We start from the raw sequence: 57100 nt of genomic DNA, 5'->3' as shown, positions 1-57100 counted from the left end.
TCGTCGAGGTGGTGCACGGCGAGATCGCACAGCGCGCGCTGCCAGCGGCCCTGGGCGTCGTCGTCGTCCACCACGGTGTCGCGGCGGACCGCGTCCACGTCACCCCGCAGGCGCCGGGTCTGTGAGATCAGTGCGTCCACTGACCCCGGCTCGGGCGGCTGCGCGGGACGGTCCGCGAACAGGTGGGACGGCATGAGAACTCCGATACAGGCGCGGCACGGCCAAGTCTGAAGGAAGGACCGGTTACGACTGTTGCACAGGCGGCGACGGCGTGTAAGGCGTTTGGCAACATCCGCAACGGCCTTGCTCCTGGCATATACCTGAGGCCTTACGGCGCGTCCCTCCCGTACGAACGAATCCGGTCAGCCGAGGTCAGGGCCTCATGATCGGCCCTGGCGCGCCCGCCTCCCCGGTCCCGCGGCTGAGGGCTCCGGCGGCCCGGAAGGGAGCGGGAAGCGACGGCCGGAAACAGGCCCTCGGGGCGCGGCGGATCGAGCGTACGGCCGAGGCGTACGAGCCCCGCGCCTCCGTTCGGGTCGGGAACGACGCCCCTGCCGTGGTACCCCCGAACGAATGACCCCCGCCGCCGTCGGCCGCCGCTGTCCGCCGTCCCGCCCCCGGACTTCCCAGCGCCCCCCTTGATCGCTACCCTACGTGTCGGTAACGAACCGGGGGTGGCCCGCGCGGCAGTACGGACGCGGGCCCGCGCAGGGTGGGGACGACACACATGACCGGGCAGAACCACCCGGCGGGGCAGAGCCGCCGGTCCTTCCTCACCTATCTGGTCGCGGCGCCGACGCTCGCCCTCGTCACCCGCGCCGGCGCCGACGCGCTGGCCCCGCAGCCCGCCCGCGCCGTGGTGCCCAGCCTGCCCGCCATCGCCGACGTGATCGACCTCGGCGACCTGTTCATCCTGGCCGGCGCACCCACCTCGGCGCTGCTCGCGCTCGCCGTCGAGGCCGACGGGACCGTCCGCTTCCGGCTGCCGCGGGAGGAGGTCGGCCAGGGCCTCACCACCGCCGTGGCCATGCTGGTCGCCGAGGAGATGGACGCGCCGCTCGGCGCCGTACGCGTCGAACTCGACGACGCCCGGCCCGAACTGCTCTTCAACCAGCTCACCGGATCCTCCAACTCCATCCGCTCCCTCTACGGGCCGGTCCGCCAGTGCGCCGCCACCGCCCGGGCCCGGCTCGTGGCCGCCGCCGCCCGCCGCTGGGGCCTCTCCCCGTCCGCCCTGACCACCGCGAACGGCGCCGTCCGCGCCCCGGACGGCCGCACCGCCGGCTACGGCTCCCTCGCGGCGGCCGCCGCCGACCCGGGCCTGGTCGTCCTCGGCGCCACCCCCAAGAAGACGGCGAAGCACACCCTGGTCGGCAAACCGACCGGCCGCATCGACGCCCGCGCCATGGTCACCGGGGCCCAGCGGTACACCCTCGACCTCGACGTGCCCGGGGCGAAGCCCTGCGTGGTGCGCCGGCCGCCCACCCTCGGCGGCAGCGTCCGTACCGTCGCCAACCTCGCCGCCGTCAAGGCCATGCCCGGCGTCCTGCACGTGGTGACCGTGCCGACCGGGGTCGCCGTCGTCGCCGAGACCTTCGGGCAGGCCCTCACCGCCAAGGCAGCCCTCCAGGTCACCTGGGGGCCGGGCCCCGCCGACGCGCTGTCCGACGCGCAGGTCCGTACGAAGCTGCGCGCCGCCACCCCGCCGCTGCTGGTGCCGCCGCTGCTCACCCCGTACGTGGACGCCGAGTTCGACTTCGCCTTCGTCAGCCACTCCCCGATGGAGACCAACTCCGCCGTCGCCGACGTACGGGAGGACCGGGCCGAGATCTGGTCGGGCCTCAAGTCCCCCATCGTGGCCCGCCAGACCATCGCCGCCGACCTCGGCCTGCCCCTGGACAAGGTCACGGTGCACGTGGTCCAGGCCGGCGGTTCCTTCGGGCGGCGGCTCTTCTTCGACGCGGCCCTGGAGGCCGCCCGGATCTCCAAGGCCTGCCGCCGCGCCGTCCGGCTGATGTGGACCCGTGTGGACGACACCCGGCACGGCCGGATGCGCCCCGCCACCCACCACCGGATCCGGGCCACGCACCTGCTCGGCGAGATCCTCAGCTTCGAGCACCGGGTCGCCGCCGTCGAGACCGACTTCCGGCACGGGCTGGGCGAGATCATCACCGCCACCGCGGCCAGCCTGCCCCTGGGCATCGGCAACGCGACGCTGGCCCAGACCCTGTTCCTGACCACCGTGAAGTCCCCGTACCACTTCGGGCTCACCACCCAGGCCCTCACCGAGGTGCCGACCGGCATCCCCACCGGGTCCTGGCGCTCGGTGTACTCGGCCAACACCCGCGGCGCCGAGGAGATCGTGGTCGACGAACTGGCCGCGGCGACCGGCCGCGACCCGTACGCCTTCCGCCGCACCTTCCTGAAGACCGCCGCCCAGCGGGCCGTGCTCGACAAGGCCGCGACGGAAGGGCAGTGGGGGCGGCCGATGCCGGCGGGCTGCGCACAGGGCATCGCCTTCCACGAGGAGTACAAGTCCCGCACGGCCTGCCTCGTCGAGATCGACACCCGCGACCCGGAGCGCGTGCGCGTGACCAAGGCCGTCATCGCCGTGGACGTGGGCCTGCCCGTCAACCCGCGCGGGCTCGAGGCCCAGATGGTCGGCGGCCTCACCGACGCCATCTCCACCACCCTGCGCGCCGGACTGCACCTGGACAAGGGCCTCCCGCTGGAGGGCAGTTACAGCCAGTTCCACTGGGCCCGGCAGCGCGACACCCCGCGTGACGTACAGGTCCACGTGCTGCCCGCCACCGGAGACGAGCCGGGCGGGGCGGGCGAGCTCGGCGTCCCGGCCGCGGTGGGCGCCATCGCCAACGCCTGGGCCCGGGCCACCGGTGCCAAGCCGCGCAGCTTCCCCCTCGACTTCGATGTCGACTTCACCCCCTACCCGCGATAGACCGCAGCCAGGAGTACGGCCGTGCCCTCCCACACCTTCACCGTCAACGGGCAGAGCGTCACCGTGGACGCGCCCGACGACCTGCCCCTGCTCTGGGTGCTGCGCGACATGCTGGGCGTCACCGGCCCCAAGTACGGCTGCGGCGTGGACGTCTGCAAGGCCTGCACCAGCCACCTCGACGGCACCGACGTCCGGCCGTGCGTGGTGCCCGTCTCCGCGTGCGCGGGCAAGGCGGTGACCACCATCGAGGGGCTGGCCGACGGGGACACGCTGCACCCCGTGCAGGAGGCCTGGCTCGAACAGGACGTCGCCCAGTGCGGCTTCTGCCAGCCCGGCCAGATCATGGCGGCCGTGGCGCTGCTGCGGCGCACCCCCGAGCCCACGGACGAGGACATCGACGCCATCGCCAACATCTGCCGCTGCGGAACCTACTTCCGCATCCGCGAGGCCATCCGCAGCGCGGCCGCCCGTATGTGAGCGGCGGCGGACCCCGGCGTTTCCCCCGCGGATGCCGGGATCCGGCCGCTCGTGGCCAAACCTATGCGGGTCAGGGGCCGTTCGCAGGGTTCGCTCCGCCCAGTGACGCCGCGAGACGGGTATCACTGCGCACAGTGTGCGGCGGGTGGTTCAATGCCGCGGTGTCCCGGTCAGACGACGTCCTCAAGGTCCACCGGCTCGCCCACACCGGAGGGTCGGCCGCCCTGCTGGAATGGCTCGCCGCCCGCCTGGGCGGGTGGGCCGGGGTGGTCGACGCCGAGCAGGGGCGCGGGCCGGAGCCCGTGCTGCGTGCCGCCGCCGAGATGAACGTCCGCGGCGTACGGTCGGCCGTCCTGCACGGCGCCCGGGCCGCCACGCTGCTCTTCGCGCTGGACGGCGGGCGCGCGCTGGCCGCCGTACTGGACCGGCCGCACGATCCGGAGGCGCCCGCGCTGCTCGCGGACGCCGCCGTACCGCTTGGCCTGGTGCTGCGCGCCGAGGAGGCCGAGCGGCGGGAGGCGCGGGCCGGGCTGGCCGAGGCGCGGGCGCGCGAGGCGGTGCTGCACCTGCTGATGAACGGCCGGCTCTCCAGCGCCCACCAGGTGGCCGAGGCGCTGGGCCCCTCGCTGCCCGAGCCGATGCGCATGTACGTCGTGGAGTGCCGGACCGGCCGGCGCGGCGAAGTGGCCCGGCGGGTCGGTGAGCTGACGGGCGGCCGGGCCTGGATCGTGCGCTGCCCGGTCTACGTGCGCCACCTCATCGTGCTCGTCCCGGCGGACCTGGCCTCCGCCCGGGCCGACCACGACCCGCTGGCCGGGGCGCTGGTGGCGGTGGCCCCGGACTGCGTGGTCGGGGTCAGCGGGGAGCGGGGCCTGCGCGAGGCCCCGGCCGCCTACACCCAGGCCTTCCACGCCCTGGCCGTGGCCCGCGGCCGGCCCGAGCGGCACGCCCGGTTCGGGCCGGGTCCCGAGCTGGCGCTCGCCGCCCACGGGGCCGGGGCCGGCTGGGCCGAGGCCCTGCTCGCGCCCCTGCACGGGTACGAGCCCCGCCGCCCGCAGGACCCCGGCGGGCAGGAACTGCGGGCCACGGCCCACGCCTGGCTGAACTTCTCCTCGCACGCGACCCGGCTGCTGAAGATCCACCGCAACACCCTGGCCGCCCGGCTCCGGCTGGTCGAGACCCTGCTCAGCCTGGACCTCGCCCGCCTCGGGGACCAGGCCGCGCTCTCGCTGGCCCTGCGGCTGACTCCGGGCGGGCCGGCGGGGGAGGGCACGGAGGGATCGGGAACGGCGGAGGAGAGAGACTCCGCGGCCGTGCGGGCGGCCCCCGATCTCGACGGGCTGCTGCGCGACCCGCGCCTGACCGCCTGGGCCCGCGCCCATCTCGGCCCGCTGACCGGGCCCGACGCCCCGGCGGGCGCCCGCGCCACCGTGCGCACCTGGCTGGCGCACGATGCCCGGCTCGTCCCGGCGGCCGCCGCGCTGGGCGTCTCCGTCCCCGGTGCCCGCAAGCGGCTGACCCGCATCGAGGCACTGCTGGAGCGCTCCCTGCTCCAGTCGCCGAGTGCCCGCTACGACCTGTGGCTGGCGCACCGGGCGGAGGAGCTCGCCGGGTGACACCGCCAGCAAAAGGGATGAATCACGCAAAACATGCACGATCATGCCCCAATGAGGCGTATCAATGTGAAACGCGTACTGGTCGGTGAACCCCTCGACACCGCCAGGATGGGCGAGACCCTGCTCCCCAAACGGCTCGCCCTGCCGATCTTCTGCAGCGACCCGCTCTCCTCCGTGGCCTACGCCACCGAGGAGATCCTGCTGATCCTCGCCCTCGGCGGCGTCGCGCTGCTCCACCTCACCTGGTACGCGGCCGCCGCCATCGTCTTCCTGCTCGTGGTCGTCATCGCCTCCTACCGGCAGACCTGCCACGCCTACCCGGGCGGCGGCGGCGCGTACATCGTCAGCTCCGAGAACCTCGGACAGACCGCCGCCCTGACCGCCGCCAGCGCCCTGCTCGTCGACTACGTGATGACCGTCGCCGTCTCCGTGGTCTCCGGCGTCGCCGCGATCACCTCGGCCATCCCCGCGCTGAACGACCACGAGGTCGGCCTCTCGGTGGGATTCGTCGTGCTGCTGACCCTGATGAACCTGCGCGGCGTACGCGAGTCGGGCCGCGTCTTCGCCATCCCCACCTACGGCTTCGTCCTCGTCATCTACATCATGTTCGCCTGCGCCGCCGTACGGCTGGCGACCGGCGACACCATCCGCGCCGAGTCCGCGGACCTGCCCATCACCGAGGTCGGCACCTACACCGGCTTCGCCGTGGTGCTCCTCGCGATGCGCGCCTTCGCCTCCGGATGTACCGCCCTCACCGGTGTCGAGGCCATCAGCAACGGCGTCCCCGCCTTCCGGAAGCCCAAGGCCAAGAACGCGGCGACCACCCTCGCCGCGATGGGCGTGCTCTCGGTGACCATGTTCATGGGGATCACCGCACTCGCCATGACCTACCAGGTGCACGTCGCGGCCGACCCCACCGAGCTGGGCCTGCCGCCCGGCACCGCCACCTCCACCGCCCTCGCCCAGATCGGCCGCGCCACCTTCGGGAGCTGGCACTTCCTCTTCTACCTGCTCCAGGCCGTCACCGCCGGCGTGCTGATCCTCGCCGCGAACACCGCCTTCAACGGCTTCCCGATGCTCGCCTCGATCCTGGCCAAGGACCGGTACGCGCCCCGCCAGCTCTTCAACCGCGGCGACCGGCTCGTCTACTCCAACGGCGTCGTGCTCCTCGCGCTCGCCGCCATCGCCCTGATCGTCGCGTTCGACGCCCAGCTGACCCGGCTCATCCAGCTCTACATCATCGGCGTCTTCGTCTCCTTCACCCTCTCCCAGTCCGGCATGGTCCGGCACTGGCGCAGGGAGCTCGCCTCACCCGCCACCCCGCGCGAGGAACGCGTGCACATCCACCGGCGGCTCGCCATCAACGCGGTCGGCGCCTCCATGACCGCGCTGGTCCTGGTCATCGTCCTGATCACCAAGTTCACGCACGGCGCCTGGCTCGTCGTCATCGCCATGCCGCTGCTGTTCCTCGGCATGAAGGGCGTGCGCCGCCACTACGACCAGGTCGCCCGGCAGGTCGCCGTCGCCCCCGGCGCGAAGCCGCGCAAACCCGCCCGCCACCACGTCCTGGTCCTCGTCGCCTCCGTACACGCGCCCACCCTGAAGGCACTCGGCTACGCGCAGGCCCTGCGCCCCGACACCCTGACCGCGGTCACCGTCGCCGCGGACGAGACCGAGGCGGCCCGGCTGCGCGAGGAGTGGGCCGCACACGCCCCGGGCCTCCCGCTGAAGATCCTGCACTCCCCGTACCGCGAGGTGGTGGGCCCGATCCTGGCCCACGTCGAGGAGCTCGCGGCGGACAGCTCCACGGACGTGCTCTCGGTGGTGATCCCGGAGTACGTGGTCGGCCACTGGTGGGAGCAGCCCCTGCACAACCAGAACGCGCTGCGGCTCAAGGCCCGGCTGCTGTTCACCCCGGGGGTCGCGGTGATCGACGTGCCGTACCTGCTGGAGTCCGCGAAGTCCCCGCCCGCGCCGTAGCGGACGCGGCCCGCTGGGCCACCGCCGCGTGCGCCAGCGCCAGTTCCACCACGTGCCGGGGATCCGCCAGAGAACGGCCGGTGAGCTGCTCGAGACGGCGCAGCCGGTTCGAGACGGTGTTGCGGTGGCAGTACAGCCGCTGCGCCGCGTACGTCGTCGAGCCCTGGCAGGCCAGCCACGTGCCCAGCGTGGTCAGCAGCAGCCGGCGGTCCTCGGCGGGCAGCGCCAGGACCGGGCCCAGCACCACCGTCCGCAGCCGCCCGGCGAGTTCGGCCTGGGCCGCGACCAGCGCCGCCGGCAGCCCCTCGTCCAGCAGGGCGGTGCGCGGGCCGCCGGACTCGGGGACGGTGCGCAGCGCGAGCGCGGCCAGCCGGTGCGCCCCGGCCAGCTCGGCGGGCGCCTCCACGACCGGGCTCACCCCGGCACGGACCCCGAGCGGCGCGAGCATGTCCCGTACGGCTTCCAGCGGATGGTGGCCCAGCTCCACCAGGCCGGTCTCGCCGCCGGCCCGGATCCGCCACAGCACGCGGGGTGCCCCGGCGGCGACGGGCCGTTCCGCGGCCGCCTCCGTCGCCGTCCCCGCGGCCCCGGGGGAGCCATCCGCGGCCACCACGAACACGGCGAAGCGGCCGCGCTCGGGCAGCCCCAGCTGCGCCGCCGCCTCCGAGGCCGCGGGGCCGCCGGGGGCCGCAGCGCCGTCCAGCAGCACGTCCAGCAGGGCCGCGCGGCGCTCCCGGTCGCGGTCCGCACGGGCGGCCTCCGTGCGCCGGTAGGACTCGGACACGGCGTCCGTCATCTGGTCCAGTACGTCCCACAGCGCGCTCGCGCCCGGCAGCAGCCGGGGCAGCGCCGAGCGGTCGTGCGCGGCCACGGCCTCGGTGAGGGCCGTCCACAGCAGCCGTCCGCCGCCGCGGTAGGCGCGCAGCAACGAGGAGAGCGGCAGCCCCTGTTCGGCCCGCAGCGTGCCGGTGGCCCGGGCGTCGGCGAGGTCCACCGGCAGGCCGCGGGAGCTGCGGACCAGGCTCTCGACGGCCTGGCGGAGGTTGTGGTGGATCCGCTCGCGCAGCTCGGCCCGGCCGAGCAGGGCGGCGTACGCGGGGTCCTCGGCCAGGGTCCGGTCGGCGAGCCGGTCCGCCGCCACGGCCAGGCGGCGGGCCAGGTCCTCGCGTATCTCCTCGATGATCCGCTCCATGACGGGCCAGCCTGACACGGGGGAGGGGGCGGTGGGGAGGGCCCGGACCGGCCGATCCGCTACCTTGTGCGAAGCACTGCGCGTGCAGTGCTCACATGACGTGCCGCACCCGACCAGGGACCGCCCATGCGCCAGAACCCGCAGCGCCGCGCCGCGCTGCTCGACGCAGCCATCGAAGTCCTCGCGCGCGAGGGCTCGCGCGGCCTGACGCTGCGCGCGGTGGACGCGGAGGCGGGCGTGCCCACCGGCACCACCTCGAACTACTTCGCCAACCGGGCCCAGTTGCTCGTGCAGATCCTGCACCGCACGCGCGAGCGGCTGGTGCCGGACCCGGCGGACCTGACCGGGCCGCTGGACGCCGAGGTGCTGCTCGGCGAGCTGCTGGCCCGGATGCGCCGCGAGCGCAGCGTCCACATCGCCATGCTCGAACTGCGCCTGGAGGCCACCCGCCGCCCCGAGCTCCAGGCGGAGCTCGCCGGCTTCCTGGGGTCGGAGCTGGAGGAGAACGTCGCCTGGCACCTGGAGTCCGGCCTGCCCGGCGACCGCCGGGGCGTCGTACTGCTCTACCTCGCGATGCTGGGCCTGATGGTGGACGACCTGACCGCCCCGACCCTGCTCGACGCCCACCCGGTGCAGGACCTCATCGAAACGATGGCCGAACGCCTCCTCCAGAACCCCCCTCCGGCGTAGCCCGGCCGCCGGCCGGCCCTCGTACCCGGGCTGAACTGCGCGGATGGGTTTTGCCCGGGAGGTCGGGGGTTTGTGACACTGGCGGGGTGAATGCCACCGACCTGTTCCACCAGATGCTCCGCCGGAAGATCGCGCCCGCCCTGCGTGACGCCGGGTTCACCGGTACCGGCCTCGAGTACCGGCTGCGGGAGACCGCGCCCGATCACGCCCTGGTCGGCTTCCAGCGCAGCGCCGGCGACGGTGACGGGGTGGAGCGGTGCCGGTTCACGGTCAATCTGAGGGCCGTCCCGTACGAGGAGCACGAGGCCCTGCGGCGGCGGCGCCCGGCCCTCGGCAGCAGGATTTCGGCCAATCGCGTCGGGCCCGTCGGATGGCACACGCGGATCGGGCGGCTGCTCGGCCATCCGCACGACCACTGGTGGACCATCACCGACGCGCGCAGCGCCGACCGCGCCGCCGACGACGTCCTCGCCGTGGTCCTGCGCCACGGGGTGCCCGCCCTGTGGGCCGGGCTCACCGACCTGGCGCCCGAGCACGGCCCGGCCGTCGAACCGGTGCCCGACTGCCTGGACCCGTACTGCTTCGGGAGCGACTCCGGACCGCGCCCGGCAGCGGGCGCCCCCGCGCCCGAGGAGCTCGAGGGGGCGGTCGTCGTCGAGGTCGGCGAACGCCGGTCCAGCTACGTCATCACCTTCCTCGACGAGGCGCGGGACCGGGAGACCAGGCTGCACATCGACGCCCCCTGGCGGCTCGAACAGCCGGACTTCGGCTGGGTGCGGGTCGGCTACGGCGCCCAGGGCGACGTACGCACCGTCCCCTCCGCGGGCAGCACCCTGCCCGCCCATCCCCTGGCCCTGCTCGGCGAACTGACCCTGTGCACTGTCGACTCGGCGCGGACCGCGCCCGACGGGTCGCTGCTCCTCGCCTTCGAACAGGGCACCGCGCGCGAGACCGGCCTCACCGTCGCCGGAACCCCGCACCCCCTCGCCGTGGACACGCCCTGGCACTTCGAGGACTGGACCGGGGTCCGGTGATCTTATGCTCAGGTTTAAGCGAGTCAGCCTGGTCTTGCGGCTGGTGAGGGACTTTGATGGGTCTGCCAGGCCTCGTACCGGAGCAGGGGGATCACCCATGGGCGCCGACCACAGCCAGCAGCACGACCGGGAGCACGGCCGGGACGGCCAGGACCACGGCCAGGACGGCCAGGGCCACAGCCGGGACGGCCAGGATCACGGCCGGAAGGACAGCGCACCCACCCTGATCGGTTCTGTCCAGCGCGCGCTGCGCCTCCTGGAGGCGATGTACGCGGAGGGCGGCGTGACGGCCAAGCGGCTCGCCCGGCTCACCGGGATCCCCCTGCCCACCGTCTACCACCTGCTGCGCACCCTCAGCCACGAGGGCTACGTACTGCGCGAGGCCGGTGCGTTCCGGCTCTCGGACGATCTCCCGCTCGCTTCGTGATCAGAAGTCGACCGGTTCCGGCCAAGCTGTCGCGCGCTTCGGCGCATGTTCCAGCGGAAAATGCCAGAACCCCCTTCCGCACTGTGGAACTTGAGTAAGTTCCCTCCTGTCGCGCCGTACGACCGTGCAATCCGCACGTCCGGCCGGGAGGGGAGCCCGCGTGCCCGGGATCGACGAATGCCTGCTCGAAGCCATGGCCCTGCCTGGTGCGCGGGGGGCCGCGCTGGTCGACTGGAGCAGCGGACTGGCTCTCGGCACAGCGGGGGACTCACCCGTGGGGGACCACGAGACCACCGCCGCCGAGACCGCCGAGCTGGCCCGGGCCGCCGCGGAGTACGAGTCCTTCGCCCCGGCGGAAGCCGCGCCCGACGAGGCCGTCCCCGCCGACGCCACCGGACAGCCCGTCGAAGACCTGATCGTCACCACCCGCACCGGCTACCACGTGCTGCGCTTCGTCGAGACCAGCTTCGACAGCAGCGTCTTCCTGCACCTGTGGCTGGACCGGGCCGACGGCAACCTCGCCCTCGCGCGCCTCAGACTCCGCGCCCTGGCGGAGGGGCTGGTGCTCAGATGACCGTCCAGGCCCCGACCGTGTCAGCCGCCGTCTCCCCCCTCCTCACCCGGCTCGCCGCCGAACGCGCCACCGGCGCCCTCTTACGCGACCGGGGCACCCTCTTCCTTGAGAACGGCAACGTCGTCCACGCCGAGAGCCCGGCCACCCCCGGCCTGGACGTGCTGCTGACCACCGGCGGCGGTCTCGCCCCCGAGCGCTGGCGCGAGGCCGTGGACCGGGCCGGCGCCCGCCGCCAGGTCGCCCGCTTCCTCGTCGACAGCGGCGGCCTCGCCGGCGGAGAGCTGGAGATCTGCCACATAGCCGCGATCTTCGACGCCGCCTTCTTCGCCCTCTCCCCGGGCAGCGGGCCCTCCCGCTTCCGGCGCGGGGCCACCCACTGGATCGGCTCCGTCCGCTCCGTCCCGGCCGCCGCCGTCGAACGCGAGACCCGGCGCCGCAGGGAACTCCTCGACGCGGTCTGGCCCTACCCGCTGCTGGACACGGCCCCGGTGGTACCGCGGGCCGCCGCACCCGGCCAGACCGTCACCACCCGGCAGCGGCTCCTGCTGCGGCAGGCCGACGGCGTGCGCACCCCGGCCGACCTGGCGTGGGTCCTGGGCCGGCCCGCCTTCCACACGCTGCTCGACGTACGGCGCCTCGCGGCGGCCGGACTCGTCGAGACCCCGCACACCCCGCCCCCACCGCCGGTCGCGGAACCCCTGCCCGACTGGATGACCCAGGCCCAATCCCCGGACGTGGCGCTGCTCCGCCGGTTACGCGACGCACTGGAGGCAAGCCTGTGAGGCTCCCGCTGCGACCGGCCCTGCGAGCCGACCGCTCCGAGCGGAGGCAGCCCGAAAGGAGAAAGGCCGACATGAGCACGGTGCCGCCCGAGGCGGAGGCCGAGATAGTCGCCGAGCTCCGCAGGCTGCGGGCCCGGGTACCCCAGCTCACCGGCGCCCTCGCCGCCAGCGCCGACGGCCTCGTCCTCGCCCAGGACAGCGCCGCCGCCGAGGGAGAGACCGTCGCGGCCCTGACCGCGGCCGCCCTCGGGGTCGCCCAGCGGCTGAGCGACAGCACCGGCCAGGGCGGCTTCCGCGAACTGCTGGTGCGCGGCGAGCACGGCTACGTGGCCACCTACGCGGCGGGCGAGGCGGCCGTCCTCACCCTGACCGCGGAGACGCGCGTCAACGTGGGGCGCCTCCACCTCGAGGCCCGGCGCTCCAGCCTGCGCATAGCCGAGCTCATCGACCACACGCTCGGGCGGCGGGGGGCCGGGACCAGCCCGCACGGCCCGGCCGGCCCGGCGGGCTCGGGCGGCAGCCTCCCCGCGCCGCCCCTCCCGCCCCTGCCGCCCGCCTCTCCCGTACTGCCCGCCTGACCCGTACTGCCCGACACCAGACCCAACGGATCCCGTAACGCCCGGCAAGGAACGAGAAAGAGGAGCCAGACATGGCAAACGTCGAGACCACGCTCAAGGAAGCCACCACCATCATCGACGGTGCGATCGGCGCCGCCCTGGTCGACTACGGCAGCGGAATGGCCCTCGGCACCGTGGGCGGCGGCAAGGAACTCGACCTCGGGGTGGCCGCCGCGGGCAACACGGACGTGGTCCGCGCCAAGGTCCGCACGATGGAGATGCTGGGGCTCCAGGACGAGATCGAGGACATTCTCATCACATTGGGGAACCAGTACCACCTGATCCGCCTCTTGAAGGGCAGGGGCTCCTCGGGCTTCTTCCTCTACCTCGCTCTCGACCGCGGGCGGGCCAACCTCGCGATGGCCCGCCACCAGCTGAAGAAGATCGAGGCAGAGCTGGAGATCTGACCGGGAGGCCTCCTCCGGGCCGCGCCCCGCCGGGCGGCGCGGCTGCGCGTCGTCGAGGTGGCGGGCGGCTGAATTCTTTGCCGTCCGCCCCGGCGATCGGCCGTGGTATGCCCGGTATCGGCGGAGTTCATGATTCTGCCAGCTAGTAAGATGCTGTGAGTAGCTGATCATCAATAGAGCACAAAATGCTGGAGAACCTGCCACCCATGCCCCCGCGCCTGAGCATCGTCGTCCCCGTCTACAACGTCGAGCTCTACCTCGACGAGTGCCTGGAATCCATCGCAGCTCAGACCTTCGAGGACTTCGAGGTCATCCTCGTGGATGACGGGTCCACGGACACCAGCGCCGTCATCGCCAAGGCGTTCGCCGCACGGGACAAGCGCTTCCGGGTCGTCATGCAGGAGAACGCCGGTCTCGGCGCCGCCCGCAACGCGGGCGCCCGGCACATCCACCCGGACAGCGAGTACCTGGCCTTCGTCGACAGCGACGACACCATGCCGGACTACGCCTACCAGCGGATGATCGAAGCCCTCGACGAGACGGGCTCGGACTTCGCCGGCGGCAACGTGAAGCGCTTCCGCTCCGTCGGCATGCAGCAGTCCTGGGGGCACCGGGCGGCCTTCGCCAAGACGCAGCTGAAGACCCACATCTCCAAGTTCCCGGCGCTGGTCACCGACCGCACCGCGTGGAACAAGGTCTACCGCCGCACCTTCTGGGACGAGCACGGCTTCCAGTACCCGGAGGGCATCCTCTACGAGGACGCCCCGGTCAGCATCCCCGCGCACTACTTCGCGTCCAGCGTCGACATCCTCAGCGACTGCGTCTACCACTGGCGCGTCCGCGAGACCGGCGAGCGCTCCATCACCCAGCGCTCCACCGACCCGGTCTCCCTCATCGACCGCGTGAAGTCCGTCCGCCTGGTCCGCGAGTCCCTCAAGGCCAAGCAGGGCGCCAAGTACGTCCGCTACCTCCGCGACTACGACTACAACGTGCTGAGCGAGGAGCTCCCGCTCATCTACAAGTACGTCGGTGAAGGCGGCGCCGACTTCCGCGCCGCGTTCGTCAAGGAGGTCGGCGGCCTCGTCCGCGAGATCGGCACCGCCCCCTGGTCCGACCTGACCGTCGCCGACCGCCTGAAGGCCTTCCTGGCCAGCGAGGGCCGCGTCGAGGACTTCATCGCGCTCCAGGACCACCAGCGCGACTACCACTACAGCGTGCCGGTCAAGGGCATCGCCCGCCCGCAGGCCGACTACCCCTTCCTGCAGGGCCGCCCGCCGGTCCCCGCCAGGATCCTCACCCTCGGCCCGCGCGAGCGCCGCGTCGTCAGCCGCCTGGAGCAGGCGGCCTGGGCCGACGGCAAGCTGCTCCTGCGCGGCTACGCCCTGCCCGGCCACCTCGGCGCGGAGAGCCGCCTCGGCTCCCGCAAGATGCTGATCTTCCGCGAGGGCGGCAAGCGCCGCCGCTCGGTGGTCAGCACCCGTACGGTCGCCTCCCCGATGGCCACCGTGAAGGCCCCGCACCTCGCGCTGCGGCACGCCGACTGGGCCGGTTTCACCGCCGTCGTCGACCCCTCGGTCTTCCAGTCGGGCGGCAAGTGGCACGAGGGAATATGGACCACCTCCGTCGCCGTCACCGGAGCCGGCGGCCTGCACCGCGCCCGCCTCAGGGGCGGTGAGCACGACACCGGCCACAACCCGCCCGCGCACTGGGTGGCCCCCGACGTCCGGGTCGTCCCGGCGGTCACCAGCTCCCTGACCATCCAGGTCGAGATCGTCCGCGCCCGCGCCCTGGACGTGCGCCCCGACGGCGACGACGCCGTCGAGATCATCGGCGAGCTCGCGGCCGCGGTCGGCGCCGGCGCCACCCTGCGCGTCGTCCACGTCTCCACCGAGACCGCCCACACCTTCCCGCTGGAGACCGGCGCGGCCGTGTCCGGCCGCACCCCCTTCACCGCCCGCGTGCCGCTGGCCGACCTGGCCGCCGTACCGGACGCCCCGTGCGAGCCGGGCGAGTGGACCCCGGAGCCCTGGAGCCTGTCGGTGATCAGCGCCGACGGCACCGAGCACCGCCTGGCCCACGACGAGCGCGGCGGCTTCGCCGGCCTGGTCCTGCCGCTGCCCGGTGGGACCGCGGACCGCGCCCTCTTCGCGAAGCGCGGCAACACCGGACACCTGACCCTCTCCGTGCAGCCCTCGCCGCCGCTGATCGACGCCGTCGAGGCCAAGGACGGCACCGTGAGCCTGCGCGGCCGGTTCGTCGCGCCCACGGACGAGCCGTACGAGCTCGTCCTGCACAACGCCCACGGCGTGGAGTTCAGCTACCCCGTCACGCGCGACGGCGACACCTTCCGGACCTCCTTCGAGCCCGTGCTCCCCGAGGCCTACGCGGGCCGCACCACGCTGCCCGAGGGCCGCTGGTGGCCCACCCTGCGCCCGGCCGCCCAGGGCGGCACGACCGCGGGCCTGCTCGGCGTCGACCGCGGCGCCCCCGTGCAGATGAGCCCCGGCCTGCTCTTCGCCGGACCGCACCCGCTCACCGTGCAGGGCCGCCGGATGCGGGTCGAGACCCGCTTCCACGACCGCATGGTGCTGGTCGCCGACCCGCTGCTCAGCCCGCACGACCGCTCCCGGTACGCCCAGCGCGTCGCCCGCTTCGAGACCTACCCGGCGCAGCGCGCCCTGCCCGTCAAGGACGTCGTCGTCTACGACACCTTCCAGGGCAACGGCGCCGGCGACTCCCCCCGCGCCATCCACGAGGAGCTGGTGCGCCGCGGCGAGAAGCTGGAGCACATCTGGCTGGTCCGCGACGGCCGCGCCGAGGTCCCGCAGTCCGCCCGCGCCGTGCAGTACGACAGCGTGGAGTTCTGGGAGCTGCTGGCCCGCGCCCGCTACTACGTGACCAACGACAACGTGCCGCAGCACTTCGAGCGCCGCGCCGGGCAGGTCGTCGTCCAGACCTGGCACGGCACGCCGATCAAACAGATCGGCCACGACTTCGTGCACGACTACTACACGAGCCCGGAGATCCTGGAGGGGCTGGCGCACGACAGCGCCCAGTGGACCCTGCTCGCCTCCCCCGGCTCGTACGCGACGCCCCTCCTCAAGCGCGCCCTCGGCTACGACGGCGAGGTCGTCGAGGCCGGCAGCCCGCGTACGGACGCACTGGTGCGGCCCGACGCGGACCGCGTGGCCGAGGTCCGGCGGCGGCTCGGCCTGCCCGAGGGCAAGAAGGTCGTCCTGTACATGCCGACCTGGCGGGAGAACTGCGAGGGCTGGTCCGGCGGCTACAAGCTCGACATGCGGATCGACCTGGAGCAGGCCCGCCGCGAGCTGGGCGAGGACCACGTCCTGCTGGTCCGCGGCCACCACCACGTGGGGGAGCAGGTCCGCGAGGGCGTCCGCGACGGGTTCGTCGTCGACGTGTCCCGCTGGCCCGACGCCACCGACCTGCTGCTGGTCGCCGACGTGCTGATCTCGGACTACTCCTCCGCGATCTTCGACTTCACGCTCACCGGCCGGCCGATCCTGCTCTTCGCGTACGACCTGGCGCACTACAAGAGCACCCTGCGCGGCTTCAACTTCGACCTGGAGGCGAAGGCCCCGGGCCCGCTGCTCGCGGACTCGGCGAGCCTGATCGAGGCCGTACGGAACGCGGACGCCCTCGGGGAGCAGTACGCGCAGGCGCGGGCGGCGTTCCGCGACGAGTTCTGCGACCTCGACGACGGCCGCGCCACCGAGCGCGTCGTCGACCGCATGCTCGCGAAGGGCGCCGAGCCCGCCGAGTAGGCGCTGCGTAGGCCGTACGGGCGAATTGGCCGCCCGAACACCGACCGCCCCGGGCCCACCGATGAATTTCGGGCCCGGGGCCGGTCTGTATGTGAGGACGTACGCACACCGCACGCACTCACACGGAGACAGCCATGAGCAGCAACGGATTCACCACGTGCCTCTGGTTCGACGGCAACGCGGAGGACGCCGCCGACTACTACCTGTCCGTCTTCAAGGACGGCAAGATCGGCCGGATCGGCCGGTACACGGAGGCGGGCCCCGGCCGGCCCGGCGCGGTGATGGTCGTCGAGTTCGAGATCAACGGGCAGAAGTTCATCGGCCTCAACGGCGGCCCGGAGTTCACCTTCTCGGAGGCGATCTCCTTCCAGATCCACTGCGCCGACGAGGCGGAGGCGGACTACTACTACGCCGAGCTGACCAAGGACGGCGGCCAGGAGTCCGACTGCGGCTGGGTCAAGGACAAGTTCGGGCTGTCCTGGCAGGTCATCCCGCCGGGTGCGATCGACCTGATCAGCGACCACGACCCGGAGCGGGCCGCCCGGGCCACCGGCGCCATGATGAAGATGAAGAAGCTGGACGTGGCGGAGATGCGGCGGGCCGCCGACGGGTTCTCGGGCTAGGCCGTCCCGGTCGCGGCGGCGATCCGGGTCAGCAGCCGGGGCACCGCCGACCGCGCCACCCGTTCGGCCGTCTGCGGTGAATCAGGGCCTCCACAGGGGTGAGATCCGGGCCGCGTCCCTGCCCTCGGCCGCGGCGGGCGGGTACAAAACCCGACATGAAGCTCAAGCCGTACAGCCTTGGCGCCCTGCTGCTGATCCTGCTGGCGCCGGCGACCGTGTCGTCCGTTCCCGCCTTCGCCTCGGCGGCGGTGGTTTCCCCGGTGCCGGAGCGGCACTCCGCCGATGTGATCGGCCGCTTCCTCGCCGGGTTCTACGGCGAGCACGGCCCGACCCTCCACGACCGCGAGACCCGGGTCTCGCCGGTGCTCAAGGAGAGGCAGACGGCGAACCCGGACGCCGACGTCCTGCTCTGCACACGGAACGAGCCGCGGGACATCGTCATCGGCCCGGTCACCGTCGCCCAGTCGGCCGTTGTCGGCTGGGCCACGGTCACCACGCACTGGGACGCCGGACTCACGGACACCTTCACCGCGTACGTGCGCCTCGACTCCCAGCCCATCCGGGTCGACGACGTGATCTGCGCGGGCTGACACCCGTTCGGTGAACCGGTGCCTCCCGGTCTTCCGTGCCTGCTACAACATCGTGCATGACTGCATTCGAGATCACCGGGGCGAGCGCCGCGGACATGGAGATGATCCGGGGCTGGGCCGACGAAGAGGGCTGGAATCCGGGGGACTCGGACCGGTTCGCCTTCGCGGTCGCCGACCCGGAGGGCTTCCTCGTCGGCCGGCTCGACGGCGAACCCGTGTCCTGCGTCTCCGCGGTGCGGTACGGCGCCGGCTTCGGCTTCATCGGCTTCTACATCGCCCGTCCCGCCTTCCGCGGGCAGGGCTACGGCATCCGGGTCTGGGACGCGGCGATGAAACGGCTCGACGGGCGGCTCATCGGCCTGGACGGGGTCGTCGAGCAGCAGGAGAACTACCGCAAGTCCGGCTTCCGCCACGCCTGGAACAACATGCGCTACGAAGGCGCCCCGCAGGGCGGGGCGCCGGGTGCCGACGGCGTGGAGGTGGTGGACGCCGCCTCGCTGCCCTTCGGCCAACTCGCCGCCTACGACCGCCGGTTCTTCCCCGAGGCCCGCGACGCCTTCCTCTCCGCCTGGACCGGGCTGCCCGGCCGGACCGCCCTGGCGGCCGTCCGCGCGGGCCGGATCGAGGGAGTGGGCGTGGTCCGCCCGTCCAGCGGGGCCTCCCGGGTCGGCCCGCTCTACGCGGCGAACCCCGAGGTGGCGGCCGCCCTGCTGCGCGGACTCGCGGAGCACGCGCCCGGCGGGCTGGTGTCCTTGGACGTACCGGACGCCAACCCGCCGGCCGCCCCCGTCTTCGCCGGCCTCGGGCTGGTCCCGGTCTTCGAGACCGCCCGGATGTACACGGGCCCGGCGCCCGCGCTCGAACTGGCCGGGATCTACGGAGTGACCAGCCTCGAACTGGGCTGACCGGGCCGGGGGTTGCCCGGCCGGGCGGTTGTCGACGGACCGCCCGGCCGGTACCCGTACGCGGGGCCGCACCTGGGCCCGCGCCCGGTGGCCGTCAGAAGTCGAACAGGGTGCCGCTGGTGTTGCGCATGCCGCACGGGTTGGCGAACGTGTACTCGTAGTTCAGCCGGCGGCCCTGCCACACCCCGTCGGCCGTCACCGTCATGGGGTTCCACTCCCTGGTACAGGCGGTGCCGGGCTCGGGCGCCGCGAGGGCGTCCAGGGCGGGCGCGTTCGACCGTAACTCCGCACAGGCGGCGGCCGGGTCCGGGTGCGTGCCGCCCGGCGTCGGTGCGCACACCAGCGTCACCACGCGCAGCACGGTGCCGGTCGCGGTGTCGTCCCCGGCGGTCACCCCGAGGACGAGCGCGGACGGGGCGTAGAGGCTTTCCGTGCCGGAAGGGGCGGCGCCGGCCGACCCGGGCCAGGCCAGCGCGGTGAGCGCGGTGAGCGCCATGGCGGCGGAACCGAGCCCGAGACCCCTGGTGATGGACCGCATTTCGAACACTCCCTTGGGTTGGTGTTTCGGATAGCGGACAGAGTCTTGCCCACCGGGGCCGTGAACGCCCGTTCGCACCGCCATTTTTCGTCACCGATCGTGTACGGATGAGTGCAGTCCGCAGCGGTGCGGCAGGGGCTGACCTGTGCCGGAGCGGTCCGCCGAATCGGCCGAACACCGACCGGACACACGCCCGAAACGTCTTCGAAAAAGGTCCCCGGGAGGTCAGCTCGCCGAGGCGCGCGGGGCGTACATGTCGAGGAGGCGGGTGCGGGTCTGGTGCAGCCGCAGCGCCAGGACCCGCCCGACCCAGTGGCCGATCGCGGACCCGAAGGCGGGATCGGCGTCCATGAGCATCCGCACCCGCGCGCCGTCGAACTCGTACGCGCGCACCGGCGTCATCGCCTCGGCGCTCAGCTGCCACGCGTACGGCGGGAACAGCCACGACCAGCCCACCAGCTCACCGGGACCGAGGTTCTCCACCGGCGCGGGCGTACGGCGGCCGGACACGGGGATCTGCAGGGTCACCGTGCCGGAGCGCACGATCCAGAAGGACTCCGCCCGGGTGCCTTCGTCGAAGATCCGCGCACCCTCGGGAAAATTGACCTCGCGGGCCTGGGACATCAGCAGGCCGCGATGCTCGGTGGACAGCACGGCAGCCATCCGGACGGGGGAAGGTGTGCTCACGACGGCCTCCGATCACGACCCCCCACAGCGCACTGCTACACCCAGTGTCGCCGACGCGCGCCCGATCCAGACCGGATCGGGCGGCGCTTCTTCCGGAGGGGCCGCGGGACGGGCCGCGCACGGCCGCCCCGGCCGCGGGACGCGCCGCGCACGGCCGCCCCCGCCCTGTCCCGCCGTCTTCTGTCGCTTCTCCCGCCGTGTCTCCTGCCGTGTCTCCCGCCGTGTCCTGCCCGGTCCGGGCCCCGCTCCCGTCGGCGGGGCACCGTACGCGCCCTAGTCCTCGGCGTTCGCCTCCAGGCAGGCCACTTCCATGGTGTCCAGCACCGCTTCGTGGCTGCGCCCGCTCAGCTCCGCGACGTTCTCGATCTGCGCCGTCGCCCAGGCCGCCAGCGTCATCGCCAGCACCCGCAGCCCGTCGGTGCCGTACTCGGCCAGGATCTCGTCCGTGACGATCATGGCGTCCTCGGGCACCTGCTCCGGCGGCTCCAGGCCCGCGAGGCCGCGCAGCATCGCGAGGGTGCGGCGCGAGATCTCCGGGGTCAGCCTCGCCAGCCGCATGTCCTCTTCTTCGTCCATCCGCCCCACCCCTCCACGCTCCGGTGCCGTGCCCATCACCTCAGGGCACCGTAGAGGGACGCGGCCCCGCGCGGGGCCGTTTCGTCAGGGAGACTTCCCCCGAGGCGCGACCGGCCGGTAACTTGACCGGCGGCAGCCGTCCGGATCCGGACGGCCGGAGCCCGGCAGGAGTGAGATGAAGAGTCTCTTACGCACGGTTCTCGGCGCCCTCCTCCTGCTGGCCGGCACCCTGCCCGCGCTGCCGGCCACGGCCGCCGCCGCGGCGACGGCCGCGAGCGCCGCGGACGCCACGGAGAGCTGGACCCCGCCGCTGTCCACCCGGGGCCGGTACACCGTGGACGCGCGGGGCGACCGCACACCGTGGTCCGCGACGAGAGGCACGTCCCGCCGGGCGGCGACTGGGCCACCGGCTACACCAAACTCCAGTGCCCCGGTGGCCAGTTCCTGATCGGTTACAGCCTGCGCGGCGAGCGGGTCTCGGCCGCCCTGTGCGCACCGGCCCGCACGGCCCTCCCGGCGGGCGGCCGCACGCTCTGGTTCGACCGCGGCGACAACCGCCCGCCCGGCGGACCAGGCGGCGACTTCGCCACCGGGCACTACAAGGGCCAGTGCCTGACCGGCGAATACGCGGCGGGCATCGCCTTCACCACCCGCGTCGCCACCCGCCCCTCCCCGGCCGCCCTGCTCTGCCGCCCCCTCCCGGCAGCCTGACCCCAGCCGGCCCCACCTGACCCCTCCCACCCCCGCCCGCGCGTACGGGCTCGGCGCGATTCGGCATTCAATACGTCAAGTGGGGTGAACCGTAGGTCGATTCGCCCTAGGGTGCGCCCGTACGCATGGACGCGGGCCGCCGTTCGGCGGTTTCCGGCCATGACACGGCGGCCGGGTACGGCACGGCCGCGCACCACACCGAACTGGGGGGTTCATGCGTAGATCCAGCAGATCCAGCAGATCCGGACGACTGGCGGCCGCTCTCGCCCTGGCCGTGGCCGGGACCGGCGCAGGACTGGGCCTCGGCCTCGTCCCGCAGGCGGCCGCCATCACCCCGCCCGTGGCGTTCACTGCCGACGCCCTGGCGACCTGGCAGCCCAACGGCGTGGTCTGGGCCCTCGCCGAGGCGGGCGGCAAGGTCTTCGCCGGCGGCACCTTCTCCACCGTACGCCCGCCCGCCGGCGGCGCCGGCAGCGAACAGCCGGCCGTGAACTTCGCGGCGCTCGACGCCGCCACCGGCGCCCCGACCTCCTGCACGCTCTCCTTCACCGTCGGCTCGGGCACCGCCACCGTCCGCGCGCTCACCCTCTCGCCCGACAAGCAGACCCTGTACGCGGGCGGCTACTTCGGGGCCGTCAACGGCACCCCGGTCTCCAGCCTCGCCGCCATCGACGTGGCCACCTGCACCGTGAAGACCGGCTTCCGGCCCGCCTTCGCGGCCACCGTACGGGCCCTCGCCGTCACCGGCGACACCGTCTACGCGGGCGGCGACTTCCTCACCGTCGCCGGCCGGCAGCGCGAACGCTTCGCCGCGGTCGACGCGACCGACGGATCCCTGCGCCCCTTCACCGCCAACGCCGACGAACCCGGCCGCGCCGTCGAGGTCACCCCCGACGGCACCGCCGTGCTGCTCGGCGGCGACTTCTTCACCGTCAACGGGACGAACACCCACGCCCTGGCCGTCGTGAACGCCACGACCGGCGCGCTCACCAAGGCCTACCCCGGCTTCATCGAGACCAACTCGGTCGTCAAGGACATCGCCACCGACGCGACCGGGTTCTACACCGCCAACGAGGGCACCGGCGGCGGCGTCTTCGACGGCCGGATCGCACTCGACCTCGCCGGCCTCGGCCAGCGCTGGCGCGACACCTGCCTCGGCGCGACCCAGGCCGTGCTCCCATACCAGAGCGTGCTCTACAGCGCCTCGCACGCCCACGATTGCTCCAGCGTCGGCGAGTTCCCCGACGGCCAGCGCCACCACCTGCTCGCCCAGCCCACCACCGGAACCGGCAAGCTCGGCTGGTCCCCCGACACCAGCGACGGCATCGGCGAGGGCATCGGCCCGCGCGTGATGACGGTCGGCTCCAAGGGTGGTGTCCAGTACCTGTGGGTCGGCGGCGAGTTCACCACCGTCAACGGCGCCGCGCAGCAGAGCCTGACGCGCTTCGCCTCCACCGGGGACACCGGCGCGCCCAGCGTGCCCGTCGCCAGTGCCGTCAGCTTCAAACCCGGCGAGGCCCAGGTGCGCTGGCGCACCGCTCTCGACCTCGACGACAGCGCGCTGACCTACCGGATCCACCGCAACGGCGCGGCCGCCCCGATCGCCACGGTCACCGCCGACTCGCTGTTCTTCCGCCGCCCCCAGGCCTCCTGGACCGACACCACCGTGACCCCGGGCCAGACGTACACCTACCGGGTGTCGGCGACCGACGCGGCCGGGAACACCAGCGCCCTGTCGGGCACCGCGAGCGTCACCGTCCCGACGTCGGTCGACGGCTACCCGAACCAGGTGCGCGCCGACGGCGCCCAGCAGTACTGGCGCTACGACGAGTCCGCCCTGCCCTTCGCCGCCGACTCCTCGGACGGCGGCAACCAGAGCGGCGTGCACCTGAACGCCCCCGCCCTGCGCCAGTCGCCCGGCGCGGTCTCCGGCGCGAGCACCGCCATCGGCTTCAACGGCACGGACACCCAGGTGTACGGGGACAAGCGGCAGACCGTGGGCAGCACCTACACCATCGAGACCTGGTTCCGGACGAACACCACCCGCGGCGGCAAGCTCTTCGGCTTCGGCAACAACCAGGCACGCGGCAGCAGCCAGTACGACAAACACCTCTACATGACCAACGACGGCCGGCTCGTCTTCGGCGTGTACACGGGCGCCACCCGCACCGTCACCACCAGCACCGCCTACAACGACGACCAGTGGCACCACGCCGTCGCCACCCAGGGGCCCGGCGGCATGACGCTCTATGTGGACGGAGTCCAGAAGGGCACGCTGGGCGTCACCACGCACGAGAACTTCTCGGGCTACTGGCACGCCGGCGGCGACAGCCTCGGCGGCTGGCCGGACCGCCCGACGAGTGAGTACTGGGCCGGCCGGCTCGACGAGACGGCCGTCTACCCGAGCGTGCTCAGCGCCGCGCAGGTGCAGAACCACTACGCCCTCGCCACCGCCCCGGCCGACTCGGTGGTGCGGGTGACCGCCTCGGAGGACACCTACGCCAACGCGGGCGCGCCCGACGGCAACTACGGCACCTCGAGCTCGCTCGCCGTACGGGGCACCTCGTTCTACGCGAGCTACCTGCGCTTCAACCTGCCCGCCGCACCCGCCGGCACGGTGCTGAAGTCGGCCGTCCTCAGCGTCAAGACGAGCACCATGAGCGGCGCCGGCACGGCGGACACCGTCTCGGTCGTCCCGGTCACCGGGTCGTGGACCGAGGCCGGCACGACCTACAACAACCGGCCCGCGCTGGGCGGTCCGGCGCTCGGCGGCTTCGCGGGCATCCCGGACGGCTCGGCCGTGCACACCACGGGGCTGGACACCCAGACCGTCGCCGCGGCCCTCGGTAGCGGCTACGCCCTGGCCCTGAGCAGCGCCGGCACGGACGCCCTGTGGCTGTGGTCCTCGGAGGCCCAGGCCAACGAGGGCACCCCGCAGCTGACGCTGACCTTCGGCGCGCCGTGAGCTAGCGCGGCGCGGAGCGGCGGGAGCGGGAGGGGCGCGGACCGTGACGGGTCCGCGCCACTCCTGCCGAAGACGTCGACGTGCCGCTTCACCTGGCGCCGCGGGCCGTGGACTCCCAGCGGATCTCGCCGTCCTGGCGGTGGGGGGTCGGGCGCAGCCCGCAGGCCGTCGCGACGGCCGCGGAGGCGGCGTGGTCGGGATGGACGTGTGCGACCAGCAGACCGACGGGCAGCCGCGTCAGCCAGTCCGCGAGGGCGCGGGCCGCCTCCGTGGCGAACCCCCGGCCCTGCCAGGGGGTGCCGACGGTCCAGGCCAGCTCGGCCCGGTCGAGGGCCGGGGTGATGGTGGCCTGGACGGTGCCGACCAGGCACCCCGGCCCGCGCAGCCGCAGCACCCAGTTGGCCCAGACGACCGAGGGGTCGGGGGAGCCGGCGGCGAGCCGCTCGTAGCGGGCGCGCAGTGCGCCGGGCGGCAGCGGCTCCCCGCCGATGAAGGAGTGCAGGGCGGGATCGGCCAGCACGAGGGCCATCTCGTCGGCGTGCGAGGGGTGCAGGGGGACCAGGTCGAGGCGCGGGGCGGCGATCGCGAGCGGCCGGACCACGGACCGGCGGACTTTGTCCGCCGCGCCCGGGCGGGGTACGCCGTCCACGGCCAGGCAGATCCCGAACACCCGGTCGTGTCCGGTCCAGCCGTTCACACGGCCCCGGTTGTTGCTGATCTGCACGCGACGGCGGGCCGTGTCCACGGCCGACACCAGATGCAGGTACACGGAGCCCGAGACCCTGGCCAGCACGATGTCGCCGACCTCCAGCAGCGCGGGGTCGGCCGGTGCGACCCGTACGAGCCCGCGGCTGTGGATGAGGGGCACCATGGATCCGCCCGTCGGCCGGAACTCCACGGTCTCGCCCCGGCCGATGCGGTCCGCCAGTGCGTCGAGCATGCCCATCCGAAGAGTGTCGGGGGTACGGGGCGGCGCGGGCCACCGGATTTTCGCGGCGGGGGGCGGGGCTCACCGGTGGGGCCACGGCGCGGGGGTCAGCGCGGGGGCTCCACCTCGAGGAAACGGCGCCCTCGGGGGCCCCGGTAGAGGAGGCAGACCCAGCCCAGCCGTTCCAGTACGGCCGCGCACGCCGTCAGCCGCTGCTGCTCCTCCCCGGCCGCGCCCCCTCCCTTGGGCCCGGTCCAGGTCACCTCGACCCTCCCCGGCTCCGGCCCGGCGGCCACGCGGTAGCCCGTCCTCGTCGCCCGGCCCTCCGCGTCCGCCGCCGACGGCGTGATCCCCGCCGCCTCCAGGGCCAGGGCCACCGCACGCGAAGGCTGCCGAAGCTCCCACGGCGCGGGAACCGTCTCGCCCGCGGGGCCGTTGACCAGACGGCGGATCTGCAGCAGCCCCTCGTAGGCCGTCCGCAGCTCCGCCGCCCGCCCGGTCTCCGGCGCGGCCGGGCCGGCACCGGTCGCGGGCTCGAACCTCTGCCCGCCTTCCGCCATCACCCACCACCACCCGCCTGGTCCGTCTGAGTACGTCGTGCCCAACGGCCTGAGTATCCGCCCCGATTCCCCGCCGCGCCGCCGCTGGTCGAATGGGGTCATGATCTCCGAGGCCTCCACCAGCGCGCCGGCCCGCCCGCGCATGCAGCACGTCACCACCGCCGGTTCGGCCCTGGCCGTCGCCCTGGTCCCGCTCGTCGTCGGCGTGCTGCTCGCCAAGGCGATGGCCGCCGACCCGATGACCCCGGTCAACGCCCTCATCGCGGGCGGCGGCCAGCGCGCAGCGCTGCCGCGCGGCGAATGGCGCCGCCGCGGCCACACCACCGTGCACCGCCTGCGCGCGGCCCGCCGCGACACGGTCCGCCGGTGCGCCGCGGCATGCGGCCGCCGCCGCCCCTGATCCACCGGGCCCGTCACCGGGCCTCTCGTCGCGGTCAGCGGCCGTACTGGCGCAGGCACAGGTCCACGATGGAGGGCGGGACGGCGCCCTCGGCCGCCGCGCACACCTCGTCCATGCCCGGCGGCGGGGCCGGCCGCCGCACCGGGTGGGGCAGCGTGGGCTTGGCCGGGCGCGGTCGGCGGGGAGGAGCCGCCGGTTTCGCCGGGCGCGGGACGGGCGGCCGGGCGGCCCGTGCCGGGGGCCGCGCCTGCGAAGGCTCCGGGCCCGGGGTGCCCGCCGCGGCCGACGGCAGCTCACCCAGCGGCAGCGACAGGGGCAACGGCGGGGGAGGCGGGGCGTCGGGCGCACCGGCGTGCGGCCAGTCCCCGCCCGACGGGACCGGAGCCGGATCCTGCGGGCCGACGGAGACACAGCCGGCGCTCGCGAGCAGCGCGAGGAGGGAGAGGGGCAGGGCCCGGCGTAACTGCATCCAACCACCTTGCCGCACGGTCCGGCCGACTGGTGCCCCGTCTCACGCGTCCGGGTGACGGCAGGCCCGGGCGACGACCGGGGCGCGCGGGAAGGGCCGGGGCGGGCGGGATGGCTCGGGCCGTACGAGACGGGACGGGCGCGGGCGGGGTGGCACGGGCCGTACGAGACGGGAGGGTGGGTGTGGGGACGGTCGGGGGTCGTGCGGGAATGACCGGGGGGTTCGGGGAATTGGAACGGCAGTGCGGGTGACGGGGGAGGCGCGACCCCCGGGGCCCGTGCCGCCGAGTCCTGCCCGCCGACCAGCCCGTACGGAGACCCGATCCATGACCTCAGCCGCCGCGCCCGGCACCCCCGCGTCGAATCCAGGGCCGAAGAAGGGCAACGAGCCCGATGCCGCCCCATCCGAGACCGGTTCGTCCCCCGAGGCCTCGGCATCCGACGGCAGGCCCGGCTGGAAGGGCTGGGCGGCCGTCTGCGCCCTCGCCCTCGGGATCTTCTGCCTGATCACCTCCGAGCTGCTGCCCGTCGGCCTGCTCACCCCCGTCGGCGCCGACCTGGGCGTCTCCGACGGGACCGCCGGGCTGATGGTCACCGTGCCCGGGCTGGTCGCCGGGGTCTGCGCGCCGCTGGTCACCGTCGGCGCCGGCCGGCTCGACCGGCGGCTCGTGCTCTGCGTGCTCATCGCCCTGATGGCCGCCGCCAACATCGCAGCCGCCCTCGCCCCGTCCTTCGCCGTCGTGCTCGCGGCCCGCGTGCTCGTGGGCGTCAGCGTCGGCGGATTCTGGGCCGTCGCGGGCGGGCTCGCCGTACGCCTCGTCCCCCGCCGCCACGTCGGCCGGGCCACCGCGCTCGTCTTCGGCGGCGTCCCCACCGCCTCCGTACTCGGCGTCCCCGCCGGAACGCTGCTCGGGGAACTCGGCGGCTGGCGCACCGCCTTCGCGGCCGTCGGCGCCCTCGGCCTCGTCACCCTGGCCGCCCTGCTCCTGCTGCTGCCCCCGCTGCCGCCGACCCGGCACATCACCTTCGCCCAGCTCCCCGCCCTGCTCCGGACGAACCGCGGGGTCCGTGCCGGGATCGTGGTCACCTTCCTCGTGGTGACCGGGCAGTTCGCCGCCTACACCTTCGTACGGCCCATCCTCCAGGACGTCTCCGGCATCGACGCCGAGTACGTGAGCACCCTCCTGCTCGGCTACGGCGTCGCGGGCGTGGCCGGCAACTTCCTGGCCGGGGCCCGCGGAGCGCACCGTACGCTGCTCACGGTCAGCGCCTGCCTCACCGTGGTCCTCGCCCTGATCGCCGTCCTCCCGGGAGCCGCCGCCGGGACCGCGCTGCTGCTCGTCTGGGGGCTCGCGTACGGCGGGGTCTCGGTCAGCCTGCAGCGCTGGATGCTCACCTCGGCTCCGGCCTCGGCCGAGGCCGCAACCTCGCTCATGGTCGCCGTGTTCAACCTGGCGATAGCGGCGGGCGCGTTGCTCGGCGGCCTCGCCGTCGACGGCGTCTCGGCCCCCGCCGCCCCGCTCGCCGGAGCGGCCCTGATGCTGCTGGCCGCGGGCACCGTCTGGGCCACGTCGATCCGTCGGCAAACCGGCAGAACGGATGGAGACGGGCAGACCGGACACCCGGCTTGACCTGGGGCGTCGTGGAAGGCGAGAGTGCGCCGGTCGAGAACCACCGCTCGAGCACCACTTCGGAGAGGCCGCCGATGTCCCAGCCGGGCAGACCCCGTGCCCACGACTCTGACGAGAGCGCGGGCATCCCCGACGACCACCAGCCGCTCGTCCGCCCGTACTTCGCCTCCACGGGCGGGCCGTCCCGGCCGACGCAGTCGCCCGCCTGGATGCAGACCGGGCCGCTGTCGTTCCCGGGCCCGGCACCCTCCCGCGCCGCCGCTCCCGCCCCGGCCCCCGAGCCCGCTCCGGAGCCGGCTTCTGAGCCTGTGCACACGCGTCGCGGCGGCGCGCGGGCCGTGGCGGTCGGCGTCCTGCTCGCGCTGGCCGCGGCCGGCGGGATCCTCCTGCTGCCCGGCGACCCCGATCAAGGGCCGCCGCCCCGCTCCGAGCGGGCGCCCGCGCTGTCCGTGCCCGCGCTCCCGGCGCGCAGTCCGGGCGCGGTCGGAGAGCCCGGGCCCGAAGCCGCCACCCCCGCACCCACCGGCACGCCCTCGGCCAAGCCCGGCGGATCCGCCGCGCCGGGCGCGTCCGCCCAGGCCGCCACGCCCGGCCCGAAGGCCACGACCGCGCCGAGCGCCCCGGCCGCGGGGTCGTCGGGCTCGCCCGCGACGCTGAGCATGGGCGACCGCGGGCCCGAGGTGCGCGCCCTCCAGGAGCTGCTCTTCGGGCAGGGGTTCACGTACGTCTCGATCACGGGCGTGTACGACGGCCAGACCCGGCGCGGGGTCAGCCAGCTCCAGCGCGACCGGGACATCAAGGGCGACCCGCAGGGCGTCTACGGCCCGGCCACCCGGGCGGCCCTCGCCTGACGGCCGGCGGCCGGGAGGCGGGCCCGCCCGACGGTCCGTCTCAGCGGCCGGACCGTCCGTCTCAGCGGCCGGACCGTCCGCCTCAGCGGCCGCCGGAGACCTTCAGGACCGCTCCGGTCGTGTACGAGGCCTCCGGCGACAGCAGCCAGGCGATCGCCCCGGCGATCTCCTCGGGCTGCCCGGGCCGGCCGAGCGGGATCCCGGCCGCGGCGCGGGCCGGGCGGTCCGGATCGCCCATCGCCGCGTGCATGTCGGTCTCGATGACGCCCGGCGCCACGGCGTTGACCCGGATGCCGTCCCGTCCCAGCTCCTTGGAGAGCCCGACGGTCAGCGTGTCGACGGCGGCCTTGGTCGCGGCGTAGTGCACGTACTCGCCCGGGCTGCCGAGGGTGGCGGCCGTCGAGGAGACGTTCACGATCGCCCCGCCGCCGGACTCCGCCATGTCCCGGGCCGCCCGGCGGCAGCACAGCAGGTACCCGAGGAGGTTGACCTCGACGACCCGCCGCAGATCCTCGGTGCGGGCATCGGCGAGCCGGCCCAGGGGACCGGTCACCGCGGCGTTGTTGACCAGCCCCGTCACGCTGCCGAGTTCGGCCCCGGCGATGTCGAAGAGGCGCTCGACACCGCACTCCTCGGAGATGTCCCCGCGCACGGTCACGCAGCGCGCACCGGCGGCCCGCACCCGCTCGGCGACGGCCTCGGCGGCCGCCACGTCGTGGGCGTACCCCAGCACCACGTCGTGCCCGCCGGCGGCCAGCCGCAGGCAGGTCGCGGCGCCGATGCCTCTGCTGCCGCCGGTGACGACGGTGACCGGACGAGATGACATGGCGGGCTCCTGGATGCCGAAGGTGAGTTCGGGGGCGAGGATACGCGAGGCGCCGAAAGGACCCCCTAGCACTCCGAAAAACGCTGGACCAGCGAAAATGGTGGCGCGGACAGTAGGCCCGGGCATGCCGTCCGCACATCCGCACCACGTCCGAGGGGGACATTCCATGTCGACTCTGAGAGTCACCGCCGAAGAGCTGGCCGTCCACGAGCACCCGAACGCCGACGCGTTGGAGCTGGCCCAGGTGGGCCTCTACCGCGCCGTCGTCGCCAAGGGCGCCTACCGCACCGGCGACTTCGCCCTGTACATACCCGAGCAGGCCGTCCTGCCCGCCGGGTTGATCGAGGAGCTGGGCCTGACGGGACGGCTCGCCGGCAGCTCCGCCGACCGCGTCAAGGCGGTCCGGCTGCGCGGGGAGCTCTCGCAGGGGCTGGTCTGCAGGCCGCGCGCGCTCGCCGACGTCGACCTGGTGCAGGCGGCCAAGGAGGGCACGGACTTCGCGGAGCTGCTGGGGATCACCAAGTGGTCGCCGCCCGTTCCGACCACGATGAGCGGCGACGTGGAGTCGGCTCCGGACCTGATGCCGTGGGTGGACATCGAGAACCTCCAGCGCTACCCGCACATCTTCGAGCCGGGCGAGCCCGTCGTCCTCACCGAGAAACTGCACGGCACCGCGAGCCTGTTCACGTACGTGGCCGAGGGCGAGCGGGTGCTGGTCTCCTCGAAGGGCTTCGGCGCGAAGGGACTCGCGCTGAAGGAGGACGGGCGCAACGTGTACTGGCGGGCCGTACGGGGCCACGGCGTACCGGCGGTCGCGGCCGCCCTGGCCGCGCGGCTCGGCGCGTCGCGGGTCGGGATCTTCGGGGAGGTGTACGGGGCGGGCGTCCAGGACCTGGCGTACGGGACGGACGTGCGCACCGCCGACACGCCGCCGGGGTACGCGGTCTTCGACGTGTCCGCGGAGATCGACGGGCAGGTGCGGTGGCTGGATCCGGAGGAGGTGCTGGCGGACGGTGAACTGCCGTTGGTGCCACGGCTGTACGAGGGCCCCTACGAGCTCGACAAGGTGCTGGAGGTGGCCAGTGGCCGGGAGACCGTGTCGGGGCGGGGTCTGCACCTGCGCGAGGGGGTCGTCATCCGCCCGGCGACGGAACGCTACAGCCCGGTCGTGGGCGGCCGCGCGATCGCCAAGGCGGTCAGCCCGGCGTACCTGACCCGCAAGGGCGGCACGGAATACGAGTGACGGGGCCGTTGCCGTAGCCGGGGTCGGGCCGGGGCCGTTGCCGTAGCCGGGGTCGGGCCGGGGCCGGGGCCGGGCCGGGGGTGCACCGGTGCGGCACCGTTGCCGGGGCTCCGCCCCGGACCCCGCGCCTCAAACGCCGGCGGGGCTGGATGTGGCTGATGTCGGCCGTCCGGCGGGGGTTGGATTGCCCGCGGGGCAATTCCAGCCCCCCGGTGCGGGGTCTGGGGCGGAGCCCCGGTTCGGGAAGGGGCGGGGTGGGGGAACGGCCCCGCGCGGCGGCCGCCCCGCCCGCCCCCGACCCCGCCGACGCGCTCGCCGCCGCCGTGGCCGCCGCCCGCGCGGCCGACGTGGCGGTCGTCTGCGTCGGCACCACCGACGGGGCGGAGTCCGAGGGCCGGGACCGCACCTCGCTGCGACTGCCCGAGCCGCAGGACGAGCTGGTACGGCAGGTCGTCCGCGTCCAGCCCCGTACCGTCGCCGTCGTGAACGCGGGCGGCCCCGTCGAACTGCCCTGGCGCGCCGAGGCCGCCGCCGTGCTCCTCACCTGGTTCCCCGGGCAGGAAGCCGGCCACGCCCTCGCCGACGTCCTCCTCGGCCGTGTCGAGCCAGGCGGCCGGCTCCCCACCACCTGGCCCGCGGCCCTCACCGACGCCCCGGTCCGCAGCACCCGCCCCACCGCCGGGATCCTCCCGTACGAGGAGGGGCTGCACATCGGCCACCGGGCCTGGCTGCGCGCGGGCCGGACCCCCGCCTACTGGTTCGGCCACGGCCTCGGCTACACCACGTGGCGGTACGAGGCCCTCGGCGTGCCGCGGCCGCGGGCGGACGGCGGCTACCGGATCCCCGTCGTGCTCCGCAACACCGGCACCCGCCCCGGCCGCCAGGTCGTCCAGGTCCACCTGTCCCGGCCCGGCTCTGCGGTCGAGCGGCCGGTGTGCTGGCTCGCCGGGTGGACGGCGGTACGGGCAGGGCCGGGGGAGCGGGTGACGGCGTACGTACGGATCCCCGCGCGCGCCCTCCAGCACTGGTCCCCGGCAGCCCGCGCCTGGGTCACGGAGCCGGGCCGGTTCACCGTACGGGCGGGCCCCACCGCGGGCGAACTCCCGCTGCGGACGGCGCTCGACACCGCCGGGTAGGGCCGCGCCGGGCCGGCCCCGGTCCTCCCGCCGGTTCGCCCGCGCCCGCGGAGAACCGAGACTCCCCCAAGTGCGTGGTAACGGCGAGCACTTCGGCATGCGCGCGGAGACGGGGGAACGCGGATGGGACCCATATCGGGAACGAGGAGGGCGGCACTCGCCGCGGCACTGGCCGGCCTGCTGGTCACGGCGACGCTGTCGGCCGGCGCCGAACCGGCGCGGGCCGCGGGCCCCGCCGCACAGGACGGGCCCGGATCTGGAGGCGGCCGAGGACCAGGGCGCGACCCGGTACGGCGACTACATCGACTCCAGGGCCCAGCTGTTCAACGACGGCAGCGGCCACTCGGGCTCCTCCGTCGTCACCGACGGGTTCGCCCGGCTGGAGTCGGGCCGCAGCGGCCGGGCAGGTCGCCGAGCTGACCGTCGAGGTCTCCTACGACGGGGGCGCGACCTGGCAGCCGCTCACCGTGACCACTGGGCCCCAGGGGGCCCGCTCGGTGCGGGTGAAGCACCCGGCGACGGCCACGGCCGTGTCCTTCCGGGTGGACCTGAAGGACAAGAGCGGCAACACGATGCGGGAGACCATCACGAACGCCTACCGGCTCGCGCGGTGAGGTGAGCGCACACAGCGCACACAGCGCACACAGCGCACGAAGCGCAGGCGGCGCACGCGGCGCACGATGGTGACCGCCGCCGCCGCCGTGAATCCCTCCGGCCCGGCCCCGCACCCCGCGGGGCCGGGCCGGACCCGTTCGCGGTGCGGACCGCCCGCACCGCGCGGCGGGCCCGGCCGCTACAGTGCCGCCATGGACACGGGGCGGGGGACGGCAAAGCGCCTGGCGGGGTCGGGAGTCGGGGCGGGCGGGGCGCCGACCTTGGAGGACGTGGCCCGTGCGGCGGGGGTCTCGCGGGCCACGGTGTCCCGGGTGGTCAACGGCGTCCGGAACGTGGACCCGGCCATCCGGGAGGCGGTCCGGCGGGCCGTCGCCGCGACCGGGTACGTGCCGAACCGGGCCGCCCGCTCCCTGGTGACCCGCCGGTCGGGAACCGTCGCCCTGGTCGTCTCCGGCGCGGGCGCGGGGGCGGCCGGCGTGCGGGACGGGTTCGCGGCCCGGGTGTTCGAGGACCCCTTCTTCGGGCGCGTGGTCGGCGGGGTGGCCGGCGCGCTGCGGCCGGCCGGGGTGCACCCGGTGCTGATGTTCGCCGACACCGGGGAGGACCGCGCGGAGGTGCTCGCGTACCTGGCGCAGGGCAGCGCGGACGGGGCTCTGCTGGTCACCACCCACCCCCGGGACCCGCTCCCCGGGATGCTCGCGGCGGCCGGGCTGCCCGCGGTGCTGTTCGCGCGCCCGCCGGCGGGGGTGCCGCTCGACCACGTGGACCTGGCCCACCGGGAGGGCGGGGCGCTGGCGGCCCGGCACCTGCTCGGGCTGGGGCGCGGGAGGCTCGCGGCGATCGGGGGCCCGGCGGACGTGCCGGCGAGCCGGGAGCGGATGGCAGGCTTCCGCGAGGCGGCGGACGGCAAGGCTGACAAGGGCGGCCGGGACGGCAAGGACGGCGAGCACGGCCGGGGCGGTCACCCCGGCCGGCCGGGTGTGCTCCGCGTCGCCGAAGGGGACTTCACGCTCGACGGGGGCGAGCGGGCGATGCGCCGCCTGCTCGCCGAACAGCCGGACCTGGACGGGGTGTTCGCCGCGAACGACCTGATGGCGCAGGGGGCCTGCCTGGTCCTGCGCGAGCACGGCCGCCGGATCCCGGAGGACGTGGCGGTCGTCGGCTTCGACGACTCCGGCGCGGCGTCGGCCTGCCGGCCGCGGCTGACGACCGTACGCCAGCCGGTGGAGGAGATGGCGGCGGAGATGGTCCGGCTGCTCCTGGACCGCGTCGCGGGCACCGCACCCCCGGAACCGGCCTCGGTGCTGTTCGCCCCCGCCCTGGTGGTCCGCGACTCCGCCTGACGGGCGCCGAAGCCGCGGCCGCGCACCTACAGGCCCGCGCCGCGCACCTCCAGGCCCGCGCCGCGCACCTACAGGCCCGCGGCCGCGCCCCTACAGGCCCGCGCCGCGCACCTCCAGGGCCGTGCGCCAGCCCGGCGGTTCGGTCTGCGGGTCGGGGGCCGCGCGGCGGCCGCCCGTCGCGAAGAAGGCGGAGAGGGGGAGGGTCGCCGCGCCGACGGTGACCGCGTCGGGGCCCAGGGAGCCCATGCCGACGGTGACCCGGTCGGCCGGATGGCGCAGCGCGTACCGGGTCGCGTGCCCCCGTACCGACGGGAGGATGTGCGGGCCGAGCATCAGGCCCGCCCAGCCGCCGATCAGGATGCGCTCCGGCTGGAACAGGTTGATCAGGTCGGACAGTCCCGCGCCCAGGTACTCCGCGGTCTCCTCCAGGACCTCCCGCGCCACCGGGTCCCCGGCCCCGGCCGCGGCCAGCAGGGCGGAGAGGGCCTCCTCCTCGTCCACGGAGTCCACCGGGCGCCCGCCCGCCGCTCCGCCCCGCTCCGCCCAGCGCGCCAGCAGAGCCTCGGCGCCCGTGTACGCCTCCAGGCAGCCCAGCGCCCCGCACCGGCAGCGCCGCCCGCGCACGGAGACCGTCAGGTGGCCCCACTCCAGCGGGGTGCCCTCGGTGGTGCCGCCCTCCGGGGAGCCGTCGGTGATCAGGCTGGCGCCGACGCCGGAGCCGAAGAGCACGACGACCGCCTCCCGGGCCCCGCGGCCCGCCCCGAACCACATCTCCGCCTGGCCGAGGGTCCGCGCGCCGTTGTCGATGATGTACGGGACCTCCTCCGGCAGGGCTCCGGTCGCGCGCAGCAACTGTTCCAGCGGTACCGCGTCCCAGCCGATGGTCTGGCCGTGCACGAGGGTCCCGCCCGGAGCGTCGCGGTCCACGATGCCGGGCACCCCGACGCCCACGCCCAGCAGCCGCCCGGTGCCGACCCCGGCCTCGGCGATCACGGTCTCGATCCCGTGCCGGATGTGGTCGACGATGGGCCCGACGTCGTAGCAGCCGCGCGGCAGCAACGGCATCTCGGTGCGGGCGAGTTCGGTGAGGGTCAGGTCGAACAGCTCGACTCGGACCCGGGTTTCGCCGACGTCGACGCCGATCATGTGGGCGCTGCCGGGCGACACGCGCAGCAGGGTGCGGGGCCGGCCGCCGTCGGAGTCGACGATCCCGGCCTCCTCCAGCAGTCCGTCGGCGACGAGCTCGCCGACGACGTTGCTGACGGATCCCGAGCTCAGTCCGGTGGCGGGCCCCAGTTCCTGGCGGCTCATCGGCCCCCCGAAGTACAGCCGTTGGAGGACTGCGCTCCGGTTCCCCCGCCGTAGGTCCCGCACCGTTCGCCCGCTACGCCCCGTGGTCATCCGGCCCCTTCCGCAGTGACATCGCTCGCAACATACCCTTGCGCGGCCCCTTGACGCGACCCTTTCACGAGGCTTAACTCACGTCCTAAATTAAGGCCTGGACGGAGCACTCCACGTCGGCCTTTCCCCCGACCCAGCCGAAAGGGACCGAGCCGCCATGCGCAGAACCAGAGCCGCTGCCGCCGCCGCTGTCACAGTCTCCCTCCTCGCCACCGCCGCCACCGCCTGCGGCGGCGGATCCGCGGACGCCGGCGGCGGTACCAACACGGCTCCCAAGGAGCTCACCTACTGGGCCTCCAACCAGGGACCCGACATCGCGGCGGACCAGGCGACGCTCGGCCCGGAGCTGAAGAAGTTCGAGCAGCAGACCGGCATCAAGGTCAAGCTCGAGGTGGTCCCCTGGTCCGACCTGCTCAACCGGATCCTCGCCGCCACCGCCTCCGGACAGGGCCCGGACGTCCTCAACATCGGCAACACCTGGTCCTCCTCCCTCCAGGCCACCGGAGCCCTGCTCCCCTGGGACGCGAAGAACTTCGAGGCGATCGGCGGCAAGGACCGCTTCGTCGAGTCGGCCATCGGCTCGGCCGGCGCCGCCGGCAAGGACCCGGCCGCCGTACCGCTCTACTCGATGTCCTACGCGCTCTACTACAACAAGAAGATGTTCCGGGAGGCGGGCATCGAGAAGCCCCCGGCCACCTGGGACGAGCTGGTCACCACCGGCCGGAAGCTGTCCAAGGACGGCAAGTGGGCACTGGGCGCGGAGGGTTCCAACCTCTCCAACAACATCCACCAGGCCTTCGTCCTCTCCAAGCAGCACGGGGCCGAGTTCTTCGACGCCGCCGGAAAGCCCACCTTCGACACCCCCGCCAACGTCGAGGCCGTCAAGCAGTACGTCGACCTGATGGCCAAGGACAAGGTCATCTCGCCCGGCAACGCCGAGTACGACAAGAACCAGTCGCTCCAGGACTTCGCCAACGGCAAGACCGCCATGGTCCTGTGGCAGAGCGCGGCCGGCAGCTTCAAGGCGCACGGGATGAAGGAGGGCGACTGGGGCGTCGCCCCCGTCCCCGTCCCGGCCGGCGGCACCCCCGGTACCGGCAGGAACACCAACTCCATGGTCGCCGGCATCAACATGGCCGTCTTCAAGAACACCGACAACATCGACGGCGCCCTGAAGTTCGTGAAGTTCATGACCAGCGACGAGGAGCAGAAGCTCCTCAACAAGACCTACGGGTCCATCCCGCCGGTCAAGGCCGCCCAGACCGACCCGGCCTTCGCCACCGAGGACCTCACCGTGCTCCGCACCACCCTCGCCACCAGCGCCGCCCCGCTCCCGCAGGTCCCCGAGGAGTCCCAGTTCGAGACCGCCGTCGGCACCGCCGTCAAGGAGCTCTTCGCCGACGCCGCCGCCGGCCGACCCGTGACCACCGACTCGGTCAAGGCGAGGCTCACCAAGGCCCAGCAGCAGATGTCGAACTGAGCCGCGCCCGATGACCTCCGCACCCGCCACGCTCCCACCCGACACCACGACGGGACGGCGGCAGCGCGGTACGGCGGCCCGCGCCCGCCGCCCCGGCCGCCCGCCGCGCCCCGGCCGCCTGCGCCGCGGCGCCCTGCCCTACCTCCTGCTGCTGCCCGCCCTGCTCCTCGAACTGCTCATCCACCTCGTCCCGATGGCGATGGGCATCCTCATGAGCTTCCGCGAGCTCACCCAGTTCTTCATCCGGGACTGGTCCCGCGCCCCCTGGACGGGCTTCGACAACTACGCGCTCGCCGTCGACGTCAACCGGCCCGTCGGCGAGGCCCTCCTCGGCTCCTTCCTCACCACCTGCCTGTTCACCCTGCTGTCCGTCGGCCTGTGCTGGCTGCTGGGCACCGCCGCCGCGGTGTTCATGCAGGAGAGCTTCCGCGGCCGCGGCTTCCTGCGCGCCCTGTTCCTCGTCCCGTACGCCCTGCCCGTCTACGCGGCCGTCATCACCTGGGCGTTCATGTTCCAGCGGGACAACGGCCTGGTGAACCACGTCCTGCACGACCAGCTCGGACTCGGCGGCGCCGAGCACACCTTCTGGCTGCTGGGCGACAACAGCTTCTGGGCGCTGCTGACCGTGTCCGTCTGGAAGGGCTGGCCGTTCGCCTTCCTCATCGTGATGGCCGCCCTACAGAACATCCCCAAGGACCTGTACGAGGCGGCCGCGCTGGACGGGGCCGGCATCTGGCAGCAGATCCGCCGGATCACCCTGCCCTCGGTCGGCGCGGTCAACCAGGTGCTGATCCTGGTGCTGTTCCTGTGGACCTTCAACGACTTCAACACGCCGTTCGTCCTGTTCGGCAAGTCCGCCCCCGAGGCCGCCGACCTGATCTCCATCCACATCTACCAGTCGAGCTTCGTCACCTGGAACTTCGGCACCGGATCGGCCATGTCCGTCCTCCTGCTGCTGTTCCTGCTGCTGGTCACCGCCGGCTACCTGCTCCTCACCACCCGCGGCCGGAGGGACGCCGATGCCCGCTAGCCCCCGGGCCCGCAGCCCGCTCGACCCGCCCCGCTCCTTCCGGGTGATCCGGGCCGTCTTCCTGACCCTGCTCGCCGGCTTCGTCCTGCTGCCCGTCTACGTGATGGTCACCAGCTCGCTCAAGCCCCTCAAGGACGTGGCGGGCCAGTTCCGCTGGATCCCCACCGGGCTCACGATCCGGCCCTACATCGACATCTGGCACACCGTGCCGCTCGCCAAGTACTTCGTGAACTCCCTGATCGTGGCCGGCGCCGCCACCGTCTGCTCCGTGGTCATCGCCGTGTTCGCCGCGTACGCCGTCAGCCGCTACCGGTTCCGCGGCAAGCGCCTCTTCACGGTGACCGTGCTCTCCACCCAGATGTTCCCCGGCATCCTCTTCCTCCTCCCGCTGTTCCTGATCTTCGTGAACATCGGCAACAGCACCGGCGTCGCGCTGTACGGGTCCCGCGGCGGGCTCATCCTCACCTACCTCACCTTCTCCCTCCCCTTCTCCATCTGGATGCTCATCGGGTACTTCGACTCGGTCCCCCGCGACCTCGACGAAGCGGCCACCGTCGACGGCTGCGGCCCGCTCGGCGCACTGTTCCGGGTCGTGATCCCGGCAGCCGTCCCCGGCATCGTCGCCGTCGCCGTGTACGCCTTCATGACCGCCTGGGGCGAGGTGCTCTTCGCCTCCGTCATGACGAACGACACCACCCGCACCCTCGCCGTCGGACTGCAGGGCTACTCCACGCAGAACGACGTGTACTGGAACCAGATCATGGCCGCCTCGCTCGTCGTCAGCATCCCCGTCGTCGCCGGATTCCTGCTGCTGCAGAAGTACCTGGTGGCCGGACTCACGGCAGGAGCCGTCAAATGACCCTTTCCGAAAGCCTTCCCGTGACCGGCGCGCAGACCGCCGACCGCGCCGTCGACCTCGACGCGCTGCCCGCCGACTTCGCCTGGGGCACCGCCACCTCCGCCTACCAGATCGAGGGCGCGGCCGAGGAGGACGGGCGCGCCCCCTCCATCTGGGACACCTTCAGCCGCGTCCCCGGCGCCGTCGACGGCGGCCACACCGGAGACACGGCCTGCGACCACTACCACCGCTGGCGGGACGACATCGCCCTGATGCGGCAGCTCGGCACCAACGCCTACCGGCTGTCCGTCGCCTGGCCGCGCGTCGTGCCCGGCGGCGACGGGCCCGTCAACGCCAAGGGGCTCGACTTCTACGACCGGCTGACCGACGGGCTGCTCGCGGCCGGCATCGAGCCCAACGTCACCCTCTACCACTGGGACCTGCCCCAGGCCCTCCAGGACCGCGGCGGCTGGCCCGAGCGCGCCACCGCCGAGCACTTCGCCGCGTACGCCGGCCTCGTGGCCGAACGCCTCGGCGACCGCGTCACCCAGTGGGCCACCCTCAACGAGCCGCTGTGCTCGGCCTGGATCGGCCACCTGGAGGGGCGGATGGCCCCCGGCTGGACCGACCTCACCGCCGCCGTCCGCGCCTCCTACCACCTGCTGCTCGGCCACGGCCTGGCCGCCCAGGCCGTCCGCGCCGCCGGCCCCGCCGCACGCGTCGGCATCGTCAACAACCTCTCCACCGTCGAGCCCGCCACCGGCAGCGACGCCGACCGGGCCGCCGCCCGCCGCATGGACGGCCACGTCAACCGCTGGTGGCTCGACCCCGTCCACGGCCGCGGCTTCCCCGCCGACATGCGCGAGGTCTACGGCGTCGACCTCCCCGAACACCCCGGCGACCTCGCCACGATCGCCGCCCCCCTCGACTGGATCGGCCTCAACTACTACTTCCCGCAGGTCGTCACCGCCGACCCGGCCGGCCCCGCACCCTTCGCCCGCCAGATCGACCGGCCCGGCGTCCCGCGCACCGGCATGGACTGGGAGGTCGACGCCGACGGCCTCGAGACACTGATCATGCGCCTGCACGAGGAGTACGGGGACCGGCGCATCCACATCACCGAGAACGGCTCCTCCTACCCCGACACCGTCGACCCCGACGGCCGCGTCCACGACCCCGAACGGGCCGCCTACCTGACCGCCCACCTGGCCGCCTGCGCCCGCGCGGCCCGCCGCGGCGCACCGGTGGCCGGCTACTACGCCTGGTCGCTGCTGGACAACTTCGAATGGGCCTACGGCTACGACAAGCGCTTCGGCCTGGTCCACGTGGACTACGCCACCCAGCGCCGCACGGTGAAGACGAGCGGCCACCGCTACGGCGAGGTCATCGCCGCGCACCGGGCGGCCCGCTGACGCCCCGTCCGCCGATCAGCACCGCGCCCGCCCCGCTTCTCGGGCCGGGCGCGGTGCGCGTGGTGGGATGGGCCCCGGGGCGGGTCCAGCAGCTCACGGAGAGGTCGGGTACATGCCGCAGGACAACACCATGCGAGGGATGGCGTACGAGACGTACGGCGGGACGGAGGTCCTGAGGGAGACCCGGCTCCCCGTCCCCAAGCTCGGCCCGGGCGAAGTCCTCGTCCGCGTGAAGTACGCGGCGGTCAACCCGGTCGACTGGAAGATCATGAGTGGCGGCCTCGACGCCCTGATGGACGTCGTGTACCCGGTGGTGCCCGGCTGGGACGTCGCCGGCACCGTCGAGCGGGTCGGCATCGACACGCCCGAGTTCGCCGAGGGCGACGAGGTCATGGCCTATGCCCGCAAGGACTACGTGCACGGCGGGACCTGCGCCGAGTTCGTCACCGTGCCCGTACGCGCCCTCGCGCACAAGCCCGCCTCGCTCGGCTGGGCCGAGGCGGCCGCCCTCCCGCTCGCCGGACTCACCGCCTACCAGGTCCTGACCCGGCTGCGCACCGGCAAGGACGACACCGTCCTCATCCACGGCGCCGCGGGCGGCGTCGGCTCCTTCGGCGTGCAGATCGCCCGTGCCCTGGGGGCCCGGGTCATCGGCACCGCCTCCCCGCGCAACCACGACCGCGTGCGCGAACTCGGCGCCGAGCCCGTCGCCTACGGGGACGGGCTCGCCGAGCGGGTCCTCGACCTGGCCCCCGACGGCGCGACCGTCGTCGCGGACTTCGTCGGCGGCGTCCTCGACGTCACCCGCCGGGTGCTGCACGACGACGGCCGGCACGCCTCCATCGCCGACCCCACCGTGACCGGCTCGGGCGGCGAGTGGATGTGGGTGCGCCCGGTCGGCACCGAGCTGGCCGAGCTGGGCCGGCTCGCCGAGGCCGGACAGCTCACCGTGACCGTCGCGCGGACCTTCCCGCTGGCCGAGCTGGCGGCGGCCTACGAGCTCAGCCAGGGCGGACACACGGCGGGCAAGATCGTCATCGAGGTCTGAGCGCGCGTCCGTGAGGGCATGCGCAGCCGCGCGCCGCCCGGCGGGGAGAAGGGCGGCGCGCGGAGTCCGCGCGGGGGCCGTCAGGCATAGACCCCGAAATGGAACAGGGAGTAGCCGTAGCCGGTGCCGCGCTGGGTCAGCTCCAGCCGGACGTAGCGGCCCGACGCGGTGATGCCGAAGTCGTCGATCCCGCCGTCACCGGCGGACGTGGCGTACGCCGTCCGCCAGCTCAGGCCGTCGTCCGACACCGTGATCGTGTACGCCTTCCCGTACGCCGTCTCCCACACCAGCTGCACGTGCCTCAGCTGCCGCACCGACCCCAGGTCCACCTGGAGCCACTGGGGATCGGCCCAGGTGCCGGCCCAGCGGGTGTCGTCCCTCCCGTCCGTGGCCAGCTGAGGGGCGCACGGGCAGCCGCCGTAGCCGTCGTTCTGGTAGGTGGAGGCGGTCGTCGGCCGGCCCCTGGCCACGTCCGTGCCCGCCACCGGCGGCGGGACCACCTTCACGGAACGCTGCTCGACGCCCACGTTGCCCCGCCCGTCCTTGACCTTCACGTACAGCTTCCACACCCCGGACTTCGCCGGCGCCGTGACCTTCAGCGCGCCGCCGCCCAGGTGCGCGGACGGTACGGAGACCAGCCCGCCCCCGCCGTCCACGTACTTGCCGCCCCACAGCACCTCGTAGGACAGCTGGTCGCCCTCGGGGTCGGTCGCGGGGGCCTGGAGGGTGATCTCCCTGCCCGCCGGGACGGCGCCCGCGTCCGCCACGGAGGGCACGGACACGGTCGGGGGCAGGTTGTCCCCGGCGGTGTTCCCGCCGTAGGCCCGCTTGACCGCGTAGTACGTCTTGCGGCGCTCCCCGGCCGGGGTCAGGTTGAACCAGTGGCCGCCGAAGTCGTACTCGGTGCCGTAGTGGAAGACCGTCGCGCCCAGCGCCACGCCCCGGTGCCCGGTGACGCAGTTCCACGCGGCGGTGTAGCCGTCCGCCTTGGCCTGGTCGCCCGGCTCCAGCGGCACCCCGTTCGCGTCGTCCGGCACCTCCCACTCACCGGCCGGGCCGGTCTCGGTGACCAGGTAGGGCTTGGTGTGGCCGCCCTGCTCCCAGGCCTGCCGGATCCCGCACACGTCCTTGTAGGCGTTGACGGAGTACAGGTCGAGGTCGGGGGAGTTGCGCTGGTAGTACGTCCACGCCCCGGCCCAGGCGTCCGTGGAGGTCACCGGGTGGTTCGCGTCGATGCGGTGGATCGCCTTCGCCACGTCGTTGACGAAGGCGGTGTAGGCGTTGCGCTGGTTCTCCAGCTCGGTCCCGCCGTAGCAGTTCTGCAGGCCGAGCACCGACTCGTTGCCGACGTTCCACATCAGCACGGCCGGGTGGTCGCGGTAGGCCTCCACCCAGCGGGAGAACTCGGCGAGCATGGTGTCCTTGTAGCCGGTGTCCGTCACATAGTTCGTACAGCCGCCGCTGCCGGGGCCGCCGCCGGGCTGGAGCCAGAATCCGGCGACCACCTTGATGCCGTTCGCGGAGGCCGCGTCGAACAGCCGGCGGCTGCTCGCGTCGGTGCCCCACGTACGGATGGTGTTGGCGCCCAGCGACTTCACGTCGGGCAGCAGGCGGCCGGCGTCGGCCGGGGAGGGACCCCAGGTGACGCCCTTGACGAGGTACGGCGAACCGTCCACCGTCAGCTGCCAGTTGCCCTGCGAGCCGGTCACCTTCACCACGCTGCCGGCGGCCTGGGCCGGGGCGGTGGGCAGTACGGTCACGGCGCCCGCGAGGAGCGCGGCCGTGACGAGGGAACGCATGCGGGAGTGCACGCGGGGACCTCCTTCGGGTGGGGGGAGGGGGTGCGGGCTCAAGGGAGCCGGTGGTCCGGGCCCAGTGCGGCACCCGCCTCGGGGTGGGTCTCGTCGTAGCCGCGGGAGTTGCACTGGAGCCCGCCCTTGATGCAGTGCTCCACCAGGGCGTTCAGCGTCCGGTCGTCCCAGGCGTTGAAGAAGTCGTAGTGGAAGGAGTGCCCGCTGCCGCTGGACAGCCTGACCTGCGACATGTCCCCGCTGACGGGGAAGGCCATCTTGAACTCCACCATGGGCAGCGCGACCGGGTGGCCGGCCGGGCACACGTTGTCGTTGGTGCCGGGCTTCACGACCGGATAGGCCATGTGCGCCTTGTGGTCGGGGGTGTCGAGGTACTTGCCGTCCCAGCAGCTGGGGGCCTGCATGCGGATGTTGAGCTGGGTGCCGGCCGGGCAGTTCGCCGGGAACTCGGTGTTCTTGAAGCTGTCACCGCACTCCCAGCCCTCCACCCAGCCCCGGTGCCCCCGGAACTCGGCGGCCGTCTGGGTGGGGCTGCCGACGAGGAAGCGCAGGCCCTTGGGGAAGGGGCGCACGCTCTTGTAGTCGGTCACCCCGGTCTTGTAGTAGATCACCTGCGGTCCGCTGGGCAGGACCGGCTGGTTGCCGTTGTAGAGGGTCGGCATCCAGTAGCCGGACAGGTCGCCCGGTGCGGTGCAGGCGGTGCCGCCGGCGCTCAGCGAGGCCGTGGTGCTGAAGGCGTCCGTCGTGGTGTTGCCCAGGAAGGTGTGGTGGTGGGAGGCGCCCGCCCGGCCCGGGTAGACGATCGGGTCGTCCGAGGCGGTACGGGTGACGGCGCAGTTGGCCTGGAACTCGTGGAAGTACCGGTCGGGCGGGTTCTCCCACGACGGGGTGACCCCGGTGACCTGGGGGACCGCCGGGATGTAGCCGTCCCCGTCGGGGTCGTCGCCGGTGGCGGCCGGGGCGGCGGCGGAATGGTCCATCTGGGCGTGCACGGCCGTACCGGCATCGGGGGAGGCCTGCGCGGTGAGCGCGAGGCCGCCGAGACCGGCGGCGGCGGTCAGGGCGAAGGCCGCCGAGACCAGTAAGGCGGACAGGGTCCGCGGTCGGAGTGTCACGTGTGCTCCTCCGGTGGGTGGACGGGGCGACGCTCCCCGATGTGGGAGAGCGCTCTCTCGGATGGCCCGGAAAACGCGGGGCGGCCGCCGGGCCGCCCCGCGTCTGCCGGGGGTCAGGGGTGGATCAGGGGAACGAGACGACGGTCGAGGGGATGGTCGAGGTGCCCGAGGTGGGCGCCCCGATGCCGTTGATGACGTGCTCGTACTGGCCGTTGCCGCCCAGCGAGACCACGAGCAGGTCGTGGAACCGCACGCCCGGCTTCACCGGCGCCTGGAAGCCGTGGTCCTGGCGGATGGTCGGATCCACGTTGTAGTAGCAGTAGCTGCCCAGGCCCCAGCCCTCGTGCGTGTTCACGGAGTCGGCCACCTTGTAGGCCGCGTAGCCCTTGACGGAGCCGTTCTGGATGGCGGCCTGGTTGGGCGCGTCGTAGGCCTTCTCGTTCTGGAAGAAGATCGTGCGGCCGCGCTCGCCGTTCCACTCCACGTCGTACTTGTTGAAGTGCTCGACGAACAGCCCGGTCGCCAGGACGTCGTCGCCGTTCACCCGGAACCCGTAGTCGGAGCGGTTGGTCTCCCAGCCCACCCCGTCGCCGTGGTCGGCCCGCCAGATCCAGGTGTGGTCGACGATCGTGTCGTGGCTGTTGACCACCATCCCGAGGGTGGCCTTGCCCGCGCCCGCACCGCCGACCCGGATGAACACGTCCTGGACGGTCGTCGGATTGGCCGCGTGGTCCGTGATGGCGCCGGCCGGGCCGACCTCCAGCAGGGTGGGCGAGTTGACGGTGCCCGCGTCGATCAGGAAGCCCGCGAGCCTGACCCCGTCCACGTCCGCGACCTTCATCGCCGTCACCCCGTTGTCCGGGACGATCGTGGCGAGGCCGAGGCCGAGGACCACCGTGTCGGGCCGGTTGACCTGGATGGTCCGGTCCACGTGGTAGACGCCGGGGGTGAAGAGCAGGTGCAGGCCCTGGGTCAGTGCCGCGTTGATCGTCGCCGCGCTCGCGCCCGGCTTGACCACGTAGAACCGGCTCAGCGGGATCGACGAGCCCTGCGGTGCGCCGTTGCCCCACGAGGTGCCGCGGGCGTTGGTGCGCTTCGCCGGGACGAAGACCTTGTACTCACTGCCGTCCAGGTACAGGAAGGGCTTCTCCCGGGAGACGGGGGTGGTGTCCAGGGTGGTGTAGGGCGGGTTCGGGTACGACTGCGCCGGCGCGCCCTGGGTCCCGGAGAACACCTGGTTCCACACCGCGTTGGACCAGCCGCCGATCGAGCTGTCGCGGGTGTACCACTGCTGCTGCGAGTAGTTGCCGACCTGGCCGTCGATCTTCGAGTCGGCGATGTAGCCGCCCGAGGCCCAGCCGTAGCCGTCGGGAGCGAGGTTCAGCCCGCCCTTGACGTGCATCCGGCGGAACGGCGCGGCCTGCGAGACGGCCCAGCGGTTGGTGCCGCTGACCGGGTTCAGCGCGAGGTTCTCGGCCGAACGCCAGAAGTTCTGGGTGGCGTTGCCGCCGAACCAGCCCGCGTCGACGGTGATGTCCCCGTTGATGGTGGTGTCGTCGGGGCTGAGGCCGAGTCCGGAGACCGAGGTGTAGAAGCCGATCTGCGCGTTGAGCCCGTTGTAGGTGCCCGGCTTGAACAGGAACTGGTAGCGGCCGGAGCCGAACTGGGCCGATTCCTGCTGCCGGAAGACCTCGTCCAGCCGCCCTTGGATGTTCGGGGTGGACGGGTCGAAGACGATCACGTTCGGGCCGAGGTCGCCGCCGCCGGGGATGACCGGGTCGGTGCCGGCGGTCCCGAGGACCTGGAACTCCCAGAGCGAGTAGCCCCAGCCGGTGGCCCGCTGGGTGCCGTGCACCCGGACGTAGCGGGCGGTGCCGGAGATCTCGTGGGTCTGGACGCCGCCGGTGCTCGCGGCCGTCTGGTAGGCGGTGGACCACTGCGAGCCGTCGGTGGACAGCTCGATCCGGTACGCCTTCGCGTACGCCGTCTCCCAGCGCAGCACCACCTGGCTCAGCTGGGCGGGGGCGCCGAGGTCGACCTGTATCCACTGCGGGTCGGCGAACTGGCTGGACCAGCGGGTGCCGTTGTCGCCGTCGACGGCCGCGCCGGCGGGCGTCCCGGCGCCCTCCACGCTGGAGGCGGTGGCGGGCTTGCCCTGGGAGAGCAGGACGGGGGCCGCCTGGGCGGCGGTGCCCGGCAGCAGGACGAGCAGGGCCGCGACCAGTGCGGCGGCGAGCGCCGCGACGGTGAGCCGCGGCGGGCGATCGGAGAGGAGGGGCATGCGGGGTGCTCCTGACGTCATGGATCCGGGGGGATCGAAGCGTGAGTGAACTGCCCGCCGACAAGGCCGTCAAGGGTTTCGGCGTTCACGAACTGAAGATCAAACGGCATGTCAACTGCGCATCAGGTCTGTGAACTTGGAGTTTATTCAATCCTTGTGAAAAGTGTTGACGAAAAAACCTGGCAGGGCTGTACTGATGCTCTGACCGCTCCGTCCCGCCGTGCCCGCTGTGCGCGGGACGGAGCCCGGTCCGCCCCGGCCGGCTCCGGCCGGCCCTCGGCTCGCCTTGGCTCGCCTTCGGGAAGTGTCCACTGGGGAAGGGTGGTTGCTGTCCCGTGTTCGTTACTCGTCGACAGTCCGGTGCAGATCCGGCACCTCACCGCAGGCCGCCCAGGCTACCTCCACGCCCGGAAGGCCCCTCGACCACGGCCCGGCCACGGCGGCGAGACGCGCCGCGTCGGGCGCGGCCGCGCCGAGCCCGATCGCGTACCGGGCCAGGCCCGGGCCCGTCGCGAAGGGGTGCGGCCAGGCGTGCGCGTCCACGACGCCCGCCTCCTCCAGCGCGCCCAGCAATGCCCGCACCCGCCCGCGCATCCGGCCCAGGGCCGCGTCGAACTCCCGCTCCACGGGCGTCCGTACGGTCACCACCGCCCACGCGGCGTGCCGCCGGTGCAGCGGCGGGCCGGCCAGGGCCGCGCCGAAGGCGCCGGGGTCGGCGTCCAGCAGCTCCCACGCCCGGTACAGCTCCCGCCCCAGCAGATCGCGCAGCCCGGGGCCCACCTGGGCCGTGCAGCTGCGGACGGGCGCGGAGGGGGTCAGTACGGTGACGGGGTCCGGCGCCGGGTCGGAAGGCCCCGGCTGCGGCCACAGCTCCGACTCCGGCCCCGGTCGCAGCGGTTCGGGCCGTGCGGAGGGCAGGCCGACCGGGTCCTGCCAGTCCCAGGCCGCCCAGGTCCCGAAGAACCCGAGCAGCAGCGCCGCCGGGGACCGGTCCTCGGCCGCGCGGACCGTACGCGCCGCCAGGACCGACCAGGCCAGCCCCGGCAGCCCGCCGAACGGCGCCGAGTCCAGCCCGCGGGCCCGGGCCCAGGCCTTGACCTCCCGCGCCAGCCGGGCGAAGGCGGCGTGCTCGGCCCCCACGAAGGCCCGTACCGCCTCGGCGTCGCTCACCGCACTCAGCGCGACCGAGGCCGGCTCGCCCAGCTCCGCCCGGCGCGCCTGCGCCCGCGCGGGGTCCAGCGTGCCCGTGGGGACGACCACCAGGTCCACGTCCAGTCCGGCCGCGGTCAGCCGCAGCCCCGGCACCCGGGCGCCCGTCACCTCGCGCATCCGCACCGCCTCCGGCAGCGCGGCCGCGACCCGCTCCCGTACCGCCGAGATGTCCGGCGCGCCCGGCACGGCCGCGACCAGGTCGAGGTCGGCGCCCGGCAGTGCGCAGCCCATGCGGCGCGATCCGGCCTCCCACACCGTCCCCTCGCCCAGCGCCTCCGCGATCCGCGCGGTGAGCGAGGCGGCCAGGCCCCGCGGTTCGCCGTCGTGCGCCAGGGCACCGCCGCGGATTGCGAGCCCTTGTGCTTCGGACCCGTGCCGCGGGTCGACGCCGGGCCCTCCCGGCGCTTCCGGCAACGCGGGCTCGGCCGGCCGGCGGACGCGGCCCGTGCCCAGTTCCACGACCGCCCGCGTCCGCATCGGCCCGTCCCCGCGCCGCGAGAGCACGGCCAGCTCCCCGACCCGCCCGGACGCTCCGGCGCCGAGCCGGGCGGCGAACTCCGCGACCGCCCGCTGCGGATCGCGGCTGCGGCCCAGCGTCAGATGCGGGGTGTACCCGTCGGCGCGCCCCCGGCACCCCGGGAACCGCCGTACGAGTTCCCGCCGAAGCTCCTGCCACGGTGCTTCACCGGCCGCCGCCGGGTCCAGCCAGACGGTCGCGTCCTCCCGGTGGCCGAAGCTGTGCACCCCCTCCAGCCGCGCCGTGAACGCCGGTGTGCCCGCGGCCACTTCGGCCAGCAGCGGCAGGGCCTCCTCGAACGAGGACTCGGGGACGAAGCCGAAGAGCAGGTTGACGTGCGCGGGCCAGCGGCCCGCCTGCGGGTCGTGCTCCCGCCGCAGCGCGTGCGCCGCGTCCGGGAGGCGGGGCGGCAGCCAGGCCACGGCGGTACGGGCCGTCGCCGGCGTGTCGAGCCGCGCCGTACCGGCGTCGCCCCCGAACTCCACCGTCGCCTCCACCCCGTAGTGGTCCGAGATGAACAGCCCTTCCGGGCCCGGCACGTCGCCCCGCAGCGCCGCCCGGGTCACCCGCGCCGGCCCGGCGGCCCGCAGCAGGATCCGGTCCAGCCGCCCCGCCCGCCCCGACAGCGAGCCCACCGCGGCCAGCGGGTTGGCCACCGGGTCGAAGGTGGCCGTGCCGTCCGCCGCCCCGTGGACCTCGCACCACGCGTCCCGCATGCCGAGCGCGGCGCCCGGCCCCTCGGGCCCGGAGCCGCCGTCGTTGAAATCTCCGAGCAGTGCCACGGGGGCCTCCACCCCGCTCAGCCCCTCGGCGAGCCGGGCCAGTTCGGCCCGCCGGTGCACCTCCCCGTTCTCGGTGTGATCGCTGGTCAGATGGGTCGCGGCCACGACGAGGGGGCCTGCGGCGGTGTCCACCGTCACGGCGGTGACCGCCTTGTGCGGACCGAGCGCATGCAGCCCCGCCTCCCGCACCGGAAGCCGGCTCAGCACCAGCAGCCCGCACTCGGCGACGTCCCGGCCGCCCGGATCCGTGCCGAGCGTGTACCCGGCCCGCACCCACTCCGCCGCCAGCAGCATCCGGAGCAGCTCGGGTTCGGCCTCCTGGAGCGCGATGACATCGGCATCGGCGGCCGCCAGGTCGGCCAGCAGCAGCGGCCTGCGCCGCGCGGTGGCGATCCGCGGGCCGTCGTACCGGTCCCACAGGGTGTTCCAGGTCAGCAGCCGCACCACGGCCGGGGACCCGGACACGCCGCCGCCCGGGGCGGGCGGGGGCGCCGGACGCCAGGCGCCCGCGCCCGCCGGATCCCAGGCGTGCGGGGTACGGGCGGTGAAGAACGGCGCCCGCAGCAGGCGCGGATCGCGCACCCGCCCGGCCCCGGTGGCATCGATCCGGTCCACTCCCGTGGCCCGGTCCCACACCAGCTCGCCGTCCGCCTCGACGAACAGCACGCGGTGCCAGGGGATGTCGCCGCCGGGCACGAAGGACGGCAGCGGCACGCGCTTCGGGGCGGCTCCGCGCTGGAGCAGCCCGAGGACGAACCGGGCGGGATCGAACCGCGGGTCCCAGCGGACCTGGTGGTAGAGCTCCTCACTGGTGCGCATCACAGCTCCCCGCCCGGCGCGGCCACGGTGCCCGCCGTGTCCTCGACGGTCCCGCCCGCGCCGATGTACCAGGTCCGGTGTGCCTGGCCGGGGTAGGGCGGGCTGAACCGGTGCAGCTGCGACTCCAGCACCTGCGGCGGAACCGGATGCGGGCGCACGGCGTTGCGCCGCCGCAGCTCCTCCTCCTCGACCAGCGCGACGGCATGCGTGACCAGCGCGTCGTGGCGGCGGGCGACCGAGCCCGCCAGCCCGCGCTGCTGGTCGGTGAGCGAGGTGGCGTCCCAGACGACGGTGCCCCCGCGGGCCAGGGCGGCACCGAGCCGGTCGAGGCCCTCGCTCAGTACCTCCGCGTTCGCCCGCTGGTCCGCGCGGGAACCCCGGGCGGTGCGCAGGTCGTCGAGACTGATGTACGCGTCCACGCCGGGCAGGGCGCGGCCGAAGGTGCTCTTGCCGCTGCCGGAGGGGCCGCACAGCTGCACCAGCCGGGGAAACGTTCCCTCACGCCAGCGCCAGGTCGCCGCCACCGCCTCCTCCGCCGTACCGATCCGCCCCTGCGCGAAGGCCCGCCGCGCCTCGGCCCAGCAGCGGTCGCCCGCGTCCGGGCCGAGCGCCGCCAGCCGCCCGCGCAGCTCCGCGCGCAGGGCGCCGAGCGGATCGGGGCCGAGCAGCCCCGCCTCCTCGGCGCACAGCGCGGACCACTCCACGCACTCGCGGGCCTGCGCGTCCCCGGCCGTCACGGCGGCCAGGGCGTGCAGCATCCCCGGATCGGCCGCAACGGCCATCCGTACGAGCCCGGCCCGCCGGTCCGCGTCGGGGAACGGCCGCTGGAGGTACGGGTACAGCCCGACCAGGTCCGACACCCGCCGCGCGAGCCCCGTCCCGAGCGGCCCCGCCGCGAGCCGCGCAGCGAGCCGGGCGCGCGGAGCGCGGTGCAGTACGGCGGCCAGTACTCCGGCCAGCCGGTCCTCACCGGTCCGCCCCAACTCGTCGATCCGGGCCGTGACATCGGCGCACACCTCCGCGTCGGACGCCTGGCCGGCGGCGAGCCCGTCGGCCGGGCCCTCGCCACCCGTCACCCCGTCCGTCGCCCAGCCCAGCACCCCGGCCGCCGCCAGCAGCTCCGCCGCATCCACCCCGGCCCCCGACCGCACCGCCCACAACGGGGCCGCCGGACCGAGCCCGTTCGGCACCACCGGCGCGAACATCCAGTGCGTGCCGGTCTGTACGTGCCCGCCGCGCACCCACTTGGCCACGCACCGGCCGAAGTCCTCGTACGCGAAACCGTCCACCGTCCGTACGACGTACCCCTCGTGCCGTGCGGTGTCGAGCTTCAGCCTGCGCAGGGCGCGCTCGTCGAAGGTGCCCCGCCACAGCACGCGCGGGGTGGGCACGCCGAGCCCCCGCAGGAACCGGACGGTCGCGTCCCAGTCCAGGCAGTGCTCCCCGTCCCACACCGAGAACCCGTAGAACCAGCTGTCGAGGTCCTCGTAGCCGAGCGAGTGCCGGGCGTACAGGTTCTCCCCGCACACCCTCCGCCCGGCCGGGATCCGCGCGGCGATCCGGCCCTGGAGGCCCTTGACCCAGGCCCGCGACGGATGGTGCGCCGAGTCGAGGGAGCGGGCGTGCAGGCCGTCCGCGTACAGGGTGGTGTTCTCCCCGTCGAGCTTCTCGGTGACCACGACCTCGCGTCCGGCCAGCCCCGCGAACGCCCCCGGCCCGGCCACCCGGACATCGTCCGCCGCGGCCCCGGGCGACCAGGGCAGGTGGGGCGTACGGGGGTAGTGCGTGCGCATGGTCCGCTCCTGCTCGACGACGTGGTGCCCCGTCACTGTAGGTATCCGGGGCGGCCTCCTCCATCGAATAAGCGGGGCCGCGCCCGGCCGGCCCGGACGCGCTGAAGGCCGGCCCGGCGGACTATCGGCACAGGGCCACGATGGCGGGCGACACCGTCCCGCGGGCCGCCTCGCACAGCGCCGCCATGTCGTAGGTGCGCTGCGGGGCGGCCGGCCTGGCCGCGGGTTTCGCCGCTTTCGCCGCCGGCCGCTTGCGGGGCTTGGCCGGTTCGGCGGGGCGCGCCGAGCCTGCGGGGCGCAGGGGACGCACCGGCTTGGCCGCCCGCGGCGGTCGTACGGGCCGCTCCTGCCGGGCCGCGGCGGCCGGCGCCGGGGCCGGCGCGGCCGGCGTCGGTGCGGGCGCGGTCGGTGCGGGCGGGCGCAGTGGCTCCGGTGTGACCGGCAGATGGCCCAGCGGCCAGGCGGCCGGGGCCGGTTGGCGAGGTTCCGGGCGCACCTCGGCGGGCCCCGGACGCGGAGCGTCCGGCGGGGCGGCAGGACGTACCGTCACGCAGCCGGTGGTCATGGCGAGCGCGGCAAGGATCAGGGTCAGAGCCCGGCACAACTGCATCCGCCCACCCTGCCGCACCGCCTCCGCCGAAGCCGCCCCCATCACCCGTACGGGTGCGCCCGGCGAAGCCCCCGAGGGCTCGACTCAGGGGGCCGCGGGGCCCCGGCGGCGCGGCTGGGTGGCCAGGCGCAGGGCGTGTTCCAGCGGGCCGCGGCGCAGGGGCGTGTCGGCGTACGTGCGCTGCCAGGCCCAGGTCAGGACCAGGGCGGCGGTGCTGAAGCCCAGCCAGGCGGACCAGGACGACGCGCCGTGGGCGGGGCCGGCCAGGACCAGGGCGTGGATCACGTACGCGCTCAGTGCCATCGCGCCGAGCACCGTGAACGGGCGCAGCAGCCGGGCGCCCAGCCGGTGCCGGGCGGCGAGGGCGCACAGGCCGATGAGCGCGCAGCCCACGCCCGCGTTGCCGAGCGTCTCCGGCGGGGTCTGGCTGTACGGGTCGGCCACCAGGAGCCAGTCCCAGGAGGTGCTGGGCACGGCCCCGTACTGCTGGCGCAGCACCTCGCGCACCGGGTCGGCGGCGGCCAGGGCGTCCGGGTGGTGGACGGCGATCGACGCCAGGAGCCGCTCCCGGGCGCCGAACACGTGCGTGGCGAGCCAGGCGGAGCCGTAGCCCGCGACGGCCGCGGCCGTGCCCCACACCGCCATGCGCAGGGCCGTCGCCCGTTCCCGGATGTCGCACACGCGGGCGAGCGCCATCCCCACCAGGATGTACGGGAAGTAGGTCGCCAGCGGGTACGCGCCGGTGAGCAGCAGCTCGACGAGCACCGTGCCCAGGCCGGACCAGCTGGTCAGATCGGCGGCCTCCGGTACCAGGCCGCGCCCGGACGCCTCGTACCCGAACACCGGGCCCAGCAGGAAGGACAGCAGCGGACCCGCCGCCACCGAGACCCCCGCGACGGCCGTGAGCACCGGGGTGGAGAGCCGGGTGAAGGGTTCGGCGGCGAGGAAGTACACGGCGAAGAAGGCCAGGATGACCAGGATCCCGGGCCACAGCGAGGCCAGGAACAACCCGAGCACGGCCATGACGGCGCAGCGGATCAGCAGCGGACGGTACCGCCCGGCCCACCCCGCGGGCCGGGCCGCCGGGTCGAGCCCGCGCTGGGCGAGGACCAGGGAGAAGCCGGCGAGGAGGGTGAAGAGCGCCGGGGCGCGGCCGTCGGCCGCGACGATCACGTAACCGGCGCCCTCGGGCTGCGGGCTGGGGCCGACGTGCACGGCGAACATGCCGAGCACGGCGAGCCCCCGGACGGCGTCGACCCCGGCCAGCCTCCCCGAACCGCCCTTGGCCGGACCGGCCTTCACCGCACCGGCCTTCCCCGCCCCTGCCTCAACCGAACCGGCCATCCCCACCCCTGAGTTCACCGCACCGGCCACGCCTGCGCCTGCCTCAACCGAACCGGCCATCCCCGCCCCTGAGTTCACCGCACCGGCCACCCCTGCGCCGGCATTCACCGAAGAGGCCTTCCCCGCCCCCGCGTCAACCGAACCCGCCGTCCCCGGGTTCACCGGTGCCGCCTCCCCCCGGGCGCTCACGCGCCGCACGTCACGGTGTCGCGGGGCGTGTAGCGGGTCTTCATCGTCTCCCGTTTGACTTCCTTGCCGCCCTGCACGAACACCCGGTCGACGGCCACGTCGAAGCCCTCCAGCGGGGACTGCGGCTCGCACTTGGGGCCGCTGCCCTTGCGGGTGGCGGGCTGCTGCACATTGGTCCGCGGGCCCTGCACCGCGCGTACCTCCTCGTACTTCTTCGTGCCCAGGAAGGTGATGGTGATCGAGGTGTCGGTCGCCTCGGCCTGGATGTACAGGGCCTTGCCGGAGTCGTTGGCGAAGCGCAGGTCGAGGCTGCCCCACGCCACGGTGGCCTCGCGGCCCTCGGGGTAGCGCTCGATGTAGAAGGAATGGGCCCCGTACTCGACGGGCTTGACCCCCGCGAAGAACATCGCGTTGAAGACGGTGGTGGCCACCGCCGAGACCCCGCCGCCCGAAGCCTTCTCGTACTGGCCGTTGTTGATGATCAGGCCGTCGACGAAGCCGTTCTCCTTCGTGCGCTCGCCGACCGTCCGGTTGAAGCTCCACGTCTCGTCGGGCAGCACCAGCGAACCGTTGATCAGCTGGGCGGCCCGGCCGATGTTGGTCGTGCGGTACGCCGCCGGTTCGAACTTGACGGTGAACGAGGAGACCTTCTCCGTGATCCCGAGCTGCCGGACCGTGTCCTTGGACAGCTTGGGCCGGACCTCCTCGGTCGCGACCTGCCCGGTACGGGCGGCCGCGTCGGCCCCGGTCAGCAGCGGCAGCACGGCCGCGCCGAGGGCCTGCTCGGTGACCTGCCGGCCGGCCTTGCCCTCCTCGGCGACGGAGACCTGCCCCGCCCCGTCGAGCCGCAGCCGCGCCTCGACCGGGCCCGGCCCGGCCTGCCGCAGCGGACCGGCGAGGGCCGGGTCGGCCAGCAGCGCCTTGGCGTCGAGCGCCGGGCTCAGGCGGCCCTGGCCGTCGTCCTTCAGGCTGAGGTGCTTGGAGAGCACGGCGGGGCCGACGGGTATCCGCTTGCCGTCGACGGTGAGGGTGACGGGCGCGGACATCGCCGGCTCCGCGAACTCCTTCAGGGCCCGCTCCGTCTCCTGCCCGCCGACCCGCGGCTCCGTGCGCTGGACGGGGAGGTCGACGGGACCGTTCGCGGCGCCGCGGTCCGGGCCCCGCAGGAAGCCGTCGCGCAGCGTGTCGAGGGAGCGGTCGACATCGAGGGAGATGCCGGTGACCGGGGCCACCGCCGTGGCCTTGCCCTTCGCGAAGCCGACGGAACCTTCCTTGGCCTCCTGGGCCGTCTTCTTGCCGATGCCGTCCAGCGCGGCGCGCGCCGTCTTCCCGTCGAGGCGGACGACCGGGGGCACATCGGGATCGCCCGAGGAGAACAGCCGGCCGATCACGGTGAGCGGACCGGAGCCGGCGCGCGCGGCGCGCTCGGCGGTCGCCGCGCTGTCCAGGGAGAGGCCGAGCGCCCGCGGTTCGGCCTGCTCCGTGCGCTCGCCGATGCGGAGCCCGACGGGGGCCGCGGCGGCCGGGCCGAGCTCCCGGTCCAGGGTCTGGCGGGCCTCCGCCTTGCTCAGCCCGCCTATGTCGACCCCGCGCACCTTCGTGCCCGGGGCCACCTCCTCGCCGGCCAGGAGCAGACCCGCGGCGTACAGCCCGCCGAAGCCGAGGACCGCGGCGCCGCCCGCCACGCCGACGACTCCTGGCACGGTCCACCGTCTCCCGGTGTCCGTCCGGTTGCCCGTACGGCTGGCGCGTCGCATGAAGGGGTCTCCTCGATCCGGTCGGATCACGTGGTCGGACCGGCGGTTTTCATGCCGCCAGTCCGCCCCCGGACGGTAGCAAGGACCACATAACCAGGTAATAAGGAGGTATAGGGGCGGCAAAGCAGAGGTGCTTTCCCGCAGGTCCGGGGCGGCCGCCACGCCGTAACCAGGAGGCCGCGACCGCTGTTGCACTGTCGGCGGGTCCACCCACGGTGAACGGAGTTCCGATGCCGCAGCTGACCGACGAGGCCGCGCCCGAAAGGTCCGCACCCGAAAGGTCCGCACCCGAAAGGTCCGCACCCGAAGCGCCCCTGCCCGACACTTCCCCGCCCGAGACCTCCCTGCCCGACACCTCCTCGACCGAGACCTCCCTGGCCGACCAGGGCCGGGCCGCCGGGACCTGGATGACCCCGGAGGCGTACGGCGCCTCGCGCGCCGCGCTGTGGACCGGAGCCGTGGTCCTCGTCACCGACACGGACGGCCGGGTCCTCGTCCAGAGCGTCGACTACCGCTCCGACCGGCTCCTGCCCGGCGGTGCCGTGGACGCGGGGGAGGCGCCCTCGGCCGCCGCGGCCCGCGAGGTGCGCGAGGAGCTGGGAGTCGACGGCCGTTACCCGCGCGGTCTCGCCGTGGACTGGATCCCGGCCGACACGCCCGGTTTCCCGGCCGGCATGCGCTTCCCCGGCGAGATCCTGCACGTCTACGACGGCGGCACCTGGACGCCGGAGCGGATCGCGTCCGTCCGCCTTCCCGCCCAGGAGGTCACCGGCATCCACTTCGCCGAACCGGCCGATCTGCCCGCCCTGATGGACCCGGGCGACGCCCGCCGCGCCCTGTCCGCGCTGCGGGCCCGCATCAACGGCTCCGGCACCGCCCTGCTGGAGGACGGCCGGCCCACCGCGCCCACCGCCCTCGACCGGCTGGGCGTGCTCCGCACCCGCCGCACCGCGCAGCGCGGCGCGTGGCACCCAGGCCCGGTCCCCGCGCAGCTGTCCGTACGGGACCACCGGGGCTGGCTGTTCGCCCCCGACGGGCGGGTCCTGCTGCTGATCGCCCGCGCAACCGGCGCGGCCCACCTCCCGTCCCCGGCCGCCGCGCCGACGGCCGGCGCCTTCCCGCTCGGCTACCGGTACGGCGAGGACCGCGACGCGGACGGCGCCCGGGGCGTGCACGCCCGCACCGCGGCCCGCCTCACCGGCCTCGCCCCGGCCGCGGACCCCGCGTACGCCCGCCTGCTGGCCACCCCCGAGCAGGTCCGCGAACTGAGCGACTGGGGTCCGGCCGGCGCCCGCGAACTCGACGCGGTCCACGCGGCCCGCACCCGACTCTCCCTGCCCGCCCCCACCCGCACCCCGCCCACGGAGCTCCCGGAATCGGCGACCCGCTGGTGACCCGGCCCGCCCGGCCGCGGCCGGGCGGGCCGCGGCCGTCGCCATGATCGGGAAATCCGCCGTCCGGCGTCCGCGGTCCCGCAGCATGGGGCCATGAGCGACAGTGCGATCACCTACACCCTGTACATCCAGGC

46 protein-coding genes and 3 pseudogenes (1 of these 49 cut by a window edge) are annotated in these 57100 nt (G+C 74.2%); 30 read left to right on the top strand and 19 right to left on the bottom strand.

Annotation, left to right across the window (positions count from 1 at the left end; translation table 11 throughout):
* Window positions 1-194, bottom strand: the 5' end (the start) of a protein-coding gene (locus ACFWP3_RS17820; protein ID WP_384221705.1) for a PP2C family protein-serine/threonine phosphatase. Its footprint begins 1228 nt before the window's first position; 194 of the gene's 1422 nt are visible here — the first part of the coding sequence; its start codon is at window positions 192-194; its stop codon lies off the left edge, out of view.
* 533 nt (window positions 195-727) lie between these two features.
* Between ACFWP3_RS17820 and ACFWP3_RS17815 the strand changes: the two genes are divergently transcribed.
* The 4 genes from ACFWP3_RS17815 to ACFWP3_RS17800 all read left to right on the top strand — a co-directional run bounded on the left by ACFWP3_RS17815 (window position 728) and on the right by ACFWP3_RS17800 (window position 7029).
* Window positions 728-2956 (top strand): molybdopterin cofactor-binding domain-containing protein, encoded by a 2229-nt coding sequence (locus ACFWP3_RS17815; protein ID WP_384221702.1) that lies wholly within the window; start codon window positions 728-730, stop codon window positions 2954-2956.
* 21 nt (window positions 2957-2977) lie between these two features.
* On the top strand, window positions 2978-3433 hold the full coding sequence (locus tag ACFWP3_RS17810) for a (2Fe-2S)-binding protein (RefSeq protein ID WP_384221700.1): 456 nt from the start codon (window positions 2978-2980) through the stop codon (window positions 3431-3433).
* A gap of 161 nt (window positions 3434-3594) precedes the next feature.
* The gene (locus tag ACFWP3_RS17805; protein ID WP_384221697.1) at window positions 3595-5049 is read left to right on the top strand and encodes a helix-turn-helix domain-containing protein; all 1455 of its coding nucleotides are present in this window, start codon (window positions 3595-3597) and stop codon (window positions 5047-5049) included.
* A gap of 51 nt (window positions 5050-5100) precedes the next feature.
* Window positions 5101-7029: an APC family permease gene (locus ACFWP3_RS17800; RefSeq protein ID WP_384221694.1), complete on the top strand. Its 1929-nt coding sequence runs from the start codon at window positions 5101-5103 to the stop codon at window positions 7027-7029.
* Here the strand turns inward: ACFWP3_RS17800 and ACFWP3_RS17795 are convergent.
* Window positions 6959-8221 (bottom strand): helix-turn-helix domain-containing protein, encoded by a 1263-nt coding sequence (locus ACFWP3_RS17795; RefSeq protein ID WP_384221691.1) that lies wholly within the window; start codon window positions 8219-8221, stop codon window positions 6959-6961. The genes ACFWP3_RS17800 and ACFWP3_RS17795 overlap by 71 nt on opposite strands.
* A 126-nt stretch (window positions 8222-8347) precedes the next feature.
* Here ACFWP3_RS17795 and ACFWP3_RS17790 point away from each other — a divergent pair, with 126 nt between their 5' ends.
* The 11 genes and pseudogenes from ACFWP3_RS17790 to ACFWP3_RS17740 all read left to right on the top strand — a co-directional run bounded on the left by ACFWP3_RS17790 (window position 8348) and on the right by ACFWP3_RS17740 (window position 18655).
* A complete protein-coding gene (locus ACFWP3_RS17790) occupies window positions 8348-8911 on the top strand; it encodes a TetR/AcrR family transcriptional regulator (RefSeq protein WP_384221689.1) in 564 nt (187 codons plus the stop codon).
* An 86-nt stretch (window positions 8912-8997) separates the two neighbouring features.
* Complete coding sequence (locus ACFWP3_RS17785; protein WP_384221686.1) at window positions 8998-9945, top strand: DUF4304 domain-containing protein; 948 nt, start codon at window positions 8998-9000, stop codon at window positions 9943-9945.
* A 97-nt stretch (window positions 9946-10042) separates the two neighbouring features.
* Window positions 10043-10345, top strand: a pseudogene (locus ACFWP3_RS17780) (helix-turn-helix domain-containing protein); the annotation flags it as partial.
* A 187-nt stretch (window positions 10346-10532) separates the two neighbouring features.
* Window positions 10533-10946: a hypothetical protein gene (locus ACFWP3_RS17775; protein WP_384221684.1), complete on the top strand. Its 414-nt coding sequence runs from the start codon at window positions 10533-10535 to the stop codon at window positions 10944-10946.
* Complete coding sequence (locus ACFWP3_RS17770) at window positions 10943-11728, top strand: transcriptional regulator (RefSeq protein WP_384221682.1); 786 nt, start codon at window positions 10943-10945, stop codon at window positions 11726-11728. The genes ACFWP3_RS17775 and ACFWP3_RS17770 overlap by 4 nt, the downstream gene beginning before the upstream one ends.
* A 71-nt stretch (window positions 11729-11799) precedes the next feature.
* Complete coding sequence (locus ACFWP3_RS17765) at window positions 11800-12306, top strand: roadblock/LC7 domain-containing protein (RefSeq protein ID WP_384221680.1); 507 nt, start codon at window positions 11800-11802, stop codon at window positions 12304-12306.
* A 71-nt stretch (window positions 12307-12377) separates the two neighbouring features.
* Window positions 12378-12752, top strand: coding sequence for a hypothetical protein (locus ACFWP3_RS17760; RefSeq protein ID WP_384221678.1), 375 nt, complete (start codon window positions 12378-12380; stop codon window positions 12750-12752).
* Window positions 12753-12958: 206 nt separating this feature from the next.
* Complete coding sequence (locus ACFWP3_RS17755; RefSeq protein ID WP_384221675.1) at window positions 12959-16537, top strand: CDP-glycerol glycerophosphotransferase family protein; 3579 nt, start codon at window positions 12959-12961, stop codon at window positions 16535-16537.
* A gap of 134 nt (window positions 16538-16671) precedes the next feature.
* Entirely contained in the window at window positions 16672-17160 is a 489-nt protein-coding gene (locus ACFWP3_RS17750; RefSeq protein WP_384221673.1) for a VOC family protein, read from the top strand.
* Between the two features lie 155 nt (window positions 17161-17315).
* Window positions 17316-17750: a hypothetical protein gene (locus ACFWP3_RS17745; RefSeq protein ID WP_384221671.1), complete on the top strand. Its 435-nt coding sequence runs from the start codon at window positions 17316-17318 to the stop codon at window positions 17748-17750.
* Window positions 17751-17806: 56 nt separating this feature from the next.
* Window positions 17807-18655, top strand: a complete 849-nt coding sequence (locus ACFWP3_RS17740) for a GNAT family N-acetyltransferase (protein WP_384221669.1) — start codon at window positions 17807-17809, stop codon at window positions 18653-18655.
* A gap of 94 nt (window positions 18656-18749) precedes the next feature.
* Here ACFWP3_RS17740 and ACFWP3_RS17735 read toward each other — a convergent pair whose 3' ends face one another.
* From ACFWP3_RS17735 to ACFWP3_RS17725, 3 genes are all read right to left on the bottom strand, one after another.
* Complete coding sequence (locus ACFWP3_RS17735; RefSeq protein ID WP_384221667.1) at window positions 18750-19193, bottom strand: SSI family serine proteinase inhibitor; 444 nt, start codon at window positions 19191-19193, stop codon at window positions 18750-18752.
* 225 nt (window positions 19194-19418) lie between these two features.
* Window positions 19419-19880 (bottom strand): Crp/Fnr family transcriptional regulator, encoded by a 462-nt coding sequence (locus ACFWP3_RS17730; RefSeq protein WP_384221666.1) that lies wholly within the window; start codon window positions 19878-19880, stop codon window positions 19419-19421.
* A gap of 273 nt (window positions 19881-20153) precedes the next feature.
* Entirely contained in the window at window positions 20154-20456 is a 303-nt protein-coding gene (locus ACFWP3_RS17725) for a hypothetical protein (RefSeq protein WP_384221664.1), read from the bottom strand.
* Window positions 20457-20810: 354 nt separating this feature from the next.
* Here ACFWP3_RS17725 and ACFWP3_RS17720 point away from each other — a divergent pair.
* Window positions 20811-21167, top strand: a pseudogene (locus ACFWP3_RS17720) (glycoside hydrolase); the annotation flags it as partial.
* A gap of 214 nt (window positions 21168-21381) precedes the next feature.
* The gene (locus ACFWP3_RS17715) at window positions 21382-24132 is read left to right on the top strand and encodes a DNRLRE domain-containing protein (protein ID WP_384221662.1); all 2751 of its coding nucleotides are present in this window, start codon (window positions 21382-21384) and stop codon (window positions 24130-24132) included.
* Between the two features lie 88 nt (window positions 24133-24220).
* Here the strand turns inward: ACFWP3_RS17715 and ACFWP3_RS17710 are convergent, their stop codons facing one another.
* Together ACFWP3_RS17710 and ACFWP3_RS17705 are read right to left on the bottom strand one after the other, a co-directional pair.
* Entirely contained in the window at window positions 24221-24733 is a 513-nt protein-coding gene (locus ACFWP3_RS17710; RefSeq protein ID WP_384221745.1) for a GNAT family N-acetyltransferase, read from the bottom strand.
* Between the two features lie 434 nt (window positions 24734-25167).
* Window positions 25168-25620 carry a hypothetical protein gene (locus tag ACFWP3_RS17705; RefSeq protein WP_384221660.1) on the bottom strand — a complete coding sequence of 151 codons (453 nt, stop codon included), beginning with the start codon at window positions 25618-25620 and terminating at the stop codon, window positions 25168-25170.
* 100 nt (window positions 25621-25720) lie between these two features.
* Between ACFWP3_RS17705 and ACFWP3_RS17700 the strand changes: the two genes are divergently transcribed.
* Complete coding sequence (locus ACFWP3_RS17700) at window positions 25721-26020, top strand: hypothetical protein (RefSeq protein WP_384221658.1); 300 nt, start codon at window positions 25721-25723, stop codon at window positions 26018-26020.
* A gap of 34 nt (window positions 26021-26054) precedes the next feature.
* On the opposite strand, the gene ACFWP3_RS17695 is transcribed toward ACFWP3_RS17700, so the two are convergent.
* Window positions 26055-26489: a hypothetical protein gene (locus ACFWP3_RS17695; protein WP_384221656.1), complete on the bottom strand. Its 435-nt coding sequence runs from the start codon at window positions 26487-26489 to the stop codon at window positions 26055-26057.
* A 325-nt stretch (window positions 26490-26814) separates the two neighbouring features.
* On the opposite strand from ACFWP3_RS17695, the gene ACFWP3_RS17690 reads away from it, so the two are divergent.
* Window positions 26815-28119, top strand: coding sequence for an MFS transporter (locus tag ACFWP3_RS17690; RefSeq protein WP_384221654.1), 1305 nt, complete (start codon window positions 26815-26817; stop codon window positions 28117-28119).
* A gap of 74 nt (window positions 28120-28193) precedes the next feature.
* A complete protein-coding gene (locus tag ACFWP3_RS17685) occupies window positions 28194-28970 on the top strand; it encodes a peptidoglycan-binding protein (protein WP_384221653.1) in 777 nt (258 codons plus the stop codon).
* Window positions 28971-29052: 82 nt separating this feature from the next.
* On the opposite strand, the gene ACFWP3_RS17680 is transcribed toward ACFWP3_RS17685, so the two are convergent.
* Complete coding sequence (locus ACFWP3_RS17680; RefSeq protein ID WP_384221651.1) at window positions 29053-29796, bottom strand: SDR family NAD(P)-dependent oxidoreductase; 744 nt, start codon at window positions 29794-29796, stop codon at window positions 29053-29055.
* 166 nt (window positions 29797-29962) lie between these two features.
* Here ACFWP3_RS17680 and ACFWP3_RS17675 point away from each other — a divergent pair, with 166 nt between their 5' ends.
* The 4 genes and pseudogenes from ACFWP3_RS17675 to ACFWP3_RS17660 all read left to right on the top strand — a co-directional run bounded on the left by ACFWP3_RS17675 (window position 29963) and on the right by ACFWP3_RS17660 (window position 34133).
* Window positions 29963-31039 carry an RNA ligase (ATP) gene (locus ACFWP3_RS17675; RefSeq protein WP_384221648.1) on the top strand — a complete coding sequence of 359 codons (1077 nt, stop codon included), beginning with the start codon at window positions 29963-29965 and terminating at the stop codon, window positions 31037-31039.
* A 248-nt stretch (window positions 31040-31287) separates the two neighbouring features.
* Window positions 31288-32175: pseudogene (locus tag ACFWP3_RS17670) on the top strand (glycoside hydrolase family 3 C-terminal domain-containing protein); the annotation flags it as partial.
* Between the two features lie 467 nt (window positions 32176-32642).
* Window positions 32643-32789: a hypothetical protein gene (locus ACFWP3_RS17665; RefSeq protein ID WP_384221646.1), complete on the top strand. Its 147-nt coding sequence runs from the start codon at window positions 32643-32645 to the stop codon at window positions 32787-32789.
* 192 nt (window positions 32790-32981) lie between these two features.
* Window positions 32982-34133 carry a LacI family DNA-binding transcriptional regulator gene (locus ACFWP3_RS17660; RefSeq protein ID WP_384221644.1) on the top strand — a complete coding sequence of 384 codons (1152 nt, stop codon included), beginning with the start codon at window positions 32982-32984 and terminating at the stop codon, window positions 34131-34133.
* Between the two features lie 90 nt (window positions 34134-34223).
* On the opposite strand, the gene ACFWP3_RS17655 is transcribed toward ACFWP3_RS17660, so the two are convergent.
* Window positions 34224-35534, bottom strand: a complete 1311-nt coding sequence (locus ACFWP3_RS17655; RefSeq protein ID WP_384221642.1) for an ROK family protein — start codon at window positions 35532-35534, stop codon at window positions 34224-34226.
* Between the two features lie 157 nt (window positions 35535-35691).
* Here ACFWP3_RS17655 and ACFWP3_RS17650 point away from each other — a divergent pair, with 157 nt between their 5' ends.
* The 5 genes from ACFWP3_RS17650 (at window position 35692) to ACFWP3_RS17630 (ending at window position 41342) form a co-directional block, all read left to right on the top strand.
* On the top strand, window positions 35692-37014 hold the full coding sequence (locus ACFWP3_RS17650; RefSeq protein WP_384221639.1) for an ABC transporter substrate-binding protein: 1323 nt from the start codon (window positions 35692-35694) through the stop codon (window positions 37012-37014).
* A 10-nt stretch (window positions 37015-37024) separates the two neighbouring features.
* Window positions 37025-38044 carry a carbohydrate ABC transporter permease gene (locus ACFWP3_RS17645; RefSeq protein WP_384221637.1) on the top strand — a complete coding sequence of 340 codons (1020 nt, stop codon included), beginning with the start codon at window positions 37025-37027 and terminating at the stop codon, window positions 38042-38044.
* The gene (locus ACFWP3_RS17640) at window positions 38034-38903 is read left to right on the top strand and encodes a carbohydrate ABC transporter permease (RefSeq protein ID WP_384221635.1); all 870 of its coding nucleotides are present in this window, start codon (window positions 38034-38036) and stop codon (window positions 38901-38903) included. The genes ACFWP3_RS17645 and ACFWP3_RS17640 overlap by 11 nt, the downstream gene beginning before the upstream one ends.
* Window positions 38900-40294, top strand: a complete 1395-nt coding sequence (locus tag ACFWP3_RS17635; protein WP_384221633.1) for a GH1 family beta-glucosidase — start codon at window positions 38900-38902, stop codon at window positions 40292-40294. The genes ACFWP3_RS17640 and ACFWP3_RS17635 overlap by 4 nt, the downstream gene beginning before the upstream one ends.
* A 130-nt stretch (window positions 40295-40424) precedes the next feature.
* Complete coding sequence (locus ACFWP3_RS17630; RefSeq protein WP_384221742.1) at window positions 40425-41342, top strand: NADP-dependent oxidoreductase; 918 nt, start codon at window positions 40425-40427, stop codon at window positions 41340-41342.
* Window positions 41343-41422: 80 nt separating this feature from the next.
* Here ACFWP3_RS17630 and ACFWP3_RS17625 read toward each other — a convergent pair whose 3' ends face one another.
* From ACFWP3_RS17625 to ACFWP3_RS17585, 9 genes are all read right to left on the bottom strand, one after another.
* Window positions 41423-43141, bottom strand: a complete 1719-nt coding sequence (locus tag ACFWP3_RS17625) for a discoidin domain-containing protein (RefSeq protein WP_384221741.1) — start codon at window positions 43139-43141, stop codon at window positions 41423-41425.
* A 50-nt stretch (window positions 43142-43191) separates the two neighbouring features.
* Entirely contained in the window at window positions 43192-44268 is a 1077-nt protein-coding gene (locus tag ACFWP3_RS17620; RefSeq protein ID WP_384221631.1) for a DUF1996 domain-containing protein, read from the bottom strand.
* 124 nt (window positions 44269-44392) lie between these two features.
* Window positions 44393-46549 (bottom strand): discoidin domain-containing protein, encoded by a 2157-nt coding sequence (locus ACFWP3_RS17615; RefSeq protein WP_384221628.1) that lies wholly within the window; start codon window positions 46547-46549, stop codon window positions 44393-44395.
* 342 nt (window positions 46550-46891) lie between these two features.
* Complete coding sequence (locus ACFWP3_RS17610) at window positions 46892-49879, bottom strand: poly(A) polymerase (RefSeq protein WP_384221626.1); 2988 nt, start codon at window positions 49877-49879, stop codon at window positions 46892-46894.
* Window positions 49879-51672, bottom strand: coding sequence for an RNA ligase family protein (locus ACFWP3_RS17605; RefSeq protein ID WP_384221624.1), 1794 nt, complete (start codon window positions 51670-51672; stop codon window positions 49879-49881). The genes ACFWP3_RS17610 and ACFWP3_RS17605 overlap by 1 nt, the downstream gene beginning before the upstream one ends.
* A 121-nt stretch (window positions 51673-51793) precedes the next feature.
* Window positions 51794-52282, bottom strand: a complete 489-nt coding sequence (locus tag ACFWP3_RS17600; protein ID WP_384221621.1) for a hypothetical protein — start codon at window positions 52280-52282, stop codon at window positions 51794-51796.
* A gap of 84 nt (window positions 52283-52366) precedes the next feature.
* Entirely contained in the window at window positions 52367-53626 is a 1260-nt protein-coding gene (locus ACFWP3_RS17595) for a DUF418 domain-containing protein (protein ID WP_384221619.1), read from the bottom strand.
* Window positions 53627-53811: 185 nt separating this feature from the next.
* On the bottom strand, window positions 53812-55572 hold the full coding sequence (locus ACFWP3_RS17590) for a VanW family protein (RefSeq protein WP_384221617.1): 1761 nt from the start codon (window positions 55570-55572) through the stop codon (window positions 53812-53814).
* A 49-nt stretch (window positions 55573-55621) separates the two neighbouring features.
* A complete protein-coding gene (locus tag ACFWP3_RS17585) occupies window positions 55622-55897 on the bottom strand; it encodes a pentapeptide repeat-containing protein (protein WP_384221614.1) in 276 nt (91 codons plus the stop codon).
* Here ACFWP3_RS17585 and ACFWP3_RS17580 point away from each other — a divergent pair.
* Window positions 55803-56966: an NUDIX domain-containing protein gene (locus tag ACFWP3_RS17580; protein WP_384221612.1), complete on the top strand. Its 1164-nt coding sequence runs from the start codon at window positions 55803-55805 to the stop codon at window positions 56964-56966. The two genes, ACFWP3_RS17585 and ACFWP3_RS17580, sit on opposite strands and share 95 nt — an antisense overlap.
* Window positions 56967-57100: the final 134 nt, after the last annotated feature.

Source organism: Streptomyces sp. NPDC058525 (assembly GCF_042719495.1).
GTDB lineage: Bacteria > Actinomycetota > Actinomycetes > Streptomycetales > Streptomycetaceae > Streptomyces.
Note: the sequence above shows the minus strand (reverse complement) of the source record. Positions and strands in the feature narration are given on the sequence as shown.

Excerpts from the sequence above, each read along its gene's own strand:
- ACFWP3_RS17815 (WP_384221702.1), top strand. The coding sequence starts at position 728 with ATGACCGGGCAGAACCACCCGGCGGGGCAGAGCCGCCGGTCCTTCCTC.
- ACFWP3_RS17800 (WP_384221694.1), top strand. The coding sequence starts at position 5,101 with ATGAGGCGTATCAATGTGAAACGCGTACTGGTCGGTGAACCCCTCGAC.
- ACFWP3_RS17795 (WP_384221691.1), bottom strand. The coding sequence starts at position 8,221 with ATGGAGCGGATCATCGAGGAGATACGCGAGGACCTGGCCCGCCGCCTG.
- ACFWP3_RS17790 (WP_384221689.1), top strand. The coding sequence starts at position 8,348 with ATGCGCCAGAACCCGCAGCGCCGCGCCGCGCTGCTCGACGCAGCCATC.
- ACFWP3_RS17770 (WP_384221682.1), top strand. The coding sequence starts at position 10,943 with ATGACCGTCCAGGCCCCGACCGTGTCAGCCGCCGTCTCCCCCCTCCTC.
- ACFWP3_RS17765 (WP_384221680.1), top strand. The coding sequence starts at position 11,800 with ATGAGCACGGTGCCGCCCGAGGCGGAGGCCGAGATAGTCGCCGAGCTC.
- ACFWP3_RS17760 (WP_384221678.1), top strand. The coding sequence starts at position 12,378 with ATGGCAAACGTCGAGACCACGCTCAAGGAAGCCACCACCATCATCGAC.
- ACFWP3_RS17755 (WP_384221675.1), top strand. The coding sequence starts at position 12,959 with ATGCCCCCGCGCCTGAGCATCGTCGTCCCCGTCTACAACGTCGAGCTC.
- ACFWP3_RS17750 (WP_384221673.1), top strand. The coding sequence starts at position 16,672 with ATGAGCAGCAACGGATTCACCACGTGCCTCTGGTTCGACGGCAACGCG.
- ACFWP3_RS17745 (WP_384221671.1), top strand. The coding sequence starts at position 17,316 with ATGAAGCTCAAGCCGTACAGCCTTGGCGCCCTGCTGCTGATCCTGCTG.
- ACFWP3_RS17740 (WP_384221669.1), top strand. The coding sequence starts at position 17,807 with ATGACTGCATTCGAGATCACCGGGGCGAGCGCCGCGGACATGGAGATG.
- ACFWP3_RS17735 (WP_384221667.1), bottom strand. The coding sequence starts at position 19,193 with ATGCGGTCCATCACCAGGGGTCTCGGGCTCGGTTCCGCCGCCATGGCG.
- ACFWP3_RS17725 (WP_384221664.1), bottom strand. The coding sequence starts at position 20,456 with ATGGACGAAGAAGAGGACATGCGGCTGGCGAGGCTGACCCCGGAGATC.
- ACFWP3_RS17715 (WP_384221662.1), top strand. The coding sequence starts at position 21,382 with ATGCGTAGATCCAGCAGATCCAGCAGATCCGGACGACTGGCGGCCGCT.
- ACFWP3_RS17705 (WP_384221660.1), bottom strand. The coding sequence starts at position 25,620 with ATGGCGGAAGGCGGGCAGAGGTTCGAGCCCGCGACCGGTGCCGGCCCG.
- ACFWP3_RS17700 (WP_384221658.1), top strand. The coding sequence starts at position 25,721 with ATGATCTCCGAGGCCTCCACCAGCGCGCCGGCCCGCCCGCGCATGCAG.
- ACFWP3_RS17695 (WP_384221656.1), bottom strand. The coding sequence starts at position 26,489 with ATGCAGTTACGCCGGGCCCTGCCCCTCTCCCTCCTCGCGCTGCTCGCG.
- ACFWP3_RS17690 (WP_384221654.1), top strand. The coding sequence starts at position 26,815 with ATGACCTCAGCCGCCGCGCCCGGCACCCCCGCGTCGAATCCAGGGCCG.
- ACFWP3_RS17685 (WP_384221653.1), top strand. The coding sequence starts at position 28,194 with ATGTCCCAGCCGGGCAGACCCCGTGCCCACGACTCTGACGAGAGCGCG.
- ACFWP3_RS17680 (WP_384221651.1), bottom strand. The coding sequence starts at position 29,796 with ATGTCATCTCGTCCGGTCACCGTCGTCACCGGCGGCAGCAGAGGCATC.
- ACFWP3_RS17675 (WP_384221648.1), top strand. The coding sequence starts at position 29,963 with ATGTCGACTCTGAGAGTCACCGCCGAAGAGCTGGCCGTCCACGAGCAC.
- ACFWP3_RS17660 (WP_384221644.1), top strand. The coding sequence starts at position 32,982 with ATGGACACGGGGCGGGGGACGGCAAAGCGCCTGGCGGGGTCGGGAGTC.
- ACFWP3_RS17655 (WP_384221642.1), bottom strand. The coding sequence starts at position 35,534 with ATGACCACGGGGCGTAGCGGGCGAACGGTGCGGGACCTACGGCGGGGG.
- ACFWP3_RS17650 (WP_384221639.1), top strand. The coding sequence starts at position 35,692 with ATGCGCAGAACCAGAGCCGCTGCCGCCGCCGCTGTCACAGTCTCCCTC.
- ACFWP3_RS17645 (WP_384221637.1), top strand. The coding sequence starts at position 37,025 with ATGACCTCCGCACCCGCCACGCTCCCACCCGACACCACGACGGGACGG.
- ACFWP3_RS17640 (WP_384221635.1), top strand. The coding sequence starts at position 38,034 with ATGCCCGCTAGCCCCCGGGCCCGCAGCCCGCTCGACCCGCCCCGCTCC.
- ACFWP3_RS17635 (WP_384221633.1), top strand. The coding sequence starts at position 38,900 with ATGACCCTTTCCGAAAGCCTTCCCGTGACCGGCGCGCAGACCGCCGAC.
- ACFWP3_RS17630 (WP_384221742.1), top strand. The coding sequence starts at position 40,425 with ATGCGAGGGATGGCGTACGAGACGTACGGCGGGACGGAGGTCCTGAGG.
- ACFWP3_RS17625 (WP_384221741.1), bottom strand. The coding sequence starts at position 43,141 with ATGCGTTCCCTCGTCACGGCCGCGCTCCTCGCGGGCGCCGTGACCGTA.
- ACFWP3_RS17615 (WP_384221628.1), bottom strand. The coding sequence starts at position 46,549 with ATGCCCCTCCTCTCCGATCGCCCGCCGCGGCTCACCGTCGCGGCGCTC.
- ACFWP3_RS17610 (WP_384221626.1), bottom strand. The coding sequence starts at position 49,879 with ATGCGCACCAGTGAGGAGCTCTACCACCAGGTCCGCTGGGACCCGCGG.
- ACFWP3_RS17605 (WP_384221624.1), bottom strand. The coding sequence starts at position 51,672 with ATGCGCACGCACTACCCCCGTACGCCCCACCTGCCCTGGTCGCCCGGG.
- ACFWP3_RS17600 (WP_384221621.1), bottom strand. The coding sequence starts at position 52,282 with ATGCAGTTGTGCCGGGCTCTGACCCTGATCCTTGCCGCGCTCGCCATG.
- ACFWP3_RS17595 (WP_384221619.1), bottom strand. The coding sequence starts at position 53,626 with ATGGCCGGTTCGGTTGAGGCAGGGGCGGGGAAGGCCGGTGCGGTGAAG.
- ACFWP3_RS17590 (WP_384221617.1), bottom strand. The coding sequence starts at position 55,572 with ATGCGACGCGCCAGCCGTACGGGCAACCGGACGGACACCGGGAGACGG.
- ACFWP3_RS17580 (WP_384221612.1), top strand. The coding sequence starts at position 55,803 with ATGCCGCAGCTGACCGACGAGGCCGCGCCCGAAAGGTCCGCACCCGAA.